Genomic DNA, 57,671 nt, shown 5'->3' with positions numbered 1-57,671 from the left:
CGAAGCCATCGTCATAACGACCCTTGGAGCCTTTCGGATAGCCGTTCCTTATCCCCGGGCGCGCGTAGCCGCCCGGCGGAACCGGCGCTGTATCGACAGGTCCGCCAGGATCAACGCTGGACGCAGCGGCTCCCGGCTTCAACTGATAGATACCAGGAAAATCCTCGTCACGGTGCGTAAACCAGGAGAAGCGGCCCCTGACCCGCATATCGGCCACTTCGTCGAAGATCAGAATATAATCGTTGCCGGACATGATGACACTGGGAGAACGATACCGCGGGCGTGCCGCAGGGCCGGCCTGCAAGCTTGCAAACTAATGACTGTACCCGCCGCTTCTCTTCTCCTGTCAACTCTCCTGTCAACGAACGCCGGATCAACTTTAACACGACCGCCTGCCATCCTTTTCGCAGCTTCTCCAACAGGATGTGCTCTAAGGTTTCGGCGGCACAGGTCATGAGCAATACGTTGCAAATCCCAATCAAACAAAAAGCTCTTGAACCGTCGCAAGGACAGATTCAAGAGCTTGTACATTCTTAAGATGGTGCGGACGAGAGGACTCGAACCTCCACGGGGGGTTAGCCCACTGGAACCTGAAATTGGTGTGCCGAACAGGAGGGGAACAAGAAAAGCGCACCTCCCGAAATCCCTTATGGGACAAGGGATTTCAGGGATTTTCCAAATTTGTTCCAACGACGAAAAAATACCTCATTTTCGATCGTTTTTAGCGCGCTCATACATCCCAAACATTAGCGCGACAATTGGCTCCAGCCGCGCACAACATTTCCCTCGCCAAACATTTCAGGAGGAAGGATGTTGTGTCCATGTCAAATGTACCCGTTTTAACATTTTCTGAGGCTGCCCGTTTATTCCTTCAAGATTGCAAACTTCGCAATCTGACGCATTCCGCCTATTCGTCCCACTTGTTCAGCCTGCGTACGTTCGAAAAATTTTTGAATGAAAACAAACTGACTTTTTCAGAACTAACCCCTTTCGATTTAAGCAATCGCTATATGAACTACATGCTGGATCGAAATTTAGCTTCTGCAACCATCCGCGGGCGCATCAGTACATGCAAAGTCTTTTTTAAATTCCTCTTTCGAGACGGCTACCTTTCCGCCAACCTTGCTGAGAACTTCAAATTAATCAAAGCTACGAATCGTGCAATTTTCACTTTTTCGGCGGAACAAGTTGAAGCGATTCTAAATCAACCCGATCGAAAAACCTTCACCGGTTTTCGTGACTACACAATGATGCTGATCCTTTTGGAAACCGGTATGCGCTTAATGGAATTATCCCGCATGCAGGTATCCGATATTGATTTGGCAGAAGGGACGATCCGGATTCCATCCGGCAAGGGGCGCAAACCCCGCATCGTATTCATTCAACAAACGTGCCAATACCAACTCCTCCGCTACCTTCAAGAACGGGGAGAACATCCATTTGACGATTGCTGGGTCACACTCAAAAACACCCCGCTTCTTCACGGAGCCATCAAAAAACTTATTATTGATCATTGTAAAGCTGCCCACATTCAAGGCACTCGGGGATCTGCCCATACGTTCCGGCATACGATGGCCAAATCCTACTTGTTGAACGGGGGCGATGCCTTCTCCCTGATGCATATTCTCGGCCATACCAATATTGAAATGACGAAAAGATACGTTGATCTTTTCAATCAAGATTTACATGACCAACTTAAGAAAGCCAGCCCGATCGAAAGTCTCTTTTCTAAGGCCGAGACCGATTTGGAGGTGGAGACATGAGACGCCGGAACAACGTACTGCAGTCCGCCACCCCCGTCACCAAAGAGGATCTTCCTCAAAAGATGGTCAGTTTCGAGCAAGCCGTCAAAGCGTATTTTTTGCATAAACGTTCCTTGAATTTGTCGCCGCGCACGATCGAATTTTATCAGGAGGCTCTGAGGCACTTCGAAAGAACCTTTCAAAAACAAAACATGGCGATCGACTTGTCAAAGATGACGGCCCGGAACATCAAAGAGCATTATATCGGGTATATGCTGGATTCCGGCCTTGCCAGCTATACGATCAACAACCGAATCAGAGCCTGCAAAACCTTCTTCCGTTTCCTGTATGAAGAACACATTGTAAAGCAACCCATTTTCGATCAACTGCGTTTAATTGTAGCGGAAAAGAAAATGATTCAGACATTGACAAAGGAACAAGTGCTGGACCTACTGGAGCAGCCCGATCGCAAATCCTTTACCGGTCTTCGGGATTACACCATTATGATGGTATTGCTTGAAACCGGCATGCGGATTAGCGAATGCATCGCGTTGGAACTCGGCGATGTGTTTCTGAAGGAACGAGAAATCATCATTCGTATGGGCAAGGGGAGAAAAGCGCGGCGCGTACCCATCCAGAAAACATGCGCCAATGTACTGCAACAATACATCGCCGAGCGGGGAGAATTGGATTCCAAAGCCCTATTCGTTAATGTAGAGGATGAGCGAATCGGAAAGCGGACGATTCAGGAAAATATTCAGGAATACGGGAAAGCCGCCGGAATTGAAGACGTCCGCGTGTCACCCCATACCTTTCGGCACACAATGGCCAAATTCTACATTATGAATGGCGGAGATATTTTTACATTGCAGAAAATATTGGGGCATTCCACGCTGGACATGGTCAGGCATTACGTCGAGCTGTTTAGTACTGATATTCGGGATCAGCATCAAAAGTACAGTCCGGTAGAGAATATGAATTTCGGAAAACGATCTCAATAATCATAAAAGCAAGCAGATCAGGAAAGGGTATGGTCTGCTTGCTTTGTTTTGTGAATGGGTAAACAAACGATCGCTGCGGCAGTTGCTGCTGTCCGAGGTCATTCACCCGAAGTGATTTTTGCATAAAGAAACCTCATGCACTATTAGCATGAGGTTCATTATCATTGCTTTTAAAGCTATACTGACCTGACGAAGCGACTATTTTCTATTCCTCAACAATCTCAATCTTATCAATATCAATATCAAGCTTTTTGGAGACATATTTCCTTAGATCAGTGGGATCATGAAATTCCATGTTATCAACTAAGTCTTGGTGGTCTCCTACAACCTCGTCGTTTTCATCATAACTGATAACAGAGCCTATTCGTATTATGCCGTCCATATATTCTGGAACATTGTCATCCAAAAAGACTTTCACTCTATCCAAAGACCCTGCAGCAACAAATAATTTATCAACTTTAACAAATCGAGTACCGTCACTTACCGTTAATTCATCGCAATGACTGTTTAACATAGAAATAAACTCATCCCAAGTAGATTCTTCACCATTTACTTTTATGGGATGTGCTTCCCAAACAGAAAAATGCGCTGTATGAGTTTCGACATATACATCGTCAATCTTATCATTAAAAAGTGCCATCAAATGATCTTCCAGTTTTATTCGCATTCCAAAACACCACCTTATGATAATGTAAATAGTAATCACAATAAATGTGAACTCGTTAAATGAAAAAACAGCATCTCTGCTGTTTGTCTGTGTGGTTGGTGGGGACTATCGGGATCGAACCGACGACTTCTTGCATGCCATTCAAGCGCCTTCCCAAGGATAGTCATTAACACGCCCATAAAAAAGACATGCCAACTCATTCTCAAAAATGATTAGATATGAAAACAAAACGTACCCAGTGAACCTGCATTCCCCTTCACAGAGTGAGTTTAGGTGAACTAAAAAGGGAACAATCCATCAAATGAGAATGGAGTCTTTTCACATCTTCTTCCCTAAATAAGGCTTCGTTAACCGTTTTCCAATTAAATACATTTTTCACGAGTAAGTCAATGTCATTCGGATCGCCTGCGTTCATTAGTTCCCACAATACCTTTGAATATAATTCAAGACCAGCTTCACTCCGATAGCCGCTAATGGCTTCCATTAATTTATTAAAAGTTTCTTGATGAAGCTCACCTGCATTAGTGGTACTATACATTTCATTTTCTTTTATTCTAACAATAGATGATCTATTTGGGAAGCTGAGTACTTTAAAATAGTGATCATTCAATTTGGATAAAACTTGATTCAAACCTTCAGAGAAGGGACCATTAATCGATTGAACAAACGACAAATTTAATGAATATCCCGCAGATTGCATTATAAATGCTAAATTATGAATTTCATGCACGGAAACAACAAAATTTTCTTTTGTAAATGCGATGAGAAAGGCTAGTAAATCCCTTCTACCTTCAGTAAGCCTTGGCTTATTCTCATTACTCATTTCAATACTTTTTTTATTAATGTCAGCAGAGTTTTCTACATAGTTCCCGGGCTCAAACACTAAAATATCTACATTTTCAATACTTTGTAGAGCATCTAATATAAGAGGTTTTACATCTTTCCAATTCAGCCCACCGTTTCCGCAACCTAAAGGCGGTATAGCAATCGATTTAAAATCATATTTTTTTATTTCTTCAACTAGTGCCACTAAACCAAGCTCAATATCCTCAATCTTAGACTTTGCTTTCCAATGTTTTTTAGTTGGAAAATTAACAATATATTGAGCTCCAATTAAACTCTCAGTGGGGACTGTTTGCATAACCCCTGGCTTTAATTCTTTCTTATCACACATCAACTTATATTCATCAAATACGTGAGGATATCGTTTCTTCACTTCATAGGCAATTCCTTTACCCATAATACCAACACAATTAACAGTATTTACAATTGCCATCGCTTCAGAATCAAACAAATTCCCTTTTACAAAATTTATCACAGATACACTTCCTTAAAACAAACAGTTTTATGTATCTTTTCTGTCCCTTACTCATCCATCAAATAAAAACCAACAATGCTACCCTCAATTATACACAATTGTTAGCTAGAAAGCTTCACACTTATAACTTAATTTCAAACATTCCTCAGCCTAAAAACATATTTGAATTAACAGTAACCATGTAAGGGATCTTATCATAATACTTTGAGGATAGATCTGTTATGATCTTCTTTTGATCTGCATTTTTCACAAAAATGCAATGAAAGTCACTCGAATCAATTAGAGATGGTGAAACACACTCTGCCATACAGATATTTTTACATAGGGTGTTATGGTAATCTCTAACATCCATCGTTTCCCAATCAATTACATCAAACCCTTCTTCATAAGAGTACATCGAAAATTCCTCCATTGAGATGGGGTGCTGTGGAATTATTAAAAAACCATTATCTTTAGCATAACTTCGCTTCAGAGTGATATAGATAAATTCTTCATCAGGTCTATCTCTTTGCACCCTACCATCAAAAGGGTTTTTTGAAAAAAAATGAAACGGAACATAGTCAGTAATTGAATTCGCTTCTCTAAACTCAATTATTTCAGCATCTGCAACATCTATAAAGCTATCTAATTGATTTCTAGGCAATAATCCTGACTGGAGAATTGACTCGAAATTTTGAATGCTGGTGAGATGGTAAATTAATTTTTGATCCCTTATCGACATATTATGCTTCAACCCCTAATCCTAATTTTTATTAGGATTACAGTATCACAACCACCATGAAAAAACTGTCGAATTATATCGAAATTTATATATAAAATAAATAAATTGGCTCCTGAAAAGCGGCGGGAGCCTCATCTTCAGATAGTCCTTTAGACCTCATTCAATCATCTTATCCGCACCCACCTGATTGCCCACCTCAACGCCTATCGTCGATGAACTGGCTGATCTTAAGCTTGAAATGAACCTTTCATATCCCGATAAACATCAACACTTTCCAGTTCCTTGCGCTTGATCCATTTTATAGTTATGCTCATCACTGCGACGAAAATTCTATAGTATTTGTGGTATTACACGGCAGAAGAGTAGTAGCTAGGCGCGTCAGTTACATAGCTTATTTATTAAGATAGGTGAGAATAGCACAATTGGGCTAGTCTTTAGTCCTCAACTGTCTGAATGTTTCTATACTATCCAAAGAACGTTGAACGGACGTTGGCTTTAAAGTGTTTATAGTTCCATAAATATCTTCAATTATGAATTTCGGAAACTTCACTACAAGTTTTCCTTCTTTTGTTTCTAGATAAAGGGTAATATTCACCTCACTTCCATTACCCGCACCCAAATCAGGAATTCTACATTGTTCATTAATGTACTTACTGTCATTTATATCTCCCGTTTCATTAAATTTAACATCATATCCAAATAAGTCTACTATCCCATCAACTTTATATTTCATCTGCATCTCACCTTGTAGCACACATTTTGATATATATTTAAGTGCAGGATATGGCTTTGCATCTGGAATATACAATTCAATATCCGTTTCGATCTTAAGATTTTTATAATCAAAAGGAAACCTCGGCACTATTTGTAAATATCCGTAATCCACAACAACTAATATCTCAATGGTATGCGCGGCTAATGAGACTGTAGATAATTCCGTACGGATATTTCCGTTGAAGATTTTTTTGACCTTCACTATTTTACCCGTAAAGAAAGGCCGGATAATCATTAATAATATTATGCAAAATGCAGCTAATACTGTTGTAACAATAATTAAATATTGTCTCGCATGATTTACTTGATTTCCATCCGCCTCAATAGTTGATAAATAATAGACATAACTCCACCATATATATACCACTGCCAATATTGAACCTATTGCAATAAAAATAACAATCTTATTAAAAAAATTTGGCATTAATATTTGTCTATACAATTCTACATTTCTTCTTAATTTACCTCTAATTGAATTAAAGTATGTCGAATCCTGTTCTTCATAAGTAAAACCTATAGCCTCCCAATATATTTCTCTAGCTTTTTGTATGGAATGCTGGACATTAATAGACAAAAAAATAGTGATTAATCCAACAAGAGTGACTAGTGAAGCAGTAATGGAAAAAGTGAACGTCTCAAAGAACTCATACTTGTTCACTATGATGGTTGATGGAATGTCTTGTTTTATCAATAGAACCCTCTCTTTTTATACTTGATTTCTTGATTATGAGAACAAGCTTTATTAGTTGTGCTCGGGAGAAATATCTTAATCTGTCTTGAGGTTCTCATTGCTTGACTAAAATGATATATTACCTTACACAAAACAGAAAGACTCAACCAAAGGGCTATTGATTATAATTCTTTCTTCATTGAGCAGTACTGTCACATATCGTTTCGTACCATCAATATTAGGCACACCATATGAATCGTATGCAGAAAAATTTTTACCCCCATTTCCCTGATTGAACTAAATCTATAAGCTTTACTCCATTATCAGTACTTTTCAGGCATAATAGCATGTCAACACTTTGCAATAATATTTGACTGCTGAATTACGTCAAGTTATACTTTGATCGCCAGCTTCGTATATCACTTAAAAGTCAGGTGCGTATTTCTTTTTCTGCGCATAACCTGCAAGCGCTTGGTTCGTATATCTATGCTGAAAAAATTAAAGCTATGCGAAATCTTTAACTTATAAGTGATACTCAAATGAACCACGCATCTGCAGAGTTGTTTCAAAAATAACTTTACCTTCTTGATAAACTTTGATACCAGTTATAGGAGATCGGAAGTTTGTGATCATATCAGTTACTGTCTTCAAATAATCTGAGTTTGCAGGAAGAACTTCTGTAGGGTATTCCTTGCCTTTGTATATATAACTAACTATGATCGATTGAGGATCTTCTTTTGTTGCTCCTTGTCTTTCGATCAATATATGTATTCCAGATTCGCTCCCATCATCCCAACCTCTATCATCATCATATAATATCCACTGGGGAATTGGTGTACGAGTGTATTTATGTATCTCAAGAATCCCGTCTTGAATTCCTTTCACATAATCTATGGCAACTGAAGTATCAAGAAATAGCTTATTTTGTTCAAGATTTGTATGAACAAAATTCTTTCTTGTATCTTTTAAAGCTAATATTCTCTGCCAGATACCTTCCCCCCAATTAAAACTTGGTAAACCTAAGTTCTTTATTGCCCTGTCAACATCTTCTTTGAACCTATAACCAATGCTTTCATCGTTCAGAACCTGTCTAAAAACCATTTCCAAAACAGTCCAACCCGTAATGATACACCATCTAACATAACTGCCCCTATCCCAAGGGTTTTGGGCCTGACATGAGAGTGTTTTGGCGTGCAAAACATCTGTCCACAAATGGAACTCAGTCGTATTAATATGCTTAAAATTCATATCTAAATTCTCCTAAGCTAAATGATTACAAGGGTTTCGAATAGCGACTTTTTTCGAACTTCGTAAATCCCCAAAAATTGATTACCCGCAATACATTTTATCCATCTAGTGATGACTAATCATTTAATATCCAACGTAAGTACTTAGGATAATATTACCATGGGCCTTAAGTTTAATCCATAATTTCAAACAGCTTGACCTTCCCCTAGATGAAATCACAAATGAGTAATTCACTTTAGTGTAGTATTACTCCTTGAGGATTACCTGAATGCCCTTCTACGACCGGTTATAATTATCGGACTAGGCCTCAAAAAAAGCAAAATGCATGGCGGCCACTTCAACGGCTACCATGCTCTAAATGATTATCGTCCTGCTTCAACAATTCATACAGATCACCGTTTGGATGCCGCCTTCTTAAGCTGCATCTCATTGCTCTCTTTTATAGACATATCCAAGTTATGCCTATTTACAACAGTCGACTTTGTAGGATTAAATTGTTGTAAATATGCCAATGAATGAATCCCATAGAAAAGAGGCATTTTCCGAATATATAGTGACCCCTTATTAGTTGTGACGTTAACTATTTCTTCATACTTCATCTGATAGACTGTAGTGTTCGGAGTATTCTCAGTATTTTTTAAACGGCTCGGGATGTACTCACATACCGCACTTTCAATTTTGTTTAGTTTGTCATCCAACTCGAAGTGTGTTGTGCCGTGCGTTCTACAAACCATTGGACGTTTTTCATAAACAGAACATTTCCCAGTCTTCTCATTCAACAGTGGACAAGGGAAGCTTGTTCTAGTCCTACCGCCTTTGAATGACTTGAAATTATTATGGTTGTCTTCATAATCAAGTTGTGTCTGAATTGCATGGTCCAAATCTGGATGTGCTTCTTGAAACGTTCTGATATTGTTCATGACTTTTTTATATAGGTTGATAATTTCTTGTTCAGTCCAAGAATTATGAATGTCATCCATGATTATTTCAAGCTCCACTTCCGAGACAGCAAAGAAATCACTGCAACAATTATTGCAACCCGAGAAACATTGAGGTTTAACATCTTTTGTTTCAAAGAACGCAGCGACAGCTTTATCTACTAAATCGTATAATCGAAATAGATTCGCCGCGCGGCTCTCTGACGCAACACGATGACAATTTTTTGAAGCCTTCCCGCTACCGCAAAAACATCGTTCTTTCTTTGCCATATTTCATTCTCCAATTTTCATCAATTATGTTGATCCGTTATGAAATCATATCGAAAACAATCTTATTATTTATATTCAATTAGAGATTCGATTGCCGGATTCCTCCTCAGAAATTGGTATTGTGACAACCCAAACTCTATGATTATCTTTTAAAACCTCCTTCTCTTTACGATAGATTGTCCTGAAGTAGTTAAGACGAAGGTGACCCTCTATTAGATGATATGGCTTACCCATCTCAGGATAAGTGTTATTTTCATATACAATAATTGGTACATTCCAAGTCCTATACTTTAATATGTATTTCTGTAGCCAAGTTTTATCATGCCGTTCGTAAATTTGATAACCCAAGGAATCAATCATGTCAGAGTGATACGACTTGATATTATTATAGATGTCATCTTTTGGCCATAACTCATTTTTAAAGACCATCCTTTCGAAACCCAGAAATGCGTAATCGTTTATTTGTGACCAATGCCTGTATATCCAATTCTCTAAAGCACACGCAGGGAAATTCGGAAGCAAAGGGGCTACACGCTTCTTATACTCTTCAAAGGGCTCCTTATCGTATGTGTCCTGGTGGCCGATTGGTTCTAGCTTCTTTATTAGATTATGGCTCATAATTTTGCCTCGTTACATTTACATTTTCTATTACATTGTTGTAGAAATGGTCTAGCAAGTCTGAAGTATGACCATCCGTATAAGTTTCCCAGTAAGGTTTTCTATATCTGTAGTTCTCAATGAACTTTTGATGTAAATTTCGATTTTCTGTAATGACAACATCACTGACTTCATCAATAAATTGAGAGTACGTAATATCAATAATAGTGCCGTCAAGCTCAAGCCAAACGTGGCTCATAAACTCCCCGTTATCACCGTGATATTCTCCACCAACAAGATCAATAGAAGTATATCCTTTTTCGAATAAATATCTATGCAAAATCCACGACGCATCTTGACAACATCCGTGTGGAAAATTGTTGTATGGAAACGGTAAATCCTCCGTGTTTAATATCGCTTTATAAAATAACCTTATCTGTTCTTCAAGTTCTCCCATAGAACCTCCAAAAAATAAGTTGATTGAATCTCTTAAATAATTTTCTGATGGAGATTCAAAGATTGGATTATCTTTAGTATAATAATAGCAAATCCGGAAGCACCGGTGCGAGCCCAAGGTTAAATCCTTGGGCTTTTTGCAATAATCAACCAGGAAACAAATCAGGCCCATGAAACAAGGCCGTGTCTAGAAACGACAAAGGGCTTATTTTCGACCATTTCCCCGAAACAGATGAGTAAGCGGCGACGCCTTCGTATGCTGAAGTTTCTTCTCCGGTTTCCACAGATTCACATATCGCTTAACCATATCCTGTGTTGTATGCCCCAAAATCTCCTGCAGGCTGAAGGGATCTCCGCCATTCATCATGTAGAGCTTAGCGAAAGTGTGGCGCAGCGTATGAGGACTTACCCGAACGTCCTTAATTCCGGCTTGAACGCCATATTCTTTGATAATTTCTTGAACAGTGCGAATCTTAAGCGCCTCTCCGTCAATCGTGACGAACAAGCTGTCCGACTCCAACTCTCCCCTTATTTTCAGAAACTTCAGCAGCCCCTTCCGGACTTCATCGCTGAAAGGAACATCGCGCGGACGGCGACTTTTCCCTAAAACGCCGGTCAAAAAGCACGATTTGATTTCAACCTGACCGAGCTTCAAGCCTACAATTTCACCAAGTCGTAGTCCGGTGTCCAGCATCAAGATCAACATCGTATAGTCCCGAACACCCGTAAATTTTTGCTGATCCGGCTGAGCCAGCATCTGAAGAACTTGCTCCTCGTTTAACGAAAAGATCGGGGTTTGCTGTCCAATACGTTTTTTAAGCAGAGCAGTCGGATTCTTTGCAATCCAACCTTCGCGCTGCAAAAATGAGAAAAACCGTTTTAACGTATGAATGCGATTGTTAATCGTATTCAAAGCGTAGCCTTTCGTTTCGACCATATATGTTACAAAATGCCTCCTAATCACTTGTATTGTAACGTCTTCTACACTGGGTATCAGTTCTTGTTCCGTCATGATTCTTTTATAGCTGTCCAAATTTTCCTTTTCATATTGGACTGTTCGCCGGGAAGCCGTTTCCGCCTGTTTTGCCCGAATGTATATTTCAACCGCCTCATCCCAGCTTAGCTTGGCCCCTGATCCCTTGAAAGTACTCATATCTATCACAAGACTGTTTTTACGTCTGGTCGGTTTGAACGGTTCTTGCGGGAACGAAACCAAATTGTCGCTCATCCTTTTCCTCCTCCCCCTACCGCAACATGAATGTTACGGGAATCTTCTACATTCCACTGTCACTTGTGAATTTCGATTTGGATTCTACTGAAACCAGCGTAAAATCGGACATCTTTTTCTCGACACCATATAGTTGCCGAAAACGTTCTATGGCGATCTGCCGCGCTAATCGTTCAAGCTGGTCCGGTTCGTCCGTAAATACGGAAATACGCAATCGATAGTCCTTCGTCTGCAACAAACATTCATACCGCATCATTGCGGGTTCTCCGTTTTTCTCCGGCAGGCTTTCGACAGGACAGACAATCGTCCTGGTCTTTGTATTCCTGCTGATAAATTCTTGGGTCAACCAGAATGGATTTGCCACAACTTTTGCACACAAACTGAATTCTCACGATTACCAATCCCCCGTTACGCACTTAAGCCGCCCCGATAACAGGGCGGCTTAGTTTTATAAATATGCACAGTTGTTGGGATTACGTTTTCCCGGCGTTCAATGCAGTCGCTTTATTCGGTTCATGCTCTGGAAAGCGTATTGGCCGTAACAAAAAGATTACGAATTTTGAATTCGATCGGGCTTTCCATCAGCAGGACGAGCCGCAAGTTTCCTTTCGCATTCAACCAGAAATGCGGCGCGTTCAAAACATAGTTTGGACGATGAACCCAAGCGGGGCACTCAACCTCGTAGTCATTGCATAATTTGTGAACCATCGCTGCCAGAAACGGTGCCATATATTCGGGAAGGTCGGGACGAACATCCGGCTCCTGCTCCACCATCCGCCATCTCTGCTCGACGTTGGCCCGATAAAATTCATCCAAAAAGTTGCCGCAGTGAATCGCAAACGAATCCGGATTCATTGCCGTATCGCGAACAATTTGCCACACCGTCATGTTCGCCCCTCCTTCCCAATTATTCATGTACCAACAGTTCCTCCAACAGGTAAGTCGTTTTCGGCAATACTCGGCTTTGCGGATAGAATCGCTCCAGCACAGCCAAGGCTTGATCGACCGTCCGGATATTCAAGTATTTGAGCAAAAACCGGATATCATCTACATCCTTGCTCTCATACGTGCGCGCGGCCAACGTCTTCATGGCCAACATATATTCCGGCGAGGCTGTAAAAATATCGAGATGACTCATCTTGCGAAAAAGTCGGACGTCATGACGGCTGGACAAAAAACCTTTTACGGCATTATTCAGCCAATCCGAAGCCAGATGATGTTCGTTCGCAATATTTTTAATAATCGCATACAATTCGCTTGTCGGGGCAAAGATGGCGTCCACATCTTTGGTGCTGTCTCGGCTTTGAAAAACCAGACACATGACCGCTCCGCCGAACAAACAGATTTCGCCGTGCTGCCCGCGCTTCTTTAATTCTTCATTGATTTGTTCCAGATACATGACAATCGCCGCCCTGCTTAACAATACTCCCTCTCCTTTCATTATATAAGTTCTTGTGGTTTTTCAAAAGTGACCTCGACCCGAAATTGCCGTCTGTCGCGCGCTACGTCGGGCTGTGTGCCGTTCATCGGCAACGACCGGTTAGATTTCCCGCCCAAATGAAAAAAGCCCACCAATTGGGCAGGCTTCAACAGATGATCAGGCCTCCTTATCTTCTTGAATGTCTGGCTTGTTGGCATTCAGGCGCGCATAAAGTTCAAGCCATTCTTTCGAGAGACCGTGCAACTCGACTGTTTCGAAAATCGTTTTTTCACATTGCCGGCAGATGGAGGTATCTCCGGTTCGTACCGCATCCTGCCAATCGAATAATACTCGGGTTACAATTAGGGCCAGTTGCTCCGTCTTCATATCGATACCTTTTTCCATTTCACTCACACCTCCCTGTTTGGTGTGTCGGAGCATAACTCTGTCTGTCCAAACAAGCAAGGTCCTTTTCAGGTCCAAATATGCGCCACCGGCCAACCGGACTTGAAACCGGGTTCCTTCTGCTATTCGGAAATGTGAGCATAAAAATAACCCGTCGATTTAGACGGGTTTGATCCTTACGACATGGAAGAATCGGATGCCGGGGGCCGCTCGTATTGGCGATCTTTAACCGCCATTTCATCCATCAGCTCATGGAGGCAGGCATATACCTGAAAGCCGTCCAGGAATCCGCGCAGATACATCTCTTCTTTTTCTTTGACCTCCTGAAGTCCGATCTTGTCCTCCCATTCGCCAAACGCCTGATGTTGTTCCTTCGCAAGCGTAGATAGAAACTTATCCAACATTTCCGCAGCCTGCCCCCATGCCGATTGATGCCGAGGATTCATGTGAATATACTGACCGATCGTATCGATCCGCTTGCTGAACGCCGCTTGTAACCATGCAGGAATTCCTTCCACATCCGCCACCCCTCTCGAGATTTGTGTCGTATCGTAACTCTGTCGCGGCGGATGTGCAAGGAATTTATTAAAGGTTGAAGGGTGCAGCTCTTAACAGGCATTCGCTTTTCCTGACTTGGGCAGAATCCGGCATTTACTCTATTCCGGTTGCCCGCCCAACGGAAACGGCATTCATCAAGCCGTAAATAGCCTCGCTGCCAGCATTCGTGTACAATTTGAGCGGCCCGACTTGAGCCAAATGTTGCGCTACGTTGGACGAAAACGCGATGTGGTTATCCGGATAGGCCCGCCTCAACTTGCGCTTGAACTCTGCATAAAGCATCGGCTCACCGTCCTTTTCCAAAAAAATACCGCCACAGCGGGCGGAAGCAGCCAGAAAACCTATTCCTTTTTCCGTTTGGGCAATCCGCGACTCAGTTCATCCATCTCCATGGTCAATGCGATTCCGTCCGACAGGCCGCTCAAATACCAGGTCTCCCGCTCTGTCGAAAATCGCTCGTTCATGCCCGCCTCCCATTCCGCCAACAATTCGAATTGTTCCTTGGAGAGCATTTGACAAAGCCGCTCCCGAAATTCGGCAGTTTGCCGGTACTTTACGGTTTCCCTGCTATTTCGGGCGATGTTCGCATCCAATGCGTCCATTCGTTTGCGAAATACGGCCAACAACCATTCCGATAATGCTTCCATTCGCACCCCTCCCCGGTTTCAAGCTGATGTCGAGTCTAACTCTCTTCGGGGCAGGCAGCAAGTCATTTCTATCGGGGGTTCGCTGTTTTGTAGACCAGCGACGTACCGTCTCGCAGGCTTGAGACCCGATGTTTTTTCATAAAATGGTTCAGTTCATTCTCATGCACGATATGCGTGATGCTCTCCTTCGAATCGCGAATATAATAGAGCGTGTCGCCATAAACGTTTTTCTTTTTGTCGACTACCTCCAAGTCTGCCTCCCACCTTCCGCCAATGCGCATCGGTGAAATTAATGGTATGCCATTCGTTTGCGTCGTTACCCTGTGCGTTCGTCTTCCGAATAAGATGCTTCCTCCCCTCAGTCCTGGCTTTCCCGGTATCTGTACTCCTCAAATGTCCAATCTACTTGTTTACGGTCGAAATGGGCCACCGTTCTTTCAACCACCTGCCGCAGCCGCCGATCCTGCGGCGGACCACCATCCCAGCCGCGCTCGTAGCTTGACAGTCGGCGGTTGAAGCCTGACGCGGCATCCGGGAAAATATATAGTCGGCTGATCCGGCCCTTGGCGATGCCGTATTCGGATGGATCGTCAAACACCTGCGCTTCCACAAAATAGCCGTCCACCTCTCCGACATACCGCCGTCCCATCCAACTGCTTCCTTTCTCGCGAAACATGTCGTCCCTCCGTTCAAGCTCGTTTACGAATGTTCTTGCACATACGGTTTTACGATTACGTTGCGAATGTCGCCTTGAGGAGAACCAAGATACGCATCCCGCCGCGCTTCTTCTCGATTTCCTTGAAAGACGTACACGGATTCGCTGCCGTTCTTCCATCGGATCGTCACTTCCCATTCCGGCTCCGGCATCGCTGCGCCCCTCCTCTACTCGTTTTTCGGTTTTTAGTGGAAAACCGACTGTTTCGTTTTAGTGCGTTCCGCCCGCTCCGAAATCGTCGTTTGCGGATAAATCCGCATCATAAAACACGACGTCACCGTCCTTCAATTGGAACGTTGCGCCGTAGGGATCGACGAAGCTGCGCGAGAACCCTTCCATTTGCCATTGATTGTCCAGCGGGCCGTCTCTGTATTGCAAATGCGGATGGCTCAAATCTTTGTTGCGAATCGTCTCCAGGTTGAAATTCACGATGATATAGCCATCCATCAGAAAAATCGGCGCATCGTCGTTCAACCGATGCGTGCGGCCATAACTGGCCAGATCGAATCCATTTGGGACGACAAATGGCGCGGCGGGCAAACTGTATTCCCCGAACCATCGCTGCGTGGCCGCATTCGCGCGCGCCGCGTCCACGCCGGACGGCACATCAAGCGGGCCGGTGAAGGTACGAAGCTGCGGAGGCAGCAATAACGCACTGTAGCCGCCGACATAGGTCGGTTTCTGCGCATCCTTCAGATATTCGGTCACAAATGAAGACCGGCTTCCGGTTCCCCCGTTTAAGCTCCACAACGACTGGGCGGTCTGGGTCAGCTCCTGCTGCGCTACATTCCGCAGCCGGGTATCCAGCGTAACCGTCCGCCGTTCGGCATCGTCCGCCGAGCCGATCCGTATGAACTTCTGGTTGTCGGCGTGATAATACAGGTCCACCTCCTGACGGTTCTGTCCGTTGCGGTCGACAAAATAGAAGGTGGGGGTAATCCGAATGCCGTCTCCCGAGTCGAACATGTTCCCCTTCGTCATGACTTCGTATTTGATTGCATATCCCGTCTTTACGACCACATTTTTCATCCCGTTAGCCGGATGACTGCCCGGACGAATCGGCAGCACAAAAGGAGAGGCATTGCCCCGCGCCGCTCCGTCGATGCTCTTGGTGCCGACCCAGTACGCGTTGCCCGTTGGCGTGGCGCTGCCCTTTTGCGTGCGGAACACGGTCTCCCAATTAAAATCTGCAATATCTGTTATATGAAAATCGTACAATCGTCCGACGACCTCGACCGGAACGGTTTGGGTCGCCACATGGTGGTTCAAATCCAAATTCGCATTCGGCTGCGTGGTGAAGCCGGAAGCCGGGCTGTTCTCGGCAAAGGAGCGGAATAACACGTCATAATTGCCTTCGTCCACCCATACCGGCAGGTTGAAGGTCATGCTGGCTTGCGCAACCGGAATCGACGTCCAGGTATTTTTCGGAATGAATACCTTTTTGTCCGCACTGTACACATCAAAAGGAAAGCGAACCTGCTTGTCCTTGATATATTTCGCATAGTCCCGGTTGCCGTAGCCTTTAATATCCCGATGCTGTCCGGTTGTCGGCACCGTGACGGTAAACGGCCGATCTAGCACCAGCGCGGCGCGGCCTGTGGTCGGCGTCGTTTTTTGGTTGTGTACCTGATCATCCGATACGGTGGCATGATTGACGACGGGAGTGTGAATGGTAACCGGATTGATGGCTTCGATTGAAAACGACTTGTTTTCTCCGCCGACGATGCCTTTGATCAAAGCATAGTACAACGTCCCGGTGCTCGGCAGATTAGCCTTGTTCGTTTTGGACGGATCAATGATATAACCCGCACCGTAAAGCACGTTCTGCCCAATCGTCGGCGGGGCCGGGATCGCCCCCGGTGACGCTCCTTGTTCCTCGACGATGCGATTGTCCATGATCGTGTTGCCGTTAAAGACAAGCGAGTCGTTTTTGACCTTGATTTTGCCAATGGCCTCCTCCGCCTTCGTCTTCCAATCCTCCGCAGGGATACCGGGACGGCTGGAGCCGCCGGACAAGGTCTGTCCGGGCAACGTGACGGTTTTGGAATAGACCGGATCAATCACATGCGTTTCTTGCGAATTGTCATGCGCGGCGGAGACGGACGGCACCGTGTAACCGTTCGGCTGAAGGATAACCGTTCCCGTAGGCAGCGCATCGTTGGCGACTGTTGCTTTCTGGATGCCGTACACTTCGAGATTTGTAATCGTCCAATAGCTGTATTTGCGCTCAACGTTGTAGGATTTCGTGACGGTTTGCTGTTCCGAACGCGGGACTGAAATGGTCGTCGGAAGCCCGTCCGCATCCGGCGGACCGGACCGCCGCTCGGTCCAGGTTAGCGTATACGTTTTGCTCACTTGAATGGGATAGGTTTTGATACCCGTCATTTCCGTAAACATATTGCGATACAAATAGGATTTGGCAAAAGCATTGACATACAGACTTTCGGAAGTCGGAATCCCCTGTAGCACATCAAAGCGTTCCGCGCCGCGCGAGTCTGCCCGAATCACGGCCGAGGCATCCGGCTCCATCACTCCGGCTTGTACCGGCGCTCCGCCAGTTGGTTCATCGCCTGGTTCATCATTCGAACCGGCTTTCGTTATCGTATGATCGGAAGTAGAATCCCCGGTATTGCCCTCCACATCTTTAACGACCACGGTTATTTTCACGGTCACTTTGTCGCCGGTGGTAAACGGGATTACGATTGGGATCGTTTTGCTTGCGGTCACCCCGCCGAGAGTACCGTTTTTATCCGCCGCGTGAACCAGCGTCGCGTTTTGAATGCTCGTAATTTCATAGGATTTCAATGTTTTCAATGACTTGGCCTCAAATAAAAAATTCCCGTTCACCTCGGTTTGGGCCGGTTCAGCCGTCTTGGGCGCATCAATCTGCGATGTCACCGTAACCGAGGAGGGAATTTTGTAAATGCCGATAAAATTGGATCCGCCGGAAGCGACGGTGATCGAACGCTCTTTCAGCTTCGGATCGTCTTTTTCCTGCACGAACAGCTTTTCGTCCGGTTTGTCATTATTCGTAATATAGGAGCGAACGATTTCATAAGATTGTCCGCCTGAAACGATCTCTCCTTCAAAGGTGTGATTCACTTCGGCCCCGGTTGCAAACTGCCCTTTGTCGACTTCGTTGAGCTTCGTCCCGTCCTCTTTCTGATAGATCGCTTTGACCGGGTTGTCTTGTTCCTTGTATTCGGCTACCGCATCCGTTCCGCCCAAGTGAACCGTAAAGCTTCGAGTCCGGACTTTCGGGTTCGTTTCCGGGTTCTCCTGAAGCCAGTCTTTTTGGGATGGATCTTGCTTGGGCGATAAATAGGAGCGGACAATCGTATACGACTTCCCGTTGTCTTCGATCGTCTCCGGAAATTCGTGATTGATGGTTTCCCCCGCGATATAATCGCCTTTGTGAAATGTCACTTGCGGATCGTCAAGACGTTGTCCGTCTACCGTTTTGGCCACAACATCGACCGGGAAATTGGCGCTTCGATAAGGAACATGGAGGCCGAAATAATCGTCCAAGTCGTCCGGATGCGCCCAAGGCTCGGCGTTTTTGATTCCATCCAACGTATAGAACGGGCCTTTGCGAACAGAACCGTCTCCATTGATCGACACCATGATCGCATACAGATAGAGATCGTCATTATCCTTGATATCCCCCATTCCCGCCTGCCACATGCCATCGGTTACGAGTTCCTCGCTGACCTCATAAAATGTCGTCACCGGTTCGCCCGGAACCGGAGGATTGGGTTCCTGCCCAATTTGCCGGACCTGCTGATCCACAAAAGAAGCGTGCTGCCCGCTCTGCGGATTCCCGCATTGCTTGGGAACCGTTTCCGTACATAACTGATCTCTCCGAATGGTCCAACCAATGGTTCTATACTTGATCGACGCTGTTGCAGCGGTACTGGTAATTTCAAAACTAATCTTTCCTGACTCTGTCCTTATTTTTGGAGCTGAAGCTCCTGCTGGGACAAGAAAAGTGGACAAGAAAAAAGAACATGCAAGCAGCATGCTCAAAATTGATTTTATAAACTTGGTTTTGATCATTTTCTTTTTAGTCCGCCTTTCTGATCACATAATTGCGGAATAAACTGGCTCCCGGATCTACTTTTAATGTACTTCCCCAATTCCCGCCAACATTTGTGGATAAGGAAATATCGGCATATCCGACGTACCATACCTGTTTATCAAATTTTTGATCATTTGGAAATCTCTCATCATATAGCAAATCATTGTTTTCCTTAAAAGAATTGAATTTGATTCTGAATTTTGACCGGACATAATTATTTCCGAATCCATCCTTGTAAATCATGGACGGTTCGGGATCAAGATAGCCCTCGACTTGTATCTGATTTTCTTTGACCCAATCCACATATTGCTGAATATATTTTAATTCCGCATTGGAACTCTGCATTTTGGTTTCAAACAAGGCTTGCGCCCAAGATTGGTCAATCGTTCGGTAATCCACATTGAGCCACAAGGCCCCGAACACTTGAAGTCGGTTCATCCATAGGTCGACGTTCTCCTTGGTAAACTCCGGCACGGACGAAAATAACACCGCAGATACTTTGCTGTCCGTCGGATGCGAATAAGGATAGGGCATTTCATACATCGCATTCGGCACATCCGCCAAAATATACGGATAGTCCGCTGCGTTCTTTGGCAAGTCGGTCGTGCGGATCAACCGTCCCCATGGATCCATCGTGCCGTTGTCATCTTTGGTGGAGATAAAAACGGTCGAAGTGTCCCCATCCCACTCCACTTTGGCTCCCAGCACTTCGCTTACGAAGCGCAAAGGGACGAAGGTTCGACCGCCGCTCATGACGGCCTTGGTATCAAAAGAAACGTCATCGTCGTTCACTTTGGCTTCATTCGCCCCGATAGTCAACAGAATCTTCTGACCGTCACGTTCGATTGGAACCGTCCTCGTATCCGCCTCCCAACCGACTTTGGCCCCCATCGTTTCGGCAACAAATCTGACCGGAACCAAGGTCCGGCTGTTCTCATCGATGTATGCTTGCGCGTCGGGAAACCAGATTTTTTGCCCGTCCATCACCACGCTGACAAAGGTTGGCGGTCGAACCGCTCCGTTTGCCGTCAGTACGAACAAACTGCCGAAAAGCGTCATCATGAGGAGGGAAATTGAATATTTTTTCAAATGCCTCACTCCCTATGAAGGATTTGGAAAACATTGCTTACGTCTACATGATAGTATCGAATCCTTGGTCTGTCCACCGACTTCTGTCAAAAGACGCCCCTGTTTCCCCAGAACACAGAGGCGTCTGCCCGCATTACACGCCTGAGCCGAGCGTAAAGGTCAACGTCGCGGTATATGTCGTCGCGACCGTACCGATCATGTCGTTTTCCTTGTATTTGCTGGCCCCGTTGCTGACCGAGGCGACCGTGACCGTTTTGGGAACAGCGAGCGAATATGAGACGCCCGTCGTATAAACGCCCATCCCATACCCCGGAGCCGCATACATCAGTTTCAACGGCGCGGCAGACAAAGTCCCGTTAGAGGCAAGCGGGCCATAGGTCGGATCGACAGCCTGCCCGCTTAACGCCACAATCGGCGTGGCCACGATGACTGAAACGGCACTGGCGGGAATTTTGACGGTGTAGGTTCCCGACGCGGTCGGGTCTTGCAAAGGGTCGCTGACGAAATCGGTGGCCGATACCGAAACCGACCATCCCGCGCCGCTGCCGCGGCTGTCCTCGACGGTAATGCCGTTGGAAGCCGTTGATAGCTGATCGGCATGGAGATCGAACGTAACCGGACTGAACGAAATCGCTGTCTGCGCCGACGTGTTGGCACCGGCAACGATCGATACGGTTTCCGCTTGAGCGGCAGTCGGCACGAGGAGCGCGGCGATCAGAGCAAAGGAGCCCAGCTTCTGCTTGAAGTTTAGCTTGAACATGGATCAAGTCTCCTTTTCCAAAAGTAGTTTATATGAACATGCCGCATCGTGTGACGCAGCATGGCGTTTAAGATCGCTCGTTGGCGCGGCGTCGGCTCGAAGCCCTCTTTCTTAGCGCAACGACGAACACGATCAGAACCAGCAGTCCTCCCCCTGCGCAGAAGGAACGCCATCCCCAAAAAGTGGAATGGAGCGGAATTCCGTCCTCATCCACCTGAATAACGTTTCCTGACGGCGTACTCGCCCATCGGGATCGGTCGTCTTCTCCGGCCACATCGAACGTCAATGACCGCTGCTCCAATCGGTCGCCCAGCGTAGTTTTCACCACCGCCGTGTATGAACCGGGCGGCAACGGTCGGCTGAGTTCGGCCCTGTAAGAAGCGACCGTGCCCGCGTATATGGAGTCAAAAGCCGCCTCGAACGCAAAAAGCGGCGCGCCGGAGGCGTCCTGCCGCTTGACACTCACCGACATGCCCGGCTTGGACAAGCTGCCGCCTTCATTGGTCAGCAAAATCGTCAGAAACGCCTTCCCATTCTCCAGCGTGTAGGCGGCCGCATGCGGAATCGCTTCGGGCGGCTTGGCTTCGGTCAGCTTGTAGTCGAGCACGACCTGCAATCCGGTTTTGCGGACCACGCGGGTCATAAAGCGCGCCTCCCCCTGAACCGCCGTCTCCCTTGCTTGCTGATGATCGTCATAGACGCCAATGACCGACACGTACTGGCCCGGTTGTAACTGATCGGGGATTTGCAGTTCCATCGTAAAGCTCCGGGTCTCGCCTGCTTGGAGCGTGATGCTGCGGTCCGGCGTCGTATACCACGCAGCCGAGCCGAAATCGGGATCGCTCGGCAGCGTAAAGTCCTTGCCGCCGCCTATCGCAGGCATCGCATCCGCCACATATAACAACGCCGTAATTTCTTCGCTCGTGGGATTCGCGACCTCAACGGTGTACACCCGTTTTTCTCCGGGAACGGCTTCCTCGACATAAGCGCCCAGTTCGGAATGGATGCGATCGGCATCGCCGCTAATGATCAACTGCTGTCTATCCGCAGGGCTTGAGAATCCGCTGGCAAGCCAAAAAAACGTTGCCGCCAGCAACAGTCGCAGCCACATCTTATAAACTCCTTTCCTACAGTCCGCTTATCATGGTCAGTTGCAAGGTACTGGTATATATCCCGGTCAAGAGACCGACCGTATCGCCGGGTGTATACCTGGATCCGCTCTCCACTTGAATAACCTGTACCGTCAATGGAACCGCCAGACGCAGTTGCAGCCGAGTTTGGTACATGCCTGTTCCGAATCCCGGTTGAGCTTGTATGACGGGAACCGGGGCAGCTCCAAGCGTTTGTTCAGATCGGAGCATCTTCGGCCCGTGAACAGGATCGGCCACCATGCCATTGAGAACAAGGAGCGGCTCCGTTTCGCTCAGGGTCAAGCAGGATGCCGGAAAGTTCACCGTCAGGTGGGTGTATCCGGTCGTCGGATCAAGCCTCGTTAATGAGAATGGCGTCGCCGAGATATTCAATGTCCAGCCTGCGTTATAACCTCGTAAATCCGTTAAATGAACGAGTATGGAAGCCGACGTTTGAAGAGTGGCAGGAAGAGTGACCGGTGAAAAATAGGCAGGCGAATACGTGGCAAGCAGCGGACCGCCGACCAATCCGGGTACATCTCTCGAACCGCCACCGTTGCCGAGCACGCTACTCGCTCCGTTTCCCCAGCTGTACAAGCCCGAATCGGTTCCGGCCATAAAAAAGTCGCCTTTGGTGCCGCCTACAAACAGCACTTCTGCAAGCTGTAAACGTACAGGTGCATGACGATCGGTCCCGCTGCCATCTCCCAGCTTGCCGCTCCAGTTGGACCCCCAACCCCACAATTGTCCGTTGGTGAGCCGGGCAAAGGAAAAGTCATGGCCGGCACTTACGGAAGCCACGTTCTCAAGCGGCAGCAAGGTGGGCTGATATCGCCTATCCGTATCTCCGAGACCCAACTGACCATAGGTATTCACACCCCAGCACCATAGAGTTCCCGCATTGTCAAGCGCAAAGGAAGAATCGATACCTGCCGAGACACTGATGATTTGGGTTAGATCGCTTTGCAGGTACGGGATCGTGACGGGTGGCCCGGCTTCTCCGTTGCCGATGCCACCATAGCTGTTGCTTCCCCAAGCATATACACGCCCATCTGCAGTAACGGCGAGGTTATGCGCTCCGCCTGCTGCCGTCGTTGTTACATGGGACAGCTCTGACACTTGCACGGGAGACGCTTTGTCGGTTGTTGTCCCATCCCCGAGTTGTCCCCTGTTATTGCGACCTGTTGCCCATAACCTGCCGTCATGTAATAACATCAGTACATAATCGTTTCCTGCCTCGATTTTTACTACGCCTGTTAACGACAGCAGACTGGGCTCGTTGATCTGGTTCATGTTGCCAAGCCCCAGTTGTCCCTCAGCTCCTCGTCCCCATGCCCATACGGAGCCATCCTGTTGCAAAGCGTATCCTGATTGTAAGCCGCAGGCGATTTCCGTAATTTGATCAAGACTCTGAATTCGAACCGGATACGCGACATTGCTTCCTCCGGAATCAAAACCAAGCTGTCCTTCGGCATTGCTCCCCCAGGACCATACGGTTCCATCTGATTTAAGCGCCAACGCAAAATGGCTGCCGCCACAAGCTTGGATATACGTTGGCCCTACCGCCAGTGCGGTGGAGGAGGAAACGACAAACAGCAGAAAAACGCATACCATCAATTTGTAACGCACATCCGGGCATCCCCCTTCTATCGATGAACAACTACGTCACGAGCTAGGACAAGGCAGCGGCATGTACCCTTTACGCGCAGCGGCATTCTCGTTGGCAAACGTTTCTTCCGCCGGAAAAGGATAGCCGCAGGAACTGCGATAATAGACTTTTCTGGTGCCCTTCAACGCGCCGACAATGCTCGTCCTTTTGAGTAACCGGCTGCCGCCGAGCGCATAATTGTTGTACGTTTGGCTTCCGATCGGAATGCCCTGCAGGAAAGCCATGACACCGACATCGTCGATAGAGTTGTTCCATTCTTCCTCGCTAATCGTGGGCAGCGTGAACGTGTAAGCCACCCCGATGCGGGCTGTCATCCGGTTGTACCGATTGATCCGGTAGGCCAGTTCGTTCTGGACGGCATTTACAATGGTATTGCGACGGACTTGTTCAAACCGTTCGGCGTCTTGCAGCAGCGGAATCGGTGTTGTCGCCTGAATCTCCGAACGCAAGCCTTCCTGCCACGAAGCGCTGCCCGCCGCATATGCCGTTACCCGATCGTCCAGCGTAAATGCCAGACTGTTGCCCTGCGCATCGCGGTAGGCAAACGGCTTCTTCGGTCCCCAAACGCGCCTGAGTTCCGTTTCGCCGGAGTCACTGCGGACTTCTTCCTCGCCATACACCCAAAAGCCGTCGTAACCGATGACCACCACAGCCGGAATATAGCGGTCCAGTACCCCTTGGGCAATCCGATCGTCCGCAATGCCGAAATTCATGTACAAGGTTCGTTGGAACGTCTCCATCGCTTCTTCCTTGTTCACGGGCACCCGTTTGGCAGACTCGTATTGTACGTCCTGTTGCGGATTCGCATGAATGAGCAACGCCCGAGCCGCATCATCCACCGCCGTATCCAAGGCGGCGTCGTAGCGCAGTTCCGTCACAAGCGTTTTCCGCTGTGCTTCCGTATCCAGCCGGTTGGCAACGAAAAACGGAAGCAGCAGCAGCGCCCCGATCAAGGCCCATTCAATCATTTTCATTGCGAACGACGCCTCCGTAGGGAATAAAGATTTTTTCATTCGGGCTGTTGGCGTTATTGAGAAAATCATGCAAAATCGTTCCGTTGGTCCGGTTCGTATTTTGAACCGTCACATAAAACGTATCGCCTTCGTGCATCCGGTAGCGGCGCGCCGGATCGTCTTTGCCCGCCGCGCTGTTCGGAAACAGAACCGCCAATATTTGCGTCTTGTAAAACGTATTGTAATGAACGGCATAGTCGCCGGTAAACGTATTCGGATCGGCCGGATCGGTGTAAACCGGATCGTATGTCTTTTGCCCATGCTCCATCTGTACGTCGAAGCTGTTTCCCGTCTCCTGAATCGCCCGCATAAAATCGTTGTACATCGTCGGGGACAGGTATCCTTTGTCTGTGACCGCATCGACAAAGGAAGTCGTCGCCCGCAGAACGACCAACTCCGATACGTCATCCTGCTGATCGAACGCCGCCGAAATCGGAAAGATATATAATAGAAGAATTGCGACGAACACCGCGAAGATTTTGATCAGGGCGTTCATCTCGCACCTCCCTGAAGCGCGAATCGAATGCGTATGATCGCTCCCGATCCGTCCCGCTCGGTTTCAGCCCGATAACGACCGGCAAGGACAAGTTCGGTTGCGGTCAGTTGATCCCGTTCCAACGTCGGTGGATAGGTGCGGCCGTCCACGACAACCTCAGCACCGACTTGATCGATTTGAGCCAGGGTCTGCAAAACCTCTGCTCCGGAAACCATGCCGTCACCGGCAATGGGCGATAACGTGGACGCGATGCTGCGATCCAGCTGTCGGCCGGACACAAAAGCTGTATCCAGCGCGGCAGCTCCTCGTTGAAACAAAAATAATCCGATTGTAATCGCCGTTAAAAACAGCAAGCATGCGGCACTCATTTCGATCATCGAACGTACGGATGTGTTCAAATCCTCCTCTCCTTCCCTCCGGAAAACAGCCTGCGGCCAAGCGCAGGCTGCTTGCGCCATCTTACAGCTGGTGGAAGACGATGCCGCGAATGACGTTGCTGCGGTCCATGACCAACTGAGAACGGAATTTGCCGTTCGGATTGACATAATTGATATTGGTCTCGTCCATCACTTGCGTCAGCGTTCCCGACGCTTCACCGTCCACCGAGCCGTATGTCACGCTCTCCAGCGGGACGCCGATATTGATGATTTTCCCGTACCACTGCCCCGCCGGATTTTTCCCCGTCGTAATTTGAATGCCGAACTGGTCCTGATCCGTAAACTTCCGCAGGGCGTTGACGACCTGGCTGCCGGACAGCGTCGTATTGTCGTAAACGGTAAAGGCCGTTTGCGAAAGCTCGGTTTGCAAGTTGCTGAAGTTGCTTTGCGCCGCCTTGGTCGAATCCTGGGCGGAGACGAACAGCACCACCGCCAGCGTAATCAATGCGATCGCCAAAAACGTTCCCGCAGCCATGACAAGCGCCTTCTGTGCATTGGACATACGGTTTCTCTCTCCTTTTGAGTGAATTGTAGGACAACACAAACAGCCCTCGCGAACAAGGGCTGGTAAGCACAACGATTTTATTGAATTCGTTGAATCTGTTCGTAATACACCGACATTTGCGACAAGCTGACGTACACCAACGGCAAAACAAGATAACCGAAAATGAGCGCCATCAACGGCACAAAACCGATCATCCGTCCCCAATTCGCTTTGCTGTCGATCAGTTGCTCGTATTCTTGCTTGCGCTGCTCCTGATTAAAGACGTACTCGGATTCGAGATCGTCAAACGCTTGCCGAATCGGAATCCGCTCCACCGCCAACTGCAGCTTTTCTACCAGCCGAGCGAACGGCAAAAACGGCGCATCCGTTTTGAGTTGCTCCAGCGCCTGTTCCGCGCCTTGCTCGTAATGCAGCAGACACGTCTGTATGGGCTCTTTGAAAACAAGCGCGAACCGCTCCAACCACTCCAGCAGATGCTCGACCGACATGCGTTCCATTTCGGCCAGCATGCCGATCACCGCGTACAATTGATCCACCTCATGCTTGCGCTCCATCTGCCGCATTTGTCGCTGGAACAGCAAAATGCCGAACGGAGCGAAATAACCGCCCCAACCGGCCAGCAACGCCAGCATCACCTCCCACCATTTTAAATAATTGCCGCGCGAAGCATCCATTTTTCCCAAAATGCGCTGCGCGGCGGCGCGCAGCTGCGTCTCATCTCCTGCCAACTGCGGATCTTTTCGCAATTCGCGCAATACCGCAACCGACGGATTGTCCCGTGTGCCGCTGACACGTTGCAGAATGCGCCGGTCTTCCGCCGATTCCACCTGGGCCTGGGCTGCCTCCTCCGGGGACAGCCGTCCGAACAGCGTACTCGTTTGAGCCGGGGCGTACAAGATTCGATGATGGCCAGCCGCATGCAGCGCAACAAAAAAGCCGAGCGCCAGAACAAACGCCAACAGACAAACCGCCACACGCCGGACGGCAAACCATTCCAGGCGCAACGGCGAATTCGTTTCCTTGAGCAACACATGCTGACGGGCTGAAGGTCGTATGCCCGACAGAAATCGTTCCATCCATCGGCGCACCCACGCGAGCTCATAAATTCGTTGCTCCCAGGGCTTGCCGCGCGGCGCTCGTTGCCTCCCGTCCAGCTCCTGCATTTGCCGGAGCAGCACATAGGAAAGAAAGATGATCAGGAGTAAGCCTGCTTTCAGCACCCATCCCAGGGTACTGGCATAAAAATCGTCAAGTGCCGTGAAATAATGCCGCGCCCATGCTTCGATTGGCTTGGTAAACAGCATCGGCACTAGCGCAATCGCTGTCAACCCCTGCAACAAATAGCTGAGCTTCTCCCGGCGAAGCAGCGTCAGATTCAACTCTGTCGTCAGCTTGCCGAGCGCCTTCAAATAAAGCGAGCCGGTTGGCAGTTGCTTGTCGCCGTATTCCTTGACGAGATGGGACATGCCCGCCAATCCCTTCAAAAATCGGTTGGGCGCGGTCTCGTAGTACGCCTCCAGCCGTTCTTCCGGGCGGCTGTCCGTCAGCAGCGCATGGAGTTCTTGCCCGTGCAATGCCATTTCGTAAGGCGCGCTGTCCGTTGCTTCGTACACCGCTTCGTCCACCATGCCGTGCCGATGGTAATGATGCCGGATATCGGCCATAAAATGCCGAAGCTGACGCAACAGCTTGTTCTCCAACCGATGGACGAACACGTCTGCCACCATGCCATGCAGCACCCATACGCCCATCAGCACCATTGCAAGGGTTAGCGGATCGCGGATCCACCACAAAACGGCAATGACGGCAATCGCCAGCACGCTCCATGCTATTAAAGCAATCTTGATTGTTTCCAGCCGTAGCTTCCATTCGTCATAAGGTTGGAGGGCGGTCAGCCGCCTGCGAATCGAATGAAGATAGGTGCAAAGCAGCGGCAAGCGTTCGCTTAGGGTATACATGCGCTGCAGGAGACTGGCCGTCCTCTGCTTGCGCGTCGCTTTACCGGGAAGCCGGAGCGTCTCGTACTCCCGAACCGATCCGACCCCGGTATTGGCGCGGGACAACCAGGTCAACAGCAACAGGGAGGCCAGGAACAAGAGAACCGCCGCGCCAAGCACAATCGACAGCATCGATTTAATGTCCATTCGCTTCCTCCCAATGCGCGGCCAGAAACGCAGCAAATGCGTTGCGTTCCGAAACGGTCAAATGCTCCGCCATCTCCTTGCGATTGCGTTCCGACAGCGGATGAACGGCAACATAATGCCCGTTTCGGTATTCCACGATATTGCGTTCGACATAAGCGGTTCGGTCCGTCGATCGTCGAAAGTATTCCGCTGCCGTTTCCATAAAGGCGGTCATTTTCTCCTCCAGCGTTCCCGCTTGGCGGAAGGTTTGAGGATAATCGGTGGCTTGCTCCAGCGGCACGCATTCCGTAATGCGTTCGATATACCGATGTCCGTCGATATCCCGCTTTAGATGAATATCGAAGTTGATCACGCTGACGACCTGCTGTTCGGCAACCGTTTCATTGGAAAACATGCCCGTTTTGAGCAAGGAGTTCCGTAACGAGAACACCAGGTCCTTGAACGTTTTGGCATGATGCGTGAATAGCGTAAACAGCGATGCCACCTGCGCCATTTGAATCATCCAGGCCGCGACCGGATCGGTCGCCACTTCGCCGAGAATATTGACGGTCCCGTCCGTCTTTTTCTGCACGTCGAGCCCGTCCTGACCGCTGATCGTCTCCGTCTCCCGAAAACTCAAGATGTTGCGGTCCTTGTAGATTTTGCGCAGATGCAATTCGAAGCTCATTTCTTGAACGCGAATCGGAAAGGTAGCGGGAATATACTTGACCATCGCCATCAATAGCGTAGTTTTGCCGCTCCCCTGCGCGCCGGTAATGGCGGTAATGCGTGCGCCTTTGACCAGATAGGCAATGAGCGAAATCGGCAGTTCGGCGTTGTCATCTCCAATGAGCTGCTCGAGCGTCGCGCTCTGCACGTCGAATTTGCGCACAAAAAATGCCCACGATTCCGAAAATCGGGGGCGAAGCACGACAACCCGGGAGCCGTCTGCCATTTCATTGACCTTATAGCCGTTCGCTTCCGACAATTGGCCGGGGAAGTTGTATTTGTATACGTTTTGGCAGACGCGCTTCAGCTCCTGCTCTGAACCGAAGGAAAGAAAGCTCAAATGAATCGATTTGCCTTTGTAAAACATCCAGACGCTGTCGTGAGATTTCGGAACCTCGCGCAGCAGCGAGTCGGAGTCGAATTCCCACTCCCCCTCCCATACGGCGGGCGGCAAGCCGGACACCCCGCCCGATACGCCGTCAATCTTCATATCCCGAATCTCATCCACCACGCTAAATCCTTTGTATTGCTGGTAAATCCGTTGGGCGACAATTTGAAGCTTGTCATCCATATGCAACCGCCGCGCTTCTTTTTTATAGATGTCGTGGATGTCATCAGCGGTAATGCGATACGATTCGGTTTGCCCGTCCTCGATCCCCAGTTTGGGCCGGTCCAACCCGTATTTGCGAATCAATTCGCTTAGCGCGTCGTACCGGTATCGCTTCTTATATACATGAAGCAAAATTTCAAATTGGTCTTGCGCGGACAACTCATAGGGATCGTCGAATGGAATCACGTTATTGATCGCAGTCTCGTCCAGTTGATACTGACGAACAAGCAAGTCGACCAGAAACTGCTTGATATACGCCTTGTCCCGCAAATCCCCGGAGGTGCAGCCGCGCAGCGCCTTTTTCAACTCGGCGCGCTTGGCCTTGCGGCGTCGAAACTCCTCCTCCGACAAGCCCAAATCGTACAAATTGCTGCTTGTCATCTCATGCAGCGCCTGCTTGACGTAATCCGTCATCGCCGCAGTCGTATAAGCCCGCTCCGTCGGAGGCTTTTCAGAGGCGCGGCCGCTTAATCGGACATACAGGAGCGCAGCAACCAGCGCAAGCAGCATGAAGCTGAGCAACGCATGAAGGAGCGCCATTCGCGCTATCCCTCCTTTCCGCCGAAAAAAGGCTTGTCCAAATGGCATGCCGCAACGACGGCCTGCGCCAACTCCCGGACACGTTTCATAAAGAGATGATGCTCGTGGTCACGCGGCACCCGGCGGTTGCGAAACAAAAAGTCGAGCACCTGTCCCGCCTGCAGCGCATCCATCAGCCCGGCCCGATGCGGCACAGCATAAAGCGGCTCTCGCAGGGCAAACGTCCGGGCTGTATTTTTCAACGTTTGGCTGGCTTCTGCATCATACTGCCCCAGGACGAGCAGGCGGTGGACATTCGGCAGACTGTCGAGTTGTTGGTGAAAGAAGCGTTCCAACAGCAACCGATTCTGATTCAGGCTTACGATCACCACGTCCGCCTGCTGCAGCAATTGCCGGGACCAGCCGGAACCCGTGCCGTTGCCGCCGTCGATCAAAACGAGATCGTAGCCGCGTTTGGCCGCTTCCAGCAGCGGCTGGAGTTCCGTTTTCATGGAAGGCATCCATGCTTTGTCCGGTTGATCGGACCCGGGCAGCAGATCGAGGCGATGCTGCAGCAGCGGCAGCGTGTAATTGGCGATCATCCCCGGCTGCAGCTTGCGATGCCGCACCAGCCGGGCCAACGCATCTATGCCGATATCGTCGCCGCGCGCCTCTTCCGGCTTGCGGGGCAGCAGCGCCTGCTCCAGCGCGGCGCGGCGGCTTTGCGCATGGCCGAACAGCAGCACGCGCGCGGAGTATTCCAAGCCGAGCAATCCGGCGATCACGGCCAAATTGGACGTATTGCCCGCTTGTCCGGAGACCGGACTCCAAAACACTACGCTATGTCCCACGCTTCTCCCTCCTCATGCGCCGCCACGCGTTTTTGATCGTGCGGTCCTCGAAACCGGTAATAGCTTTAGCCAAGGCCATCACCGCCTGCACATAGGGGCCGGACAACCGTTTCGCGGCGATTCGAGCATGATGTTGATTTTCGAAGCGAGCGATAACGTCCCGTTCGTTCAGCGGAATACGCAGTTCCAAATCCCCCCAACGCAGCGTCTCGGCGGATTGCAATGCGTCGAAGTAAGCCTCCGGGATCGCGGTCGGTACAAACGGATGCACCAATTTGACAAACGGCACCGGCTGCACAGCAGCCTCCGCCAAACAAAGCCGCTGCAACAGCTCCGCGTTTTTGCTCAATATCCGTCTATCCGGACTGGCGCACCAAACGCGAAGCGTCATGTCCGACAGATCGCACCCTTTGACGAACTCGGTATGATCCGTATCCAGCAGCAACACATCGTAATCCGTCATCTGCCCGCCCTGTTGACGGAAATGGCGTTCCAGTTGTCCACGATTGATAAAGCCCGCCGCGATGTCCAATCCTTCAAATTCCAACACAAAAGATCCCGGCCTCGTATCCGATACGGGCAGATAGCCATGAATCGTTTGGGCGATTGTGGAATCGACCAGCAACACGCGCAATTCCGCTTGCACGAGCAGCTTGCCGAGCGTCAGCAACAGATGGCTTTTCTCCGTCGCTCCCAGAAACAGAGCCTGTTTCATCTCGGACTCCTCCTCACCCGGCATCGGATTGCTCGAACACATCCTGCAATCGATCGTCAGCATTTGAGTTTTGGGTGACGTCTGAAGAATCTGAAACATCGGGGGTATCGGGAGCGAGATTGCCCGTTGTTGTGTCGTCTCCCTGCAAATTTGCCGGCGGCTTTTCGGATCGGGCAGTCGAAGAGTCTGTCGAATCCGGCACACCGGAACTATTCGTGCTTCCGACATTTACAGGCTGCTGCGCGCTTTGGTTGACAAAACCGTTGTTCTGCTCGGTCATGACCCGTTCGTTTTGCAGTTGCTGCTGCACGGTGGTGTTGCCGCTGATCACCTGCTGCTTGTCCGCTTTGCTCATGGCTTTCAGGTTATCGTTCAACGTGGCGCGCAATTGACGAGCCAGTTCCGTTTTCGCTGTCTCCAATAGGTTCGGATCGCGCTCCATCAGATCGAGCACCTTCGTATTGGCCGGATAGTTTGCCACCGCCGCCTGCTGCATGCCGGGTTCGATGTAGGGAAGCGCATAGAGGCGCGCTCCTTGCAAATACGCATCGATGATCGCACTGGAGACCAACAAGATTTCCGATTCGTTCATGTCATACCAAACGATCGTGCCGGACAAATCCCGGACCCGCTTTTTGCTCAGCACAATAAAATCCTCGCCCGTCGGGAATCCGATCCGCACGTCGACATACTGCCCTTTTTTCAAATTAGTTGGCAGTTGGATCACGTTGAATTCCTGCTCTCGTACGTCCGATGCGAGTGGTTGTCCGTCCGCGAGCATGGATGCGGTCAGCGTCATCCTTTGCGGCAAATCGATTTTCACTGTTTTGCCGACCGCCGCGCTTTTCTCGCTCAAGCTGTCGAGCGCCGCTTGCGCTTCCGGCACCTCTGCGATCGCGACATCCGTATCCCTTATCATCGTTCCCGATGAAAGGGCATGCGTCAAAACCAGCACGCGCTTCTTCGCCACGTGTTCCATCGTTTGTACGGCCCTCGTTTGCTCCTCCAGTTGCTCCCGCAGTTCCCGCTTTTGAGCCGTTTGCTGCCGCATATAAAAGCTCAGCGCTGCCACCAGCAGCAGAAAACCGATGCCGATCGCAATCATGACGATCCATTTGCGATGCCGGTACATGGGCGTTTCCCCCCTTCTTTGCTACAGTTTTTCATGAAACCAATAGGCGCGGGTATACAGATCGATCCCTTGTCGGGTCGGGATTCCCACCGTGGCCTCGCCTTTCCCGTTCCATCCCCTGCGATTGGCCGTATCTATGGCGAACCGATCGGATGCGCCCTTGTAAACCTCCTGAACGGTCCCTTCAATCAGGATATATAGCCCGCCACGGCCGTTCGTGGGATAGACCACGTCGGATTCCTCCACTCTCATCCTCATCACGCTCCTCTTATTTGAATAGCCACCGCTTCAATAGCCGATTTTTCCCGGAGCCTGCAGACGGATCCGGCTCCTTTCCCAACCACGGATCGACCAACCTGCCCATCTGCAGCCGGTACGGACTCGTCGGCGAAACGGGAATCCACTCTCCACGGCGAACAGCGCTGGTCACGGTTGCATCCTCCGGCAACTCCAACGCGGTCGGCCACGGGAGTCGTTCTTTCCATAAGACATGAGGAGCCGGGGCCGTGAGCCGATTCCATACGAGCCAACTCTCCGGAGACGGACGCAGACCGGCCAGCAGCGGCCCTACGCGCTCCAGGTTAAGCAGACTTGCCGGCTCGTCCGTCGTCATCAGAAATAATTGATCGCTTGCCTGCAACACCTGTCGAGTCAGGCTGTCAAAAGCCGCCGGCAGATCGATCAGCACCAGATCCGTCTCCTCTTTCAAGAAGCCAAGGAGAGTTAGAAGCTGCGCAGGCTCCAACCGAAAACGACCCGGCTGCAGGGGCGCGGCGACAACCAAAAAGCCCGGCTCTGTCGGCAATAGACACGCCCGGCTTGCTTTCGGATCTTCAATCCGTTGCAACAGATCGACGATGGTTTTAGGCGGCTTCATATTCAACATGGCAGCAACTGTGCCAAACAGCAGATCCATGTCCACGACGCAAACACGTTGTCCTTCCTTCGCCAGCCGCGCGGCCATATGCAACAAAAACGTCGTTTTCCCGACACCGCCCTTGGCTGCATAAACAGCGGCGACAGCAGGCATGTTCGCGCTGGGCCGGGAAGCGACGACTGGCGGATGCGGTCCGATCGTTTCATCCCGAACGAGCGGATTATGGGTCGAATTGCTGGCCTGAACGAGCACCATGACTTCAGGCTCGGCTTGCTGTTTTTCGTCCCGGTCAGCCCAAGCTTTTTTCGCCATAGCCTCGGAGTCATCCCCATTTCCCTGAACCGAAACCGGTTCGGAATCAGGCAACGGCCCCGGGGTAATGAGCCTTTCGGAGTCCTGCGCAGACGGATCAGCGTCAAGCTCCCGCGTTGCTTGCCGCTGTGAAAGCGTCTTGTCTCCGGCGTGCTGCGACAACGCTTTGCGCAGGGATGTCCGACTTTCCGACGTTATGGGATGGGCTTCATCCGAATTGCTTTTTCGTTCCGGCAGAACCAATGACGTTTCATCATAAGGAAAAGCCGGGGCCTTTTCCCCCTGATTTTGGGTATTCGTTTGGTTGGCTAAAATACGTTCGAATAGCTGGTCCGTTGAAGTGTCGGATCGGATAATCCCGGCGACATGCAATAACTTCCAATCTTCCGGCAGGTCCTGCTCGTTATCGGCGAGAAGCACGATGGGGATTTCCAGACTGTCCACCATGCGAACAAAATCCTTCCACCTGCCCACGGACCGATCAATGACAATAATCGCGGTTCCCTGCGCAATTCGCTCGGGATCGTGGACGATTTGAACCGTGTATCCCGATTCCCGCAAACGGGCAATCCAGGCTTTGCGTTCCCGCTGGTGGGGGCGAAACAAGGCAATCAACAAAGGGCTCGCCTCCTTTGATTAATCCGAAGGGGAAAATCCTTGAAAAATGCCTTCCCAATACGGGTTGCGGTTGTCTTCGATCCACTGCGCCGTTTCGGGATAACCCATCGAGCGGGCACAACGGAGAACATCGCTGACAATCAGCATATTGGTTCGGCCGGAGCTTCGAACGGCTTCCAAACCTTCATAAACCCTTTTGGGCACTTTCATCGCACTCTACCGCCTTTCTGAATTCATTTGCGTCAAATTTCGTTTGTTCCTCACCGCTTCGAATGTCGATCCACTTTCTTTCCCAGATAGAATACGTCCAGTTGCAGTTGGCCTGCCAAATAAAACGCGAAATCCTCCGCATCCGCATACGTCTGCCGAACATCCATTTCCTGCGCTCTGCCGTTCTCCACAAACTGAACGGAATACACGCTGCCTTTCGGTTCAATTCGGACCTGCTTCATACCCGCCCTCCCTCCCGATTTGAATCCTAATCAGACGCTCCGAAGGATATTTTCCGCGCTATCCCGGTCAATGACACAAGCGTAGCGGGCATAGTCGTACCCCTCCGGGGAAATGGCATGCACCCGGCGGCCGTTGGTAAAAATCAACACAGGTTCACGGCTATGCTGACGAATCCGTTCATCCGACTCCAGCGATACGATTTGCTGCAATTGACGCTCTGTCACTTTGAAAACAGCAACGGAAGCATAGGTCTCATGCGGCAGATGAGTCGATCGTTCATGCTGCAGAAAAAAAGGATGCTTTCGGTACCTGCGATACACATGTACAGCCATCCTCATCATGGCTCTTCCCCTCCATTCGACCGGTAGTTCGAGATGAGCAGTTCACAGACGGCTTTCCGTCCTTCCCGCTGCTTGGCGATCGAGTAGTGCGTTTCCACCGTCTCAATCGTGAAGGGCGCATACCACTCGCGCACCTCCGGGTGATCATTGATGCTGAGCAAAAATTTGCCGCGAAGATTCCCCAGCATCTCCCGCAGCTTCCGGTGCTGCGCTTCGTCGAATTTGTACAGATAGCCGGACAATCCCCAGTACGGCGGATCGCAATAAAAAAAGGTGTCCGGCGAATCGTACCGCGCGAGCACCTCTTCAAAGCTCCGATTTTCAATATACACCCCGATCAAACGCTCGTGCGCCAGCTTGAACTTGTCTTTGACCTTGCTCATGTCGAACGCCGGTTTGCTGCGCGTGTAACCCCAATCGTCGGCGTCATTGTATTTGCCGCCAAAATGGGAATAGACACGGTAATAAAAATCGTAGGCACGGGTGATCGGATCCCGCTCTTGGTCCCGACGCTTCATGATCCGCTCAAACTCGTCCCGCGCATATAGCGCCCATTCGAAGCGCTTGGCCAGCGCTTCCCAGTCCTCTTGAATGACCCGGAAGAAATTGACCAATTCGGCGTTAATGTCCGAATAGACCTCGACCTTGGAGCGTTCCTTTCCGAACAGCACCCAGCCACCTCCGCCGAATACCTCGGCATAGACAACATGCGGCGGAAAGCGGCGGATGATTTCCTCACGCAGCCGATACTTGCCGCCTTGCCAACGAATCGGACTTTTCAGCATGGCTTCGCACTCCCTCCGATTTCATTCCATATAAAAAGAGCCGGAAGCTCCTGCCAGCGTCCAGCCCACTTTCCGGTTTCCCATGCTTGAAACAAACGCTGTTTCGATTGCAGACGAACTCACAGGCGGTTCGTTCGGCGGAAAAACCAGCGTCAGCGGGTCAACCGTTTGTCCGTGAACCCGCATTTCAAAGTGCAGATGCGGGCCGGTTGATTTACCCGTACTGCCAACCCAGCCGATCATTTCACCCTGATGCACCTGCTGCCCTTGTCGCACCGCGATATCCGCGAGATGTCCATACAGGCTGATAAAATCGTTCGCATGTTGCAGCAGGATGTGATTGCCGTAGCCGGTGCTGCTGCGAACGACCTGCACGACCGTGCCGTTTTGCGTCGCCATTACCGGCGTGCCGCGCGGCGCGGGGATATCGATACCGGCGTGGAATTCGCTTGGCGCTCCCGTAACCGGGTCGACGCGGTAACCGTACGGACTGGAAATTGCGGTATAACCCAAAAGCGGCCACAGCCATTTCCCCGGAATCGGCAGCACTGCAGCATATTCGGCTTCCTTGCGGTGTACCATCGCCACCTGCTCCGCATTCAAAAACCAGCCGTTCAGCGCGGATTCTTCATCCTCGGCCGAGGCGCGCAAATAGTTGGCCAACGAAAAAATAGCATCGTACGGATTATCCGGATCGATTTCCCCGTCCTCGTCCCCATCCTGCCGATACGTCTCCCAAAGCGAACGCGGGAAACCCAGCGAACCGATCGTATCGATGCGCTTGGCCTTCTCCGCGCCGAAATTTGTCGTCACCCGATGCATCGCCGCCAGCCGCGCCCAGGATGCTTGCCCGTTTTCCGCTTGTATATAAATCGGCAATAACAGCATGGGGATATCAAAAGAGGCATTGTTCGGCACTTCGACTCCCTCCAGTTGCGAGGTGTCTGAAGCGCTGACCAATGCCCCGAGCAGAGCGAATATCAGCACCATCACTAAAATGGCAATGCCGATGCCGGTTGCACCCAAGCTGCCGACGACCCACCAAAACACCCGCCTTTTCACCAGACCACTAATGTCCATTGCACACTTCCTAATACCGGCGTATCCCGATCAAGCCCATTCATGGTGCCCCTCCATCATTCGTTTTTGTACTTGCGAATCATATCCGGATCACTCCGCACGCTCCATATAAACGTATGGTTCAATGCTATTTCCCTTGTATACCCGGCTTTTATCAAACCATTAAAGACGGTTTGGAGCACCGCCTCCCGCTTCATCAAGCGCTCCATTTTTTGCGAATCGAACACGATCTCCTGATTCCGTTCATCCATGCACCATCAGCTCCAACTCATTCTTTGTTGTACTCGCGAATCATCACTGAATCATCCAGCACATATCCGTTAAACGTAACTTCCAACGCTTTTTTCCGCGAATGTCCTTTATGGACCAAGTCGTTGACAACAAATTGGAGCAGCGCATCCCGCTTTATCAACCGTTCCATTTTTACGGGATCAAAGTCTGCAACCAACTCCGGCTCTCCCATTCCGACAGCCTCCCTTCGAGCAATATTAAAACAGAATCCGATCCGGCACGTAAATTCCCGTCGTACTCCAGGACCGGGCGGTCGGCGGCTTGACCCACAAATGGCCCGAGGAGACCACGAGCAAATCCAGTTCCTTTCCCTGGACGTTCCCCTTCAATAGATGACCATGCGAATGCTTTTCCCGATACGCAACGGCATCCAGCTTCATCTCCCGCTTCAACCATTCCACCAATCGTTCCATGGCGCTCTCCTCCCGTCATTTCAGTTTGTTGATTACCTTTTTGGCAGTTGCCTTCGCTTTCTGAGCCCGTTCCTTCGTATCCTTCCAGGATTGCTTCGCTTCATTGACGTGGTACGTAATCTCCCGTTTCGACGTATCGTACATTTCATGCGGCGTCGGTGCCTGGAAGATGCCCAGCACTTGCTTCAGGATTTTTTTGCGGAACAAAAAAGCGCAGACAAACAGCAGCGCTACAAAGATTTGCTGAAGCATCAGGATGCCGGAGCCGCGCGCCACAACGTCAGCGACAAGCAGCGTAAAGCCCATATAAAATCCATAGATCACCTTCGTCCCGAGCGTTCCGATCAGCCAGCCGATCCAGCGGCGGACAAACACGAAGCCGCGCTCGGGATACAATCCGAGCAGCAGCACGATCGGCGCAAGAATCAGAATCGCGAGCGCCATCTCCTGTGCCAGAATCAGGATGAACGCAATGGATCCGACAAACAGCAGCAAGGTCAAGGTGGCGATCAGCGACAGAACGGCAACCAGACAACGAATGCCTGCCGATCCGCCGCCAAACAGGGCGACCAGATCGGCATGATCGCCATGGTCGATCTTGGCGTCACCAAGCACCTTGCGTAATAGATCCCGGCCGGTCCACCCCGGCGCAAAACGACGGATCCAATCCGACCAAGCGTCTCCGACCTGAACATCAAGCGTAAGGTCCTCTTCCTCTGCCCTGTCCCGGATCGCCTCCACTTCCTCCTCCGTCATGCGTACCGTCCCGGCGTCCTGCCGGTTGAATTCGCCGATCGTCCATGGCCGGTCGACAAACAGCTTCCACAGTCGGTTGCTTGTCGCCAGCAATTGCTGATCGGCCGCATCCGTCAAGCCTCCTCCGAGCGAATCGCCGGTCACCCGCTGATAGGGCGCAGCCAGCGAACCCATCGTAATTTGCGTCAGCTTGTCCATCGTTTGCGAAACGGCCCGGATGCTGGCCCCCGAATGCGTATAAAACCAGTAACTTCCGGCCAATACGAGCAGCGAACCGATGACGCCGGACATCAGCCGCGTCGTTTGGTTGTTCCAATACCCGACTTTTACCATCCATGCCGCCAAAATAACCAGCGCCCACGGCAGAAACTTGCTGAAGAGGCTCATTCGCAGTCCGTCCATAATTGGCAAAATGAGCGACAGCTGCGTGTTCACTAAATCGGTATGAAACCCGAGCTGCATCAAAAAGATGCACAGCCGGACAATGAAGGCACTCAGCATGAACAGAATATTCGCCACCCAGTTGAGCAGCAACGGAAACGGGTTGTTCAGCTTGGGCTTCCAACCGCTCCACTCCACCAAGTCGTATCCGATATCCCATGCATAGTTGTCCGTCGCATACTGGCGATAATCCAGCGTTCGATCGCCCGGTTCGATGCCCATTTCGGATTCGCCCGGCAGCATTTGATCCAGCATATCTTGGGGAGCTTCAGCAGCCCAAGCAGCCGGAGACGCAAAAATGAGACTCAATACTAACAGCAATCCTATGATGCCGAACAATATTCGGATGCTATTTCGCATTCTCCCCCTCCCTCAATTTGCAATGGTTTGCGGCGTCGTATTGAAGATCGTCAGCAAATCGTCCGGTGTCGGCTCGATATGCACCCGACCGATCCGGCCGGTGATGTCTTTCATATAGCAGTCCCCGGCTTTAAGCTCCCGGAACGCTTGAATCATATCTTCGTCGTCCGTATCCAAGCCGAGCAGGGTCAAATTGTCCGCAATGGCCCTGGGGTCTTCCGTCCGAAAACAAAAAATGGAGCCGAGATTGTTTCTCGTCTCCTCGTCGGCCACGTCGCCCGGATTTTGTGTCGCCAACAGCGGCACCACCTGAAACGATCGGCCCATGCGAATGATTTCATCGATCAGCAATGCCCCTTCCGGAAAGGCACGCAGCATCCACGATTCGTCGATTCCGAATAGCTTGAGCAAATCGGTAGGGCTATGAAACATGTATTCCCGTCCCAATGCCGCCACAAGATACATGATGCCAAGTCCGAAACGCTCGTTCGGCGTCAACGCCTGCTGCACACGCTCCCCCCGTTTTTGAGGCAACGGCAGCCCGGCCAACGTGATGACGATAAAGCGAGCGCCGCTCAGGTTTGCGTTCTCCTCGCCGTCCCGGGCAAAAATAAACTTGCCGAAAGGACTGCGGGAATAGGAAAGGAGCCGGTTGACACAGCGTCCCGCTTCCACCCGAATGGCTTCCATCGGCGAGTCGCGGGCGATGCTCTCCAACTCCTGCATAAACACATAAAGATCCCGCCGGGGTTGCTCGAAGGTACGCTCGACCGCTTCCATGATCGCGTCCGCTCGCTCGTCGTTGCGTGTCCCTTCCAGCAACAGACTGAGAAAATCCAATACAATGCCGTGCGCCCGTTCTCCGCTGGAGGACATCCGAAACGGATTGAATTGCGTTTTCGACTCGGCAGCAAAATCCAGCCGCAGCATGTTCTCCCGCACTTCCGGGATTAAGGCGAAACACGCGTCCTCGTTTTTCGGATCGATACTGAACACGATACCGCCTTGATTGTATGCATGATAAAACAACGTCTTCTTCAGCACCGATTTCCCCGAACCGAGCGTACCGACAATGACGATCGCGCCGGAACGATTCAACTCTTTGGACATCGGCCGCTTCAGATCGAGCAATACAGGAATCCGATGCAGCGTCCGTCCGATATAATCGCCATCCGGATCGCCGATTTCCCGCGATCCGTGCAGCATGCCCGCCGCCAGAAACTTCGGGTCCATCGGAATCTGGTTTTGCTTATCCATCGCCGAACCCGGCAGGAAGAGCTGAAACGCTTTGGTTTGATCGCCGGGCGAGCGGACGATGCGGATTTGCTTCGTGGCATACAGCTGCAAAAGCTGCGCCGCGCGTTCTTCCAACTCTGTTCTGCTTGCAGCAGCGACATTTAGCCAAGTCGACGACCATACGAGCGGCATGCCCTTCTGCAGCTTGTTTTCCAGCACACGTCCCCGTGTTCCGGCCCATTCCAGCGTAATTGGCGTTTCTTCGGACGCCTCGTCATATTCCCGCCGCTGGTCCTTCAGCACCTTGCGGTTGCGCTGCAGTCCGCCCGCCGCTTCATGAGGCGTCTGCACCTGAAAATGCAAGCTGACCTCGGCCGGGAACGGCAAGTCCTCCAGCGCATACAACCATTCGTCGCCGATGACGTCGATCTCCTCGGGCACGTCCACCACAGAAAAGAACGATTGATAACTGCGAATCCCCTCATCCAAATCGTCGTGGTGAACGACGAGCGTCTTCATTTTCTCTTCACCGACCAGATCAGAGGCCAGCAGCAACGGCAGCGATTTTTTCGGGCGCAACAGCACCTTCTCGCCCCGTATCCGTACCTCCCGCATCGTTTCCGGCGTCAGCAGCAAAACCGGCTCCTGGGACAGTCCCCGGAAAAACCCGCGTCTCAGCAACCATTCGATGTCTTGCGGACCGCACCGTTCGCCGTTCAGATGGGAATAGACTTGGTTAAACTGCAGGCTTTCCGCCGTTTGCGCCATCCGCAGCCGTTCCATCTCCAACTCCCCGCGTTGCCGGTACCAAAATTGCTCCGTCACGCTTCGGCCCAGCGCTCCGGCCAGCGCCTTCAACGTTTCGGCCGTTTTGCGCAGACCCGACAGATCGACCTCCGGCAGTTGCCTCTGAACGGCGGATAGCTGGACGATCAAGTAGAGCGACCGCTGCCACGGACGCCGCTCGGCAAACCGCTGCATGACTGCCTGCACGTATCGATCGTGCTCCTTGCCCGTGCCCGTCCGCCTCCGTTGCCAAAGTGCGGCATCCATCATCCGGGTGACGGAAAGGAGTTGACCGCTGCCATGAAAGCTGTGCAGGAATTGCTGCATGTGGCTCACGGTGCCGCGTTTTTTCTCGGATGATTGATAGGCGTACGGTTTGAGCGGAATGCGGTACACCGCCCACGGTTTGAGCAGCGCGTCGAACAGCATATTTTGCTCCCAGTACAGCACCGGCAATTGCAAGCGGCCCCACCTCCTTTGAGCCTATGAGGCATTTTTTCGAATCCAGATGCGCTGCCGATCCGCATAGTCGTACATCTGCTCCAGAACTTCATCCAACTCCTCAGCATCCTGCGCGCTCCGAAATCGATCCACATGCATAAAGGACCGAAAGCATGCTTCGCGGTTCAGCCGCTCGGCAAGAATTCGGCCCTTTTCGTTTACGGTTGTCCGTGAATCTTCAAGCAGATCGTCGATGCCAATCGATACTTGGTGCCGCCAATGTCCCAAGCCGTTTCACCTCGTTCCCTTTGGCCGTTGGGATTCGATCCGGGCAATCTCGGCCGCAATGAATGCGAAATCCCCGGCTTTCTCCCGACTTCATCCCTCTTGCTTGCTAACCTTCCATATCTCCTGCGTATTTTCTCTTTGTTCCCGCTCGATTCGAACCGGCTCCGTGATCGCACCGAGCAACGTTCGGCGCGATCGGCCTTCCAGAAGCATTGGCGGTTGGAGCGTTTTTCGCGCTGCCCGCTTCAGTGGCGTAAGCGTTAATCGCCCCGTTCGACCCTGCCAAAAAAAACGCAGATGCCGCGGCAACTGAAGGCTTGTCAGGCGCTGGACCGTCCCGCTTATCTCCCGCTTGCCGCCGCGCCATTCTTCTTCTCCGTCTTTCAGGGCGATCCGTTCGTACGGACGACAATAGCCCGCAAAACAAATAGCGCTGCGGCCGCGGGGCTGACGAATCCGCTGCCAGCGCACGATCCACTTGGGCCGGACGATAAACTGCAGAACGTCCTGCAAATAGCGCGGCACCGTTTTCCCCGCCGGATCCAGCTTGACCGTGTAATACGCAGCGGCAATGGGACCCGCGATCATGGTGATTACTCTGTCGAACGGCAGCACCCAAGCCAGGACAGGAAAGACGTAACAAAACACGAAAAAAACGACGATATAGACCAGCCACAGCACCACCGCGTCCTGACGGATCGGCATCCAAAGCCGGATATCCCCGATATGATAAATAAGCGGTCTCACCCGATATAACGCGCGGTATGATTCCACCTTCTCCGCTTCATCCATGCCTCTTTAGCCCCCGACCGTGTCGGTCAGCCCGTCCACGGAGATGCCCAGCGTTTTGAGCACATACAACGCCAAGTATTTGGCGATGCCGGGCGCGAATACAAAAATGCCGAGTACGACCGAAAGCATGATATGCGACCAGAGGCGGTTCGTCTCGCCGTTGGCGTACATTTTCACGCCCCGATAAATCGCAATCGTCAGAAAAATGGCCTGCAATAATCGTTTTAGCACCAATAGCCCGGTATTAACGAAATCCCCATCCATGGCTTCCCCTCCCCCGTTACAACCTCACGATCAGGCCGACAATTGGCTGATAAAAAATTTGCCGTTTTCTTCGGTTACGAGCAGCTTCCAGGCTTGAGCAAATCGATAACCGGTCGCCGCCTCTTCCGCCGTAAAGGTCGCCGTAACCATATACGGCCCTTGACCGACCGCTTCGAGCTTGTCCAACGTCACCAATCGCAGGCGTCCCGCCAGCGGCGTGATCTCGGCTTCGGCCGTCACATAATTGGCCAGGCTTTTCTCATCCGTGCCCTCACACATGGCTTTCAAAAAGCTTTCAATTGCAGGCTGCATGCGTTGCCGATGATCGGCAGAAACAGCCGCTTCGCCGGTGGCAGAAACCGGCACAGTCGACGTCTCCGGCACGGGTCGCAGCAACGGCAGGCCGGTAACGACCGCCCCTTTCTTCATTTGCACCCATACCGGCACATCGGCTTCCCATTGGACACGCTCCGGATTCAACACAATCGCCCGAATACGAACGGTATATTGAGACGCCCCGCCAGGGCTAAGCGACATGAACTCCGAAGCCATGACTTTCTGCCGCATTGTTTTCAGCTCATTTTGCAAGGCGGCAATGCGGGCCAACGCCTCCGGGGTCACATACGGCCTCAGTCGGGCCATTCGCGCTTCAGGCAACTCGTCTCCTTGCCAATCCATCCATTCGCGGACAAAATACAAGGCTGTCTCCGTTGCCATTTGTTGCTCGGCGATTTGCTCCAGCAGGTTTTTTGAAGGCATATCCGGTTCGGATTGCCGGAGCGTGGCAACCGCGCCCAAGCTGGACAGCAGCAGCAGCCCCCATAACAGGATTTTGGACAACACGCGCATTCCGCTTCACCGCCCCTTCATCGGCGAAGGCTCCCGCTGCTGCTTGCCTATCAGCAAGAATCCTTCCTGCGAGGACAACGGCAGGGCAAACAGCGGCAACTCTCGTAACGGCAGCTTTCGGCCACCGGCCCCCTGCCAAGCCGCTTGCTCCATTCCGGCCCGCTCCCATTCATTCTCCGCGATCGTCCAAACACAAGGCAGGCGGTCGCCGCCGAACATGTCGCGGCACAACACTTCCCAAATTTCGATCAGCGCCTTCGGTCGGCTGGACACCTTCGTGACAAACAGCACATGCACCGCCTCCACCTGCGGCCACAATTGGGGCAGCAGTTCGGCGTAATGGACCATCTTCTCCTTGAGCCGCCACAGGTTTTCGGTGCCCGTATCGTATTCCAGATGGAACACCAGGCGCCCGCGGCCAGGAAACACATAGCTGCCGAACCCGTCCGGCTTGACCGGTCGCGCTTTGCGTCCGGACGGCTTTACCTGCACATAGCGATCCGTTGCTTCCCGCGTGCCGAGCCATTCGGACAAGCCTTCACCGGGTTGCGCGAGACTGTGACGGATCAGGTCCGTAAAAAAGGCATTGATCCCGAATCCATGCTCCAACTGTACCGGATCGGCCGTCCACTCTCCGACCCGATACTGATCCTCCTCCCCGCAGATTCGCGCTGCGGCTTTCGCGCCCTTGGCGGTCAGAACATAGCCGACATGGTGCTCCCTCCGAAAGGGAAGGGGCAGACTGGTCAGGTCCCCTTCCCTTTTCAGATGCCTGGCTGCTCCATAAACCGTTTTGATATGGTAGTGAAGGATCAGCGCCACCTGTTCCGGGGTCAGCATGATATATCGGTACAACACGGTCAGCAATTCTTTTTTGGCCGTATAGTACAAAGGTTCGCCTCCTTTCTTGCGTGTGTGCATGAGATTAGTCTGGCTCAGGCCGAGTCGCGAATGCCGCACCGCTGTGCGGCGGTTTCGCCCTCGGCCGCCTTTCGTCTGTCTCTCCGAATCGCTCTCGAAATGGCGCTAAGCAATCGCTCTCGGAACAGCTCTCCGGTTTGCTTGCAGCGCGATCAGCTGAAAAACGGCAAACTCGAGCCGGGTTGTTTCTCCTGACCGACGCCTTGCCGGATTTCCCGATCGATGTCCTCGGCCGGACGTCCGTCTCTGGCATCGGAAAACGCCCACGCTTCCCGAACCCACTCGGTGTGTTCCGTAGGCACGATTTCGTTTTTGACCGTAAACAGCTCCAGCCTCCCCTCCTGCCCTTTGGTGCGAACGATGGCATGCAGCTCAGCCAAATTCATCAGATCGGTGCTTGTCACTTGCGGCTTGAGCCAGCGCGACAGCTTGTCCGCGTCCGGCCCGCCCAATTGCAGCAGCATAAGCGTACCGACATTGCCGAGGATGGCCTCCAGGATGCGGTCGGACAGCTGCGACAAATACTGGGTCGCCAAAAACAGCGACAGACCGAATTTGCGGTCCTCGGCCAATATTTTGGTTAAAATATCCGTCGCAAACAAATGGATCTCGTCGGCAAACACGAAGTGCGGCCGCGACTGATGCTGCGGCCGTTTGCGGCAGGTAAAATGATAATCAATGAAAAACAGACTGGCCAAAATTTTCAGCAAATCCGGTACGCAGCCCGAGCCGTCGATCAGCACGATTCTCCCCTCATCCATCACCTGCCGCGTATCGATGCTGCTCCGCAGTTGGCCCAGCATCCGCCGCGAGGTGGGATAGGTCGTCAAAGCGCCAAGCTTGTTCAGAATCGGGCCGAGATGCTCCCCGACATTTTTGATTTCCGCGAATTCGTCGGACCAAAAATGGCGCAAATGCGTGTCCAGATGCGGCTGAATCCGCTTGCGGTAGGCGGCGTTGAAGAAGATGTCGACAATGCCGAGCACGGTTTGCGGCGGCACGGACAGCAGACTGAGCACGGCATTTCGCAAATAATGCTCCGCTCTGGGCCGCGCTCCCGGAAACAGTTGCTGCAGCGTGGTGACAAATTCGCCGGTCAAGCTTTCCCGGACGTCGGCATGCGCCGCCTGGAACAGGTTGAAGCCGCGCGGCCGATCGGTATGCCCGAGCGGGATAATATGCAGCTTCGGGTACAGCGATTTCGGCACGTAGCTGAGCAGCGTTTCGATCGCGCCGCCATGCGGGTCGAGAAACGTGAAGCCTGGCGCTTTGTCCGGTGCCTGCTCCAAATCCGTCACCATGCGGGTCATGATAGACAAAAGCGTGGACGTTTTGCCCGAACCGGTCGTCCCGGCCAGAAACGCATGCTTGAGCATCTGATTCAAGGGCATGCGAATGTCCCGCTCTTTGCCCGGCACGTTGCTTCTGCCGATATATAGGCCGTGATTCAATCCCTCCGGAGGAGGCACGATCTTCGCATGCATACGTGTCATATGCGCGGCGACCGAATCGCCGAAGGCGGGAATCCGCAACCAGTAGCCGAGCTCTTCCGACGTGAACAGCAGTTTTTTAGAGGGTTGACCCGGACCCAACGTCGCCCGCTTGCCCGAGACGGGACGCAGCACAATGCCGTTGCCGGAACGCATCGTCTGTAGCATATCGTTCATCGTGTGCAGTCTGGCCTTGCAGGAAGAGGAACGGATCAGCACACGAAACCCCGTCCACAAGCCGATTTCCTCTTCGTTCTGCTTGCTTTGCAAGGCGCGCATTACCTGCTGCTGATGGGCGGTCAGATCGCGCGGCCGTCGTTTGTCCTTCTGATTCGTCTGCATTTCCCGCCAGATACTGCGCAGCGAGAGCGGCTCGTTGGCCGGAGAACGCAACCAGTTTTCGGCTTTCCGAACCTTCCGTTGCAGCAGCCGCTTGCCCGCCGGACCGAACGCCAGCTCCAGCCACACTTCTTCTCCTGCTTGCAGTTCGCCCGCTCCCATCGTGGCAATCATCTCATTCAGCGGCTCCTTGCCCGCCGGATGGAAGCCCGCTACCGCCAAAACGCCTTTGTAGGCCGGAACTCCCTCGGCGACAACCACGTTTTTGCGCGATCCCGCTTCGAATACTGGTGCTTTTACTGGCAACAAATAAACGCCTTGCACCTGCGTGTGAAACCCGGTGCGAAATCCCATCCAGCGAATGTCGGGGACCGAAAAATAGATTCGTACGTGACCAGCGGGTCCAACACACCGGATCAGGAAACGAAAATATAACTGTCCGTACCGAAGACGCTTGGTCTTGGGATGGCCGAGTGCGCTGATATGCTTGGCGAATCGCGCTGCACCGTTCAAATCCACCGGAGCAGCATCCAGAGCCGGCATCACTTCAAACCATAATGTTGCGCGATGCTTCCCGCGCCCGGGTTCATGCCAGTTCGGAAACCAAGATGCGGGCATCTTGCGTCACCTCCGATTAATCCTGTTGGGGTCGTCGCATGCTCACCTCCCGACTGTTCGATTCAAGTCGCCTGAACCAAAAGAGACAGGCACGGTCCCACATGCTCGGACGGCCTGTCCCTTTTTCTTCGACAGTATCAGATTAACAGGAAGATGTGCCACTGTCGTCTCCCTTTTACTGACATTATTATGCCAGCCATCGTCCGACAAAGCATCTGTTTTTGCCGCACAACTGCCTGCTTTATGCCAACTTACCGTTCATCTCCGGAAAAGAACCGGTCATCCAACCATAATACCGAATCTTTGCCGCCCACCATCCGGTAAACACGCTCCAGCGCCCGACGGCGCAAACGATAAAAGCTACGCGGCGGCATGTCCAAGCGTTCCAGAAGAAACGGCGTAGCCAGCTTGTGCTCGTACTTGTCTTCGACAAATTGTCGTTCTTCCGGCGGCAAGACTCCGATCGCTTTTTGCAGGATTTCGATTTTCAATTGCAAAAAAGGAATCTCGATTTCCTTCGCTTGCAGCCGTCGGATGACTTCATTCAGAATCGCTTCGTTTTTTTGCCCTTTGCCGTAAATGGCTACCTGTTCGAACCTCTGTGCAAGTCCGGGGATATGGGAGAGCTCGACCTTCAACGTTTCCAACCGTGTCCGCCATTCCGGCAAGTCCGTCAACCATCGTTCGACATCTCCATACGGAATAGTCAACGCCCCCACCCCCGTTGACGAATCCGGTGCCCCACTCGGCCATGCCAATCATGCCGCATCAAATCCGCATAGAACGCCAATGAGTACTTTCGGGTATTGACGGTACTATGGCTATTGGAAAGCTTAGCGTGATTGTCAGCCCCTTGGATGAATACCTGTGCAGTTGTCCGTTGTTCTCGTTCAACTCGCATGTCGTTGCTCCCTTCATGAACATGAATGAGCGCGCGCTTGACTTTATTGTAAGACGAGCTTCCGCCGTGCAACACGTTGAACTTTTTGTCCGCCTTTTTGCTAAAAGGTGCTATAACGGCGTCAACCCTCCGGGGGTATGCAGGAAGTTATATCGTCTCCGGTGTTCATACCCTTCAAAGTTTCGGGATTCTGTCGAATGCAAGGAACCGGGACTTTCCATGTCGAAATAGATAGGGAACGGCCAAAGAGGAAAACGAGGGGAGGAGAGGAGAAATTGGATGCTTGTTACGTCAGATGGGCCGGGCCAGCCGATGCCGCCTCTCTTGCTGTCCTCAATACAGCATTCAACGGCCCCGGCGTTTCGGAGCAAGAGATAGCGGAACGGTTAACGGTTTCGCATACCGAGCGAGTCGCATTGGGATTTTGGAACGACTTACCGTCCGGGTTCGCTTGCGCACAATGCCTCCACTCCATTTGTTATACCGAACCGCAAGGCGAATTGACCGAACTGTTTGTCATCGAGCAGGCCAGAGGACAGGGCTTGGCGATGAAACTCATTTCCTTTCTGGAACAAGCGCTGCGGGAAGAAGGAGTTAAAAGTCTGAGGGTCACTACGGGAAACGCAAACCTGCCGGCGAGGAAGCTGTACGAAAAAGTCGGCTACAAGACAAAAGACTACCTGACTTTGTCAAAACGTTTATGAAGGGGTTGACTTGTAAATTACGGGGAGTTTTCGAATGATCCCTAATCCGAAATTGAGGTCAGCGTAGAGATCGCTATTTTTTAATACAAAGGATGGATGTCGATGCCTGTTCGCATTTTGCATTGCGGAGAATCAATTGAGAGCTACAATATATGTTTGGAGCAACAGCTTGTCGGCTTTACCAAGCGAGTCGGGCAGCCGGGGGATCTTGTCTATATCGCCGTTCGTCAGGACGGACGCCCGGTCTGCGGAGCGCGAGGAAAACTTCATGCTTTGACCGATGAACGTCCTTGGCCTGACAGTGACGTGTATCCGCAATGTTTTTCTTTGATCGATGTCGAATATTGCGCCCCATTCGATATTCGTTTTTTAGAGCAAATCGGCGGTAGGCACTGGGTTTTGAAATATGTGCAGTCCTCCAAAGCGATTACGGAACCCGAAGCCGTTCACCTGCTCGACTCCCGCTTCTCCGAGCATAAACAGGAGCAGATGCAGCTCTTGGACGTCGCCGACCTTGCTATCGACGCGGATCTGAGTGATTCATCCGTAGTCGAAGCCGATCTCCCGGGGGAAGATCCCGATAACCGGGTGCAAATTATCGGCACCTATTCCACCGTCAAGTTTAAAGATGAAAAAGATCCAATGAAAGGTCTGGAACCGTTAGTTAACCGTCATTTTTACCGCTTGTTTGAAGCTTTTGACGAGACGCATTCGTTGCTCATTCCGGAAAATCGGATGTTCGTGACATCCGCTCCGACCGGGTCCAAAAAAACGCAACGTTTTCGCACCATTCCGGACGCCTTGCTAATCAATTATACAAAGGAAAAGTCCGTTCCGCTCCAAATCAATTTGATCGAATACGAGTGCTTTGGTTTGTCCAAATCCGGTTCGACTCAGAAATTCAAATATCTGAACGAACATATGATCCCGCAGCTGATCCGATTCGCCTCCACCTTCAGTGTGGTGACAATTACCGAAATTCGACAAAAAACCATCAAGACTTGGGTCGATAAAGTGATCGCTTTCATTCAGAGCAATGAGTTTGCGCTGCAACGGATAACAAGCTGGCTCCAGGAGATTGATCCGTCCATGAAAGAGCACAGCTTGCTCAGAAACATGGATAAGCAGTTGACCCAGGCGTTTCGTTCGCGGATTCAAATTATGCTCGTCATTGATGAACTGTCGGCAGAGCAACGGAAAATGATAAAATCGGTCATTGAATCATTCTTGCTGGAAAACGAAAAATCGATTTCATTCTTGTCCTATATCGTACAGTTGCATCAGCGGATGAGTGGCGCAAATGATAATGAATACGTCCTTTCCGTGCAAACGTGAAAACAGCGCCTCCGCTAGAGGCGCTGTCAGCTTGTCTTTGCGACATTCCGCGACATATTTACACGATTCCTTTCATTTTGGCCTGTCGGGCAGCTTCCTTGCTTGAAGGCACCTTGAGCTTTCGCAAAATTCGATTGACATGCGTCTTCATCGTGCTTTCCGCGATGCTCAATTCGTTCATAATCTGCGCATGAGTGCGTCCGCTGTCAATCAGCCGCAAAATAGCTTGCTCACTTTCTGTAAGTTGTCGTTGCCATTCCCTTCGCTTCAATCGTGCGAGCTCTTGTCGCACCACTCCAGCCGCAATATAATGAATGGCTGATTGATGGGCGTAAGCGGCTCTGATGGCTTCTACCAAGCTTTCCGTATGCGCCTTGAGCAAATAATTGCTCACTCCATAAACGAACGCTTCGCATATCCACTCTTCGATCGCTGCGGCAGCCACCATGATCATTTGCGTCTTGCCCAGGGAAGCGATTTCAAAAATGGCGTTCGTCCATGCCGTTTGTTCACCTCCTATTGCTTCAAGGAGAATAACATCGATGTCCAGCATACGAGCCATCGCAATCGCATCCAAGTAGGCATGCACGCTGCCTATTACGCAAAGATCGGGTTCCGCTTGCAATCGAGTTTCGATATGCCGCTTCCACTCCGAATCTTGTTCCACCAGCAGGACGTTGATTTTGTGCATCACGAGCCTCCCTTGCGTGGATATGAGATTCAAAATTTGTCAATAATCAGCGCGTGTATGTATTGGTTCCTCCTTTCCCATAGGCCAAACGAATGACTTACCGGACTTTATACAACCTTCTTCCTTCCATTATCTTCCGGCTCGTGTACCGATTGTACCACTGCTTCTCGTCCTCGGGGGAGGCTGATTTTTTTCTCACCCTGCCCGGACGGACAGCTCCTTGAAACCTGAACCTCCTAACCGTGAAACTTCTGCTTCTGCCGCGCGATTTCCGCAGCCTCTTTTCCGTTCGCACCGCCGATTTTCTTTACAATATGCCGAATATGACTTTTAACCGTGTTCTGCGAAATATTCAATTGCTTCATGACCTGTCTTCTGCTGTACCCGGCTTCCAACCATTTGAGCATTTGCTGTTCCGTGGGCGTCAGCTTTTGCTGCCACTCCACATGTTTCAAGCGGCTCATTTCTTTCCTGAGCTGCTCCATTGCATGCGGATGCAGGGAGGCCCGTTGAACAAAAGCGTTTCGGACCGCTTCCGGCAAATCTTCCGCATACGACTTTGCAACATAGTCCACCACGCCGGCAGCAAATACATCGCCGATCACTTCCGGTTCATCGACGGCGGTCAACATAATCAGCTTGGTCGGACGCATCGCGAGCAATTCGATCGCAACATCCAATCCATCATAATGAGGCGGAGTCAGAATAACATCAAGCAAAATCACATCAGGTTGTGCCGCATTAATGCGCTCCAGAGCCTCCTGCCTGTTGCTCGCCATTCCGCAAATCTCCATATCCGGTTGCTCTCCCAGCATCCCGACAATCCCCTCCTGCCATATCGGATCGTCTTCGATCAAAAACACGCGAATGCATCTATCCATTTCAACAACTCCTTCCTGTCGAGTCCACGATTAAAGGAAAAAGCTTAATGGGTTCGAACTCGTTTGGTCGGTATATATAATGTCACGGTCGTCCCGATCGATAACTTGCTTGTCATTCTAATCGTGCCGCCATGCTTTTGCATGACGTTGTAACAAAAGGTAAGCCCAATCCCCATATTCCCTTTTTCCAGCTTTGTTGAGAAAAACGGCTCGAACACCCGCTTGCGAAGTTCCTCCGGCATTCCGTGGCCCGTATCCGTCACTTCAATCAACAACCATTTTTTGAGCTGGTTGACAGCAATCCGGATGCTGCCTCCCACATCCATCGCCTCAAAGGCATTCTCCAAAAGGTTCGACAGCACCTCCAGCAACAATTCGCGATCCCCATACAAACGATTTGACAGCATCGGGCTTTGCGTAATGCTGACTCTTTTTTGCTCCAAGATCGGGCGGCTCGAGCTAATACAGTCATTTATCCAATCATTCAGGTCAAACCACTCTTCCTGAAGCATGAGTTCCCGTAATTGATTGTTCATGCGCCCGCTCATATGGATCAGATGGCTCGCCGCCTGCTGTATCAGATCGGCATATCGCTGAATCTCCCGACTGCTGTTCTTATCGGCAAGAGAGTGCGTTCTCCCGGCCAAAAGTTTGATCTTACCCATCTCTTGTTTCATCGCGTGATGAACAAAAGACGCACCCGAAACCATCGGCCGCATCGCCAGATCCCATCGCTGTCGCTCCAATCGCAGCTTGACACCGAAGGCTTCATCCGAAAAAGCAAACACCAGAAACGCCACAAACGAAAATCCGACAAAAACCGCCAAATAACGGTAGAGCGGTATACCGAGATCCATCGCCTTGGCAACGTAATTCAGACTCAATATGCCCAACACGGTGGGAATAACCATCCATACAATCCGCAGCCTATGCTGTTTTTTGAACGGACTCGCCTCTCTGAGATAGGCTGTTACAAGAAAAAAACAAGCAGAAAGCAAATAGGGAGTTACCCATATCAGCATGCCTTGGTAATTGATTCGATACTTATCGGCCACGATCGGTGTTGCCAAAAAGGTGACGATTGCGGGTACCGGCAAAACATAAGTCAATAGCCGTGTCAGATGGCGTGGCAGCAATTCGGACTCGACCACAGCATACATCGTGACAGCGTAAGGAAAAAGCAGTTGATTCACCAGACTGGCATAAACTTGAATGTCAAAAAGAATGCCATTTATCCATTCATGACCGATATGATAGCGCTCCAAAGCCGGGAAGATCGATTGCTCAATCGTGACGCCCAAACTGCCGCTGCTGCCGCAGAGCAGGAACAATACCGCCCACCTTGTCGCTTCATCCTTTCGGTTTGCTCGCCAGAGAATAATCGCAGTAATCAAGAGAACCAGAAAGATAAAAACCATGGATTCTACCTCCCGGTTTGCGACTTGGATGACAAGAGCAAGGGGAGAAGTTCAGACGGATCGTGGGCGATCGCATTCGGTCGGGCTTCAATCAGCAGCGCCGTGGCATCGTATCCCCAAGTTACGGCGATGACGGGAACGCCAATTTTTTTACACGCCTCAATGTCGCGCCGCTCGTCTCCGATATAGACAATCTCGTTTTGACTCATGCGATTTTCTTTTATAAACCGTCGAATGGCCCGATGTTTGCCAAAGAGCGGAACATCGCCACAAATGCTTTCAAATGCAGGAAGTCTGTATTGAACCAGAATACGCTCAATTATCGTCTGTGAATTTGAAGACAACAGGTGCAGATGGATTCCACTATCCTTAAGCTCCTTCAACACTGCCGATATGCCTGGAACGATTTCAATGATATCCGCCCGTTGACGTTGTGCTCGTTTCAATTTTCTGATGAGGCTTGGCAGATGATAATAGGGAATTTCCAACGCCCGAAGCCGCTCGCGGATCGGCAATCGGCTCAATTCTGATACTTTGTCATCGCGAATTTGTATATAGCCGTTCTTGCCCGCCATTTCATTATAGAGTTTGATCAACGCAGAGCGAGAATCAATCAAGGTTCCATCCCAATCGAACAAAGCCGTTTTGTACATTATTTTCACTCCTTCACCGTAGGAAAATCAAAATCCAATCATCACCTCCACATTTTCTGAAAATGCAAAAAGACACTACCCCGGAGGCAGTGTCTCGTTGTCCAAACATAAGGGTGACCCGGCGATCATAGCCTTGCGGCATTAGACCCGTGGCTTTGCGTCCCTGTCTTTCGAGCAGGTTTGCCATTTTTCCTATTTTATTCGAAATATGTTTAGGCTTATTTTACCATACTCTTTGTGAAAATAAAAATGATGTCGCTATTCAGCCACATACTGATTACTTTCAACTATAATCGAACAGGGGACCGTATGACAAATCGTCTGCAGTACTCTAATAGATAGGGCATCTGGATGACCGAAAACTTCGTTGAAAAATCTAGGACATTTTTTATACATTAAGTTATTTCATAAATATGAGTGAAGGTATGTAACTTGTTCTTCAAGGTTGTTTCGTCCAATATTCGTTTGTAGATTTTATGAAAGTATTTGGGGTGATGGTAAAACCAAATTTCAGAATAATTCCTTAGCTTTTCATCAAACTCACTTAGTAATTGTTGATATTCAGTTTCAGTCACTTTGTTAGGATGCTTATCATACCATTCGATTTGTTCATAGGAAAAGATCACACCATACAAATCAGAGAAAATCGCCCATTCAACATTGAGCTTTTTACAGTTATTTATGAATCCTTGAATCTTCGAAGAAGTGTACAATACATCGGGTGGTACTGCTGAACCTTTAACTAAATCATTTTTCTGTGCGCTACAATGCGTAATGTATATCTTCATGCGTCTGACCTCGTAGTAACTATTTCTTTCAGTTCTTCAATACTCAACACATCATCTTTTCTTCTATGTATCATTCTATGGCAATTAGCACAAACAGGAACAAGATCAGTTTCAGGATTGATATCGGACTCTTGTCCCTCAAAACTAAACAACGGTTTTGTATGATGAACTTCAATAAAATCTTTCCCTCGTTTTCCGTAAACCTTTTCAAAATTAAAACCGCAAACTACACAGGATAAACCATGAATCTGCAAAGCAAGTTTTCGATTTTGCGAGTCACGTTCATATCGCTTTCCGTAGTAATGTCTGACTGCCCCTTCTTGTCGTAATTCCTCAAATGGAGTGTTCTCTAGTACATCTGCTTCTATATCATCTTCAATGGTATTGATACTGATTGATCTAACGAAAGACAATTTGTAATAATTATCATGTTCGGGTGATTTCACAAATTGTATTTTTGGTAAATCATCGGGAAGATTTTCTTCATCATAAGCGAACGTATTATATAAAGCGGGAAACTTATTTTTGAGAACTTTTGAAAAATCCGCTTTCCATATCATTCGGCTTCTAGGTGAAGGCTGTTTATCCAATTCAAGAACTGCAGAAAAACGTTGTCCCTCATATTCAATGACAATTTGTCGTTTTTGACCTTTTACCATATCCAATATGTCAAAATAAAAACGAATCTCCTTTGGAATGCCTGTTCCATTGTGTAAGAATGAGGACTTATCAAGTTCTTTTATTGCTATAGTAGCTGATGTGACAACCCAGGAATTACTTTCAGTGTTGACGTGACCCTCATGATTTTTTGTTCTAATCTCAAATCCAAGATTAGATAAAAAATCATTTGATTGTTGTCCTCCGCTAAACATATCAGAGGTCAATTCTTTGCCATTTGCGAATAAATTAGCAAAAGAAACAACAACCTTTGGTGGGTATAGTTTACCGTTATACACCAATTCATGCTTTGTCGATTCTCTAGAAACAGGATAACTGTTATCATCAATATATTGAAGGGCTTGAAGTATGTGTTCTTGCTTTATATTATTGGGTATCAATTAAAATCACCCTCCCAGAAACGATATACCACCAAAATCAACTATTCAACAAAAAGTCGCAAAATCCTGTACAAATGAAAAAAGCTAACCGGTTAGATGGTCAGCTTTCAAATTACATTATACATTCCGCTAGGGCGTGTATTCAAACTATCGAAACGGGCTATAATCTGGTAAACTTTTCATATGAAAAGACGATACGAGATTCGTGATGATCAATGGGAAAACCTCAAAGACCTCTTGCCGCCGGAACGGAAACCTCAAGGCGGACGCCCGGCTATCGACAACCGCCACATGCTCAATGGGATGCTCTGGGTGATCCGTTCAGGAGCACCGTGGCGAGATTTGCCCGACTATTATGGCCCTTGGAGCAGCGTCTACACCCGATTCCGCCGATGGGAGAAGGCCGGGATATTTGACCGGATGTTGGAGACGCTCGCTGCTGAACCCGATTCGGAAAGCACGATGATTGATGCCTCCATCGTCCGTGTTCACCAGCATGGTGCGGGGGCAAAAGGGGGCAGCAATTTCAAGCCATCGGACGCTCCCGAGGAGGCTTGACCTCCAAGATTCATGCGGTTGTGGATGCCCTTGGTCATCCACTTCAATTCGAAGTGACAGCCGGCAACATCAACGATTGTGTGGTCGGTTATGAGATCCTGCAAACCCTGGATCTTGAGGGTCAAAACGTACTGGCCGATCACGGCTATGACACCGACAGCAGGCGAATGCCGTCATTCCCAGCCGCAAACATCGCACCATTCAACGAACGACTGATTGGTTCTTGTTTAAAGAACGGCATCTGGTCGAATGCCTCTTCAATAAGCTGAAGCACAATCGGCGACTGGCTACCCGATACGACAAATTAGCGCGTACCTTCGTTGCTTTTTTAAAGCTGGCCTCTTCTATGATTTGGTTGGCCTGAAGTTTGAATACACGACCTAGCCATTCATAATCTTATCTGATTAGTTTTTTTAATCAAATCGTCAGGTTGGTTGGACGTCTTCAAATTCAACATTGCGTAATAACAATAAGTTTCTAATTGCCTCATCTTGAACTGCACAGTCATACAATTCATCGATATACTTATTTATACTATCAAGATGTTTTCCTAAGTCCTTGAACAACTCGCTTATAACCTGAATCCCCGCGATATTATAACGTGGATTTCGCAAAATCCGCGTAATATCGCGGTTTTTTGCTATTTATGGCTTGCCAATCTTAGCCATTACACGTTATAATTATAACGTGGAATGGGGAGAT

The 57,671-nt window shown here is 50.3% G+C and carries 61 protein-coding genes, 1 pseudogene and 1 riboswitch (1 of these 63 running past the window's edge); of the genes and pseudogenes, 5 read left to right on the top strand and 57 right to left on the bottom strand.

Annotation, left to right across the window (positions count from 1 at the left end):
• Positions 1–253 carry the 5' portion of a hypothetical protein gene (locus E6C55_RS25560; protein WP_136372666.1) on the bottom strand. It extends 488 nt beyond the left edge of the window, so 253 of the gene's 741 nt are visible here — the first part of the coding sequence; it begins with the start codon at positions 251–253; its stop codon lies off the left edge, out of view.
• 568 nt (positions 254–821) lie between these two features.
• Here E6C55_RS25560 and E6C55_RS25555 point away from each other — a divergent pair.
• A complete protein-coding gene (locus E6C55_RS25555) occupies positions 822–1,763 on the top strand; it encodes a tyrosine-type recombinase/integrase (RefSeq protein WP_230986861.1) in 942 nt (313 codons plus the stop codon).
• Positions 1,760–2,743, top strand: coding sequence for a tyrosine-type recombinase/integrase (locus tag E6C55_RS25550; RefSeq protein ID WP_136372664.1), 984 nt, complete (start codon positions 1,760–1,762; stop codon positions 2,741–2,743). Before E6C55_RS25555 ends, E6C55_RS25550 begins: the two co-directional genes overlap by 4 nt.
• Before the next feature lie 205 nt (positions 2,744–2,948).
• Here E6C55_RS25550 and E6C55_RS25545 read toward each other — a convergent pair whose 3' ends face one another.
• The 50 genes from E6C55_RS25545 to E6C55_RS25305 form a co-directional block, all read right to left on the bottom strand.
• On the bottom strand, positions 2,949–3,410 hold the full coding sequence (locus E6C55_RS25545; protein ID WP_136372663.1) for a hypothetical protein: 462 nt from the start codon (positions 3,408–3,410) through the stop codon (positions 2,949–2,951).
• A 256-nt stretch (positions 3,411–3,666) separates the two neighbouring features.
• Positions 3,667–4,728 (bottom strand): type II toxin-antitoxin system antitoxin DNA ADP-ribosyl glycohydrolase DarG, encoded by a 1,062-nt coding sequence (gene darG, locus E6C55_RS25540; RefSeq protein WP_136372662.1) that lies wholly within the window; start codon positions 4,726–4,728, stop codon positions 3,667–3,669.
• Positions 4,729–4,873: 145 nt separating this feature from the next.
• A complete protein-coding gene (locus E6C55_RS25535; RefSeq protein WP_136372661.1) occupies positions 4,874–5,461 on the bottom strand; it encodes a DarT ssDNA thymidine ADP-ribosyltransferase family protein in 588 nt (195 codons plus the stop codon).
• Positions 5,462–5,876: 415 nt separating this feature from the next.
• Entirely contained in the window at positions 5,877–6,914 is a 1,038-nt protein-coding gene (locus E6C55_RS25530) for an Asp23/Gls24 family envelope stress response protein (protein WP_136372660.1), read from the bottom strand.
• A 501-nt stretch (positions 6,915–7,415) separates the two neighbouring features.
• On the bottom strand, positions 7,416–8,141 hold the full coding sequence (locus E6C55_RS25525; RefSeq protein WP_136372659.1) for a hypothetical protein: 726 nt from the start codon (positions 8,139–8,141) through the stop codon (positions 7,416–7,418).
• Positions 8,142–8,533: 392 nt separating this feature from the next.
• Positions 8,534–9,349 carry a YkgJ family cysteine cluster protein gene (locus E6C55_RS25520; RefSeq protein WP_136372658.1) on the bottom strand — a complete coding sequence of 272 codons (816 nt, stop codon included), beginning with the start codon at positions 9,347–9,349 and terminating at the stop codon, positions 8,534–8,536.
• 75 nt (positions 9,350–9,424) lie between these two features.
• Positions 9,425–9,967 carry a hypothetical protein gene (locus tag E6C55_RS25515; RefSeq protein ID WP_136372657.1) on the bottom strand — a complete coding sequence of 181 codons (543 nt, stop codon included), beginning with the start codon at positions 9,965–9,967 and terminating at the stop codon, positions 9,425–9,427.
• Positions 9,957–10,403 carry a hypothetical protein gene (locus tag E6C55_RS25510; protein WP_136372656.1) on the bottom strand — a complete coding sequence of 149 codons (447 nt, stop codon included), beginning with the start codon at positions 10,401–10,403 and terminating at the stop codon, positions 9,957–9,959. The genes E6C55_RS25515 and E6C55_RS25510 overlap by 11 nt, the downstream gene beginning before the upstream one ends.
• Positions 10,404–10,607: 204 nt before the next feature.
• A complete protein-coding gene (locus E6C55_RS25505; protein WP_136372655.1) occupies positions 10,608–11,630 on the bottom strand; it encodes a tyrosine-type recombinase/integrase in 1,023 nt (340 codons plus the stop codon).
• Between the two features lie 513 nt (positions 11,631–12,143).
• Positions 12,144–12,518 (bottom strand): hypothetical protein, encoded by a 375-nt coding sequence (locus E6C55_RS25500; RefSeq protein ID WP_230986858.1) that lies wholly within the window; start codon positions 12,516–12,518, stop codon positions 12,144–12,146.
• Between the two features lie 19 nt (positions 12,519–12,537).
• Entirely contained in the window at positions 12,538–13,029 is a 492-nt protein-coding gene (locus tag E6C55_RS25495) for a DUF6036 family nucleotidyltransferase (protein WP_230986857.1), read from the bottom strand.
• Between the two features lie 198 nt (positions 13,030–13,227).
• A complete protein-coding gene (locus tag E6C55_RS25490; RefSeq protein WP_136372652.1) occupies positions 13,228–13,455 on the bottom strand; it encodes a hypothetical protein in 228 nt (75 codons plus the stop codon).
• A gap of 176 nt (positions 13,456–13,631) precedes the next feature.
• Positions 13,632–13,973 (bottom strand): hypothetical protein, encoded by a 342-nt coding sequence (locus tag E6C55_RS25485; protein WP_136372651.1) that lies wholly within the window; start codon positions 13,971–13,973, stop codon positions 13,632–13,634.
• Positions 13,974–14,106: 133 nt separating this feature from the next.
• Positions 14,107–14,316: a hypothetical protein gene (locus tag E6C55_RS25480; protein ID WP_230986856.1), complete on the bottom strand. Its 210-nt coding sequence runs from the start codon at positions 14,314–14,316 to the stop codon at positions 14,107–14,109.
• A 38-nt stretch (positions 14,317–14,354) separates the two neighbouring features.
• Positions 14,355–14,660 (bottom strand): hypothetical protein, encoded by a 306-nt coding sequence (locus E6C55_RS25475; protein WP_136372650.1) that lies wholly within the window; start codon positions 14,658–14,660, stop codon positions 14,355–14,357.
• Between the two features lie 358 nt (positions 14,661–15,018).
• Entirely contained in the window at positions 15,019–15,336 is a 318-nt protein-coding gene (locus E6C55_RS25470) for a DUF7678 domain-containing protein (RefSeq protein WP_136372649.1), read from the bottom strand.
• A 23-nt stretch (positions 15,337–15,359) separates the two neighbouring features.
• Positions 15,360–15,527 (bottom strand): hypothetical protein, encoded by a 168-nt coding sequence (locus tag E6C55_RS33945; protein WP_168735874.1) that lies wholly within the window; start codon positions 15,525–15,527, stop codon positions 15,360–15,362.
• A 58-nt stretch (positions 15,528–15,585) separates the two neighbouring features.
• Entirely contained in the window at positions 15,586–19,431 is a 3,846-nt protein-coding gene (locus E6C55_RS25465) for a DUF5704 domain-containing protein (protein WP_230986855.1), read from the bottom strand.
• 7 nt (positions 19,432–19,438) lie between these two features.
• The gene (locus E6C55_RS25460; protein ID WP_230986854.1) at positions 19,439–20,551 is read right to left on the bottom strand and encodes a copper amine oxidase N-terminal domain-containing protein; all 1,113 of its coding nucleotides are present in this window, start codon (positions 20,549–20,551) and stop codon (positions 19,439–19,441) included.
• A 124-nt stretch (positions 20,552–20,675) separates the two neighbouring features.
• Positions 20,676–21,302: a WxL domain-containing protein gene (locus E6C55_RS25455; protein WP_136372647.1), complete on the bottom strand. Its 627-nt coding sequence runs from the start codon at positions 21,300–21,302 to the stop codon at positions 20,676–20,678.
• Positions 21,303–21,369: 67 nt separating this feature from the next.
• The gene (locus E6C55_RS25450; RefSeq protein WP_136372646.1) at positions 21,370–22,413 is read right to left on the bottom strand and encodes a DUF916 domain-containing protein; all 1,044 of its coding nucleotides are present in this window, start codon (positions 22,411–22,413) and stop codon (positions 21,370–21,372) included.
• Between the two features lie 16 nt (positions 22,414–22,429).
• Complete coding sequence (locus tag E6C55_RS25445; RefSeq protein WP_136372645.1) at positions 22,430–24,061, bottom strand: RCC1 domain-containing protein; 1,632 nt, start codon at positions 24,059–24,061, stop codon at positions 22,430–22,432.
• Between the two features lie 36 nt (positions 24,062–24,097).
• Entirely contained in the window at positions 24,098–25,075 is a 978-nt protein-coding gene (locus E6C55_RS25440) for a hypothetical protein (protein WP_136372644.1), read from the bottom strand.
• Entirely contained in the window at positions 25,062–25,610 is a 549-nt protein-coding gene (locus E6C55_RS25435; protein WP_136372643.1) for a hypothetical protein, read from the bottom strand. Before E6C55_RS25435 ends, E6C55_RS25440 begins: the two co-directional genes overlap by 14 nt.
• Positions 25,607–26,008, bottom strand: coding sequence for a hypothetical protein (locus tag E6C55_RS25430; RefSeq protein ID WP_136372642.1), 402 nt, complete (start codon positions 26,006–26,008; stop codon positions 25,607–25,609). The genes E6C55_RS25435 and E6C55_RS25430 overlap by 4 nt, the downstream gene beginning before the upstream one ends.
• A 61-nt stretch (positions 26,009–26,069) precedes the next feature.
• On the bottom strand, positions 26,070–26,549 hold the full coding sequence (locus E6C55_RS25425) for an ABC transporter permease (protein WP_136372641.1): 480 nt from the start codon (positions 26,547–26,549) through the stop codon (positions 26,070–26,072).
• A gap of 80 nt (positions 26,550–26,629) precedes the next feature.
• The gene (locus E6C55_RS25420) at positions 26,630–28,696 is read right to left on the bottom strand and encodes a hypothetical protein (RefSeq protein ID WP_136372640.1); all 2,067 of its coding nucleotides are present in this window, start codon (positions 28,694–28,696) and stop codon (positions 26,630–26,632) included.
• Positions 28,686–30,554 (bottom strand): P-loop NTPase family protein, encoded by a 1,869-nt coding sequence (locus tag E6C55_RS25415; RefSeq protein WP_136372639.1) that lies wholly within the window; start codon positions 30,552–30,554, stop codon positions 28,686–28,688. Before E6C55_RS25415 ends, E6C55_RS25420 begins: the two co-directional genes overlap by 11 nt.
• Positions 30,555–30,559: 5 nt before the next feature.
• A complete protein-coding gene (locus tag E6C55_RS25410) occupies positions 30,560–31,384 on the bottom strand; it encodes a hypothetical protein (RefSeq protein WP_136372638.1) in 825 nt (274 codons plus the stop codon).
• A complete protein-coding gene (locus E6C55_RS25405; protein WP_136372637.1) occupies positions 31,374–32,099 on the bottom strand; it encodes a hypothetical protein in 726 nt (241 codons plus the stop codon). Before E6C55_RS25405 ends, E6C55_RS25410 begins: the two co-directional genes overlap by 11 nt.
• Before the next feature lie 13 nt (positions 32,100–32,112).
• Positions 32,113–33,231, bottom strand: coding sequence for an SAF domain-containing protein (locus E6C55_RS25400; RefSeq protein WP_136372636.1), 1,119 nt, complete (start codon positions 33,229–33,231; stop codon positions 32,113–32,115).
• Positions 33,232–33,252: 21 nt separating this feature from the next.
• The gene (locus E6C55_RS25395; RefSeq protein WP_136372635.1) at positions 33,253–33,483 is read right to left on the bottom strand and encodes a hypothetical protein; all 231 of its coding nucleotides are present in this window, start codon (positions 33,481–33,483) and stop codon (positions 33,253–33,255) included.
• A 16-nt stretch (positions 33,484–33,499) separates the two neighbouring features.
• Positions 33,500–35,038 carry an AAA family ATPase gene (locus E6C55_RS25390; RefSeq protein WP_136372634.1) on the bottom strand — a complete coding sequence of 513 codons (1,539 nt, stop codon included), beginning with the start codon at positions 35,036–35,038 and terminating at the stop codon, positions 33,500–33,502.
• 18 nt (positions 35,039–35,056) lie between these two features.
• On the bottom strand, positions 35,057–35,248 hold the full coding sequence (locus E6C55_RS25385) for a DUF5049 domain-containing protein (protein WP_136372633.1): 192 nt from the start codon (positions 35,246–35,248) through the stop codon (positions 35,057–35,059).
• Positions 35,249–35,298: 50 nt separating this feature from the next.
• A complete protein-coding gene (locus tag E6C55_RS25380; protein ID WP_136372632.1) occupies positions 35,299–35,490 on the bottom strand; it encodes a hypothetical protein in 192 nt (63 codons plus the stop codon).
• Positions 35,491–35,520: 30 nt separating this feature from the next.
• Entirely contained in the window at positions 35,521–35,832 is a 312-nt protein-coding gene (locus E6C55_RS25375) for a hypothetical protein (protein WP_136372631.1), read from the bottom strand.
• On the bottom strand, positions 35,829–36,617 hold the full coding sequence (locus E6C55_RS25370; RefSeq protein ID WP_136372630.1) for a DNA adenine methylase: 789 nt from the start codon (positions 36,615–36,617) through the stop codon (positions 35,829–35,831). Before E6C55_RS25370 ends, E6C55_RS25375 begins: the two co-directional genes overlap by 4 nt.
• Positions 36,618–36,638: 21 nt before the next feature.
• Positions 36,639–37,697 carry a M23 family metallopeptidase gene (locus tag E6C55_RS25365; RefSeq protein ID WP_136372629.1) on the bottom strand — a complete coding sequence of 353 codons (1,059 nt, stop codon included), beginning with the start codon at positions 37,695–37,697 and terminating at the stop codon, positions 36,639–36,641.
• Positions 37,698–37,753: 56 nt separating this feature from the next.
• Positions 37,754–37,948: a hypothetical protein gene (locus E6C55_RS25360; protein ID WP_136372628.1), complete on the bottom strand. Its 195-nt coding sequence runs from the start codon at positions 37,946–37,948 to the stop codon at positions 37,754–37,756.
• A gap of 17 nt (positions 37,949–37,965) precedes the next feature.
• Positions 37,966–38,160, bottom strand: coding sequence for a hypothetical protein (locus E6C55_RS25355; RefSeq protein WP_136372627.1), 195 nt, complete (start codon positions 38,158–38,160; stop codon positions 37,966–37,968).
• Positions 38,161–38,185: 25 nt separating this feature from the next.
• The gene (locus tag E6C55_RS25350; RefSeq protein ID WP_136372626.1) at positions 38,186–38,401 is read right to left on the bottom strand and encodes a hypothetical protein; all 216 of its coding nucleotides are present in this window, start codon (positions 38,399–38,401) and stop codon (positions 38,186–38,188) included.
• A 15-nt stretch (positions 38,402–38,416) separates the two neighbouring features.
• Positions 38,417–39,937, bottom strand: a complete 1,521-nt coding sequence (locus tag E6C55_RS25345; protein WP_230986853.1) for a hypothetical protein — start codon at positions 39,935–39,937, stop codon at positions 38,417–38,419.
• A gap of 33 nt (positions 39,938–39,970) precedes the next feature.
• On the bottom strand, positions 39,971–42,442 hold the full coding sequence (locus E6C55_RS25340) for an ATP-binding protein (RefSeq protein ID WP_136372624.1): 2,472 nt from the start codon (positions 42,440–42,442) through the stop codon (positions 39,971–39,973).
• 21 nt (positions 42,443–42,463) lie between these two features.
• Complete coding sequence (locus E6C55_RS25335; RefSeq protein ID WP_136372623.1) at positions 42,464–42,709, bottom strand: hypothetical protein; 246 nt, start codon at positions 42,707–42,709, stop codon at positions 42,464–42,466.
• 90 nt (positions 42,710–42,799) lie between these two features.
• On the bottom strand, positions 42,800–43,501 hold the full coding sequence (locus E6C55_RS25330; RefSeq protein ID WP_136372622.1) for a TcpE family conjugal transfer membrane protein: 702 nt from the start codon (positions 43,499–43,501) through the stop codon (positions 42,800–42,802).
• Between the two features lie 6 nt (positions 43,502–43,507).
• Positions 43,508–43,765 carry a hypothetical protein gene (locus E6C55_RS25325; RefSeq protein ID WP_136372621.1) on the bottom strand — a complete coding sequence of 86 codons (258 nt, stop codon included), beginning with the start codon at positions 43,763–43,765 and terminating at the stop codon, positions 43,508–43,510.
• Positions 43,766–43,795: 30 nt separating this feature from the next.
• Positions 43,796–44,614, bottom strand: a complete 819-nt coding sequence (locus tag E6C55_RS25320; RefSeq protein WP_136372620.1) for a conjugal transfer protein — start codon at positions 44,612–44,614, stop codon at positions 43,796–43,798.
• Between the two features lie 6 nt (positions 44,615–44,620).
• Complete coding sequence (locus tag E6C55_RS25315; RefSeq protein WP_136372619.1) at positions 44,621–45,505, bottom strand: replication-relaxation family protein; 885 nt, start codon at positions 45,503–45,505, stop codon at positions 44,621–44,623.
• A gap of 182 nt (positions 45,506–45,687) precedes the next feature.
• Positions 45,688–47,982 carry a type IV secretory system conjugative DNA transfer family protein gene (locus E6C55_RS25310; RefSeq protein WP_136372618.1) on the bottom strand — a complete coding sequence of 765 codons (2,295 nt, stop codon included), beginning with the start codon at positions 47,980–47,982 and terminating at the stop codon, positions 45,688–45,690.
• A gap of 251 nt (positions 47,983–48,233) precedes the next feature.
• A complete protein-coding gene (locus E6C55_RS25305) occupies positions 48,234–48,692 on the bottom strand; it encodes a hypothetical protein (protein WP_230986852.1) in 459 nt (152 codons plus the stop codon).
• Between the two features lie 466 nt (positions 48,693–49,158).
• On the opposite strand from E6C55_RS25305, the gene E6C55_RS25300 reads away from it, so the two are divergent.
• Both E6C55_RS25300 and E6C55_RS25295 read left to right on the top strand, forming a co-directional pair.
• The gene (locus tag E6C55_RS25300; protein ID WP_168735873.1) at positions 49,159–49,587 is read left to right on the top strand and encodes a GNAT family N-acetyltransferase; all 429 of its coding nucleotides are present in this window, start codon (positions 49,159–49,161) and stop codon (positions 49,585–49,587) included.
• A gap of 102 nt (positions 49,588–49,689) precedes the next feature.
• Entirely contained in the window at positions 49,690–50,922 is a 1,233-nt protein-coding gene (locus E6C55_RS25295) for a hypothetical protein (protein WP_136372616.1), read from the top strand.
• Between the two features lie 58 nt (positions 50,923–50,980).
• Here E6C55_RS25295 and E6C55_RS25290 read toward each other — a convergent pair whose 3' ends face one another.
• The 6 genes from E6C55_RS25290 to E6C55_RS25265 all read right to left on the bottom strand — a co-directional run bounded on the left by E6C55_RS25290 (position 50,981) and on the right by E6C55_RS25265 (position 56,411).
• Positions 50,981–51,613, bottom strand: a complete 633-nt coding sequence (locus tag E6C55_RS25290; protein ID WP_136372615.1) for a LuxR C-terminal-related transcriptional regulator — start codon at positions 51,611–51,613, stop codon at positions 50,981–50,983.
• A gap of 236 nt (positions 51,614–51,849) precedes the next feature.
• The gene (locus E6C55_RS25285; RefSeq protein WP_136372614.1) at positions 51,850–52,494 is read right to left on the bottom strand and encodes a response regulator transcription factor; all 645 of its coding nucleotides are present in this window, start codon (positions 52,492–52,494) and stop codon (positions 51,850–51,852) included.
• 44 nt (positions 52,495–52,538) lie between these two features.
• The gene (locus tag E6C55_RS25280) at positions 52,539–53,912 is read right to left on the bottom strand and encodes a sensor histidine kinase (protein ID WP_136372613.1); all 1,374 of its coding nucleotides are present in this window, start codon (positions 53,910–53,912) and stop codon (positions 52,539–52,541) included.
• Between the two features lie 5 nt (positions 53,913–53,917).
• Positions 53,918–54,565, bottom strand: coding sequence for an HAD-IA family hydrolase (locus E6C55_RS25275; protein WP_136372612.1), 648 nt, complete (start codon positions 54,563–54,565; stop codon positions 53,918–53,920).
• Between the two features lie 109 nt (positions 54,566–54,674).
• Positions 54,675–54,760: riboswitch (cyclic di-GMP riboswitch) on the bottom strand.
• Positions 54,761–54,960: 200 nt separating this feature from the next.
• Positions 54,961–55,353, bottom strand: coding sequence for a DUF6884 domain-containing protein (locus E6C55_RS25270; RefSeq protein ID WP_136372611.1), 393 nt, complete (start codon positions 55,351–55,353; stop codon positions 54,961–54,963).
• Positions 55,350–56,411, bottom strand: a complete 1,062-nt coding sequence (locus E6C55_RS25265) for an HNH endonuclease (RefSeq protein ID WP_230986851.1) — start codon at positions 56,409–56,411, stop codon at positions 55,350–55,352. The genes E6C55_RS25270 and E6C55_RS25265 overlap by 4 nt, the downstream gene beginning before the upstream one ends.
• Positions 56,412–56,594: 183 nt before the next feature.
• Here E6C55_RS25265 and E6C55_RS25260 point away from each other — a divergent pair.
• Positions 56,595–57,333, top strand: a pseudogene (locus E6C55_RS25260) (IS5 family transposase).
• Positions 57,334–57,671 lie beyond the last annotated feature (338 nt).

Origin of the sequence: Cohnella fermenti (assembly GCF_004801405.1) — a bacterium.
Classification (GTDB): Bacteria; Bacillota; Bacilli; order Paenibacillales; family Paenibacillaceae; genus Cohnella; species Cohnella fermenti.
Note: the sequence above shows the minus strand (reverse complement) of the source record. Positions and strands in the feature narration are given on the sequence as shown.

What these genes read in the sequence shown, in the direction of transcription:
- E6C55_RS25320 (WP_136372620.1), bottom strand. Translation starts at nt 44,614, where the DNA reads ATGCGCGTGTTGTCCAAAATCCTGTTATGGGGGCTGCTGCTGCTGTCC.
- E6C55_RS25285 (WP_136372614.1), bottom strand. Translation starts at nt 52,494, where the DNA reads ATGGATAGATGCATTCGCGTGTTTTTGATCGAAGACGATCCGATATGG.
- E6C55_RS25425 (WP_136372641.1), bottom strand. Translation starts at nt 26,549, where the DNA reads ATGTCCAATGCACAGAAGGCGCTTGTCATGGCTGCGGGAACGTTTTTG.
- E6C55_RS25380 (WP_136372632.1), bottom strand. Translation starts at nt 35,490, where the DNA reads ATGAAGCAGGTCCGAATTGAACCGAAAGGCAGCGTGTATTCCGTTCAG.
- E6C55_RS25290 (WP_136372615.1), bottom strand. Translation starts at nt 51,613, where the DNA reads ATGCACAAAATCAACGTCCTGCTGGTGGAACAAGATTCGGAGTGGAAG.
- E6C55_RS25395 (WP_136372635.1), bottom strand. Translation starts at nt 33,483, where the DNA reads ATGAGAGTGGAGGAATCCGACGTGGTCTATCCCACGAACGGCCGTGGC.
- E6C55_RS25365 (WP_136372629.1), bottom strand. Translation starts at nt 37,697, where the DNA reads ATGGACATTAGTGGTCTGGTGAAAAGGCGGGTGTTTTGGTGGGTCGTC.
- E6C55_RS25495 (WP_230986857.1), bottom strand. Translation starts at nt 13,029, where the DNA reads ATGTATCTGGAACAAATCAATGAAGAATTAAAGAAGCGCGGGCAGCAC.
- E6C55_RS25550 (WP_136372664.1), top strand. Translation starts at nt 1,760, where the DNA reads ATGAGACGCCGGAACAACGTACTGCAGTCCGCCACCCCCGTCACCAAA.
- E6C55_RS25490 (WP_136372652.1), bottom strand. Translation starts at nt 13,455, where the DNA reads ATGGAAAAAGGTATCGATATGAAGACGGAGCAACTGGCCCTAATTGTA.
- E6C55_RS25280 (WP_136372613.1), bottom strand. Translation starts at nt 53,912, where the DNA reads ATGGTTTTTATCTTTCTGGTTCTCTTGATTACTGCGATTATTCTCTGG.
- E6C55_RS25385 (WP_136372633.1), bottom strand. Translation starts at nt 35,248, where the DNA reads ATGAAAGTGCCCAAAAGGGTTTATGAAGGTTTGGAAGCCGTTCGAAGC.
- E6C55_RS25375 (WP_136372631.1), bottom strand. Translation starts at nt 35,832, where the DNA reads ATGATGAGGATGGCTGTACATGTGTATCGCAGGTACCGAAAGCATCCT.
- E6C55_RS25510 (WP_136372656.1), bottom strand. Translation starts at nt 10,403, where the DNA reads ATGGGAGAACTTGAAGAACAGATAAGGTTATTTTATAAAGCGATATTA.
- E6C55_RS25470 (WP_136372649.1), bottom strand. Translation starts at nt 15,336, where the DNA reads ATGTTTCGCGAGAAAGGAAGCAGTTGGATGGGACGGCGGTATGTCGGA.
- E6C55_RS25465 (WP_230986855.1), bottom strand. Translation starts at nt 19,431, where the DNA reads ATGATCAAAACCAAGTTTATAAAATCAATTTTGAGCATGCTGCTTGCA.
- E6C55_RS25515 (WP_136372657.1), bottom strand. Translation starts at nt 9,967, where the DNA reads ATGAGCCATAATCTAATAAAGAAGCTAGAACCAATCGGCCACCAGGAC.
- E6C55_RS25505 (WP_136372655.1), bottom strand. Translation starts at nt 11,630, where the DNA reads ATGAGCGACAATTTGGTTTCGTTCCCGCAAGAACCGTTCAAACCGACC.
- E6C55_RS25455 (WP_136372647.1), bottom strand. Translation starts at nt 21,302, where the DNA reads ATGTTCAAGCTAAACTTCAAGCAGAAGCTGGGCTCCTTTGCTCTGATC.
- E6C55_RS25400 (WP_136372636.1), bottom strand. Translation starts at nt 33,231, where the DNA reads ATGTACCGGCATCGCAAATGGATCGTCATGATTGCGATCGGCATCGGT.
- E6C55_RS25435 (WP_136372643.1), bottom strand. Translation starts at nt 25,610, where the DNA reads ATGAACGCCCTGATCAAAATCTTCGCGGTGTTCGTCGCAATTCTTCTA.
- E6C55_RS33945 (WP_168735874.1), bottom strand. Translation starts at nt 15,527, where the DNA reads ATGCCGGAGCCGGAATGGGAAGTGACGATCCGATGGAAGAACGGCAGC.
- E6C55_RS25310 (WP_136372618.1), bottom strand. Translation starts at nt 47,982, where the DNA reads ATGCCCGCATCTTGGTTTCCGAACTGGCATGAACCCGGGCGCGGGAAG.
- E6C55_RS25545 (WP_136372663.1), bottom strand. Translation starts at nt 3,410, where the DNA reads ATGCGAATAAAACTGGAAGATCATTTGATGGCACTTTTTAATGATAAG.
- E6C55_RS25520 (WP_136372658.1), bottom strand. Translation starts at nt 9,349, where the DNA reads ATGGCAAAGAAAGAACGATGTTTTTGCGGTAGCGGGAAGGCTTCAAAA.
- E6C55_RS25360 (WP_136372628.1), bottom strand. Translation starts at nt 37,948, where the DNA reads ATGGATGAACGGAATCAGGAGATCGTGTTCGATTCGCAAAAAATGGAG.
- E6C55_RS25370 (WP_136372630.1), bottom strand. Translation starts at nt 36,617, where the DNA reads ATGCTGAAAAGTCCGATTCGTTGGCAAGGCGGCAAGTATCGGCTGCGT.
- E6C55_RS25330 (WP_136372622.1), bottom strand. Translation starts at nt 43,501, where the DNA reads ATGGATGAAGCGGAGAAGGTGGAATCATACCGCGCGTTATATCGGGTG.
- E6C55_RS25350 (WP_136372626.1), bottom strand. Translation starts at nt 38,401, where the DNA reads ATGGAACGATTGGTGGAATGGTTGAAGCGGGAGATGAAGCTGGATGCC.
- E6C55_RS25450 (WP_136372646.1), bottom strand. Translation starts at nt 22,413, where the DNA reads ATGTGGCTGCGACTGTTGCTGGCGGCAACGTTTTTTTGGCTTGCCAGC.
- E6C55_RS25325 (WP_136372621.1), bottom strand. Translation starts at nt 43,765, where the DNA reads ATGGATGGGGATTTCGTTAATACCGGGCTATTGGTGCTAAAACGATTA.
- E6C55_RS25355 (WP_136372627.1), bottom strand. Translation starts at nt 38,160, where the DNA reads ATGGGAGAGCCGGAGTTGGTTGCAGACTTTGATCCCGTAAAAATGGAA.
- E6C55_RS25295 (WP_136372616.1), top strand. Translation starts at nt 49,690, where the DNA reads ATGCCTGTTCGCATTTTGCATTGCGGAGAATCAATTGAGAGCTACAAT.
- E6C55_RS25405 (WP_136372637.1), bottom strand. Translation starts at nt 32,099, where the DNA reads ATGAAACAGGCTCTGTTTCTGGGAGCGACGGAGAAAAGCCATCTGTTG.
- E6C55_RS25500 (WP_230986858.1), bottom strand. Translation starts at nt 12,518, where the DNA reads ATGACGGTGTGGCAAATTGTTCGCGATACGGCAATGAATCCGGATTCG.
- E6C55_RS25270 (WP_136372611.1), bottom strand. Translation starts at nt 55,353, where the DNA reads ATGAAGATATACATTACGCATTGTAGCGCACAGAAAAATGATTTAGTT.
- E6C55_RS25275 (WP_136372612.1), bottom strand. Translation starts at nt 54,565, where the DNA reads ATGTACAAAACGGCTTTGTTCGATTGGGATGGAACCTTGATTGATTCT.
- E6C55_RS25555 (WP_230986861.1), top strand. Translation starts at nt 822, where the DNA reads ATGTCAAATGTACCCGTTTTAACATTTTCTGAGGCTGCCCGTTTATTC.
- E6C55_RS25420 (WP_136372640.1), bottom strand. Translation starts at nt 28,696, where the DNA reads ATGGACATTAAATCGATGCTGTCGATTGTGCTTGGCGCGGCGGTTCTC.
- E6C55_RS25475 (WP_136372650.1), bottom strand. Translation starts at nt 14,660, where the DNA reads ATGGAAGCATTATCGGAATGGTTGTTGGCCGTATTTCGCAAACGAATG.
- E6C55_RS25525 (WP_136372659.1), bottom strand. Translation starts at nt 8,141, where the DNA reads ATGAATTTTAAGCATATTAATACGACTGAGTTCCATTTGTGGACAGAT.
- E6C55_RS25440 (WP_136372644.1), bottom strand. Translation starts at nt 25,075, where the DNA reads ATGAAAATGATTGAATGGGCCTTGATCGGGGCGCTGCTGCTGCTTCCG.
- E6C55_RS25415 (WP_136372639.1), bottom strand. Translation starts at nt 30,554, where the DNA reads ATGGCGCTCCTTCATGCGTTGCTCAGCTTCATGCTGCTTGCGCTGGTT.